Annotated in this window: 62 protein-coding genes (1 of these 62 cut by a window edge); 26 read left to right on the forward strand and 36 right to left on the reverse strand. The window is 73.2% G+C overall.

Translation table 11 applies throughout. The features are described 5' to 3' along the window. The coding region (locus ACFPM7_RS28710; RefSeq protein WP_378250958.1) for a fasciclin domain-containing protein at positions 1-296 on the forward strand (296 nt) is incomplete at its 5' end. 296 nt (positions 297-592) lie between these two features. Here the strand turns inward: ACFPM7_RS28710 and ACFPM7_RS28715 are convergent. Then, entirely contained in the window at positions 593-934 is a 342-nt protein-coding gene (locus ACFPM7_RS28715) for a hypothetical protein (RefSeq protein WP_378250959.1), read from the reverse strand. Between the two features lie 217 nt (positions 935-1151). On the opposite strand from ACFPM7_RS28715, the gene ACFPM7_RS28720 reads away from it, so the two are divergent. Continuing rightward, positions 1152-1769, forward strand: coding sequence for a DUF47 domain-containing protein (locus tag ACFPM7_RS28720; RefSeq protein WP_378250960.1), 618 nt, complete (start codon positions 1152-1154; stop codon positions 1767-1769). A 1-nt stretch (position 1770) separates the two neighbouring features. Continuing rightward, complete coding sequence (locus ACFPM7_RS28725; protein ID WP_378250961.1) at positions 1771-2766, forward strand: inorganic phosphate transporter; 996 nt, start codon at positions 1771-1773, stop codon at positions 2764-2766. Positions 2767-2794: 28 nt separating this feature from the next. On the opposite strand, the gene ACFPM7_RS28730 is transcribed toward ACFPM7_RS28725, so the two are convergent. From ACFPM7_RS28730 to ACFPM7_RS28740, 3 genes are read right to left on the reverse strand one after another with little or no spacing between them, the layout of a single operon-like run. Then, entirely contained in the window at positions 2795-3445 is a 651-nt protein-coding gene (locus tag ACFPM7_RS28730; protein WP_378250962.1) for a cation efflux transmembrane domain-containing protein, read from the reverse strand. Continuing rightward, positions 3442-3768, reverse strand: coding sequence for a Cd(II)/Pb(II)-sensing metalloregulatory transcriptional regulator CmtR (cmtR, locus tag ACFPM7_RS28735; RefSeq protein WP_378250963.1), 327 nt, complete (start codon positions 3766-3768; stop codon positions 3442-3444). The genes ACFPM7_RS28730 and cmtR overlap by 4 nt, the downstream gene beginning before the upstream one ends. A 27-nt stretch (positions 3769-3795) precedes the next feature. After that, complete coding sequence (locus tag ACFPM7_RS28740) at positions 3796-4869, reverse strand: alkene reductase (protein ID WP_378250964.1); 1074 nt, start codon at positions 4867-4869, stop codon at positions 3796-3798. 95 nt (positions 4870-4964) lie between these two features. Between ACFPM7_RS28740 and ACFPM7_RS28745 the strand changes: the two genes are divergently transcribed. From ACFPM7_RS28745 to ACFPM7_RS28760, 4 genes are all read left to right on the forward strand, one after another. Next, positions 4965-5390, forward strand: coding sequence for a MerR family transcriptional regulator (locus ACFPM7_RS28745; protein ID WP_378250965.1), 426 nt, complete (start codon positions 4965-4967; stop codon positions 5388-5390). 160 nt (positions 5391-5550) lie between these two features. After that, a complete protein-coding gene (locus ACFPM7_RS28750; protein WP_378250966.1) occupies positions 5551-7785 on the forward strand; it encodes a catalase in 2235 nt (744 codons plus the stop codon). A gap of 9 nt (positions 7786-7794) precedes the next feature. Next, a complete protein-coding gene (locus ACFPM7_RS28755) occupies positions 7795-8826 on the forward strand; it encodes an iron-containing redox enzyme family protein (protein ID WP_378250967.1) in 1032 nt (343 codons plus the stop codon). Next, entirely contained in the window at positions 8823-9026 is a 204-nt protein-coding gene (locus tag ACFPM7_RS28760) for a CDGSH iron-sulfur domain-containing protein (protein ID WP_378250968.1), read from the forward strand. The genes ACFPM7_RS28755 and ACFPM7_RS28760 overlap by 4 nt, the downstream gene beginning before the upstream one ends. A 54-nt stretch (positions 9027-9080) precedes the next feature. On the opposite strand, the gene ACFPM7_RS28765 is transcribed toward ACFPM7_RS28760, so the two are convergent. The 4 genes from ACFPM7_RS28765 to ACFPM7_RS28780 all read right to left on the reverse strand — a co-directional run bounded on the left by ACFPM7_RS28765 (position 9081) and on the right by ACFPM7_RS28780 (position 13444). After that, positions 9081-9467 (reverse strand): STAS domain-containing protein, encoded by a 387-nt coding sequence (locus ACFPM7_RS28765; RefSeq protein ID WP_378250969.1) that lies wholly within the window; start codon positions 9465-9467, stop codon positions 9081-9083. 257 nt (positions 9468-9724) lie between these two features. Then, positions 9725-11956 carry a rhamnogalacturonan lyase family protein gene (locus ACFPM7_RS28770; protein WP_378250970.1) on the reverse strand — a complete coding sequence of 744 codons (2232 nt, stop codon included), beginning with the start codon at positions 11954-11956 and terminating at the stop codon, positions 9725-9727. Positions 11957-12269: 313 nt separating this feature from the next. Continuing rightward, complete coding sequence (locus ACFPM7_RS28775; RefSeq protein WP_378250971.1) at positions 12270-12923, reverse strand: anti-sigma factor family protein; 654 nt, start codon at positions 12921-12923, stop codon at positions 12270-12272. Next, on the reverse strand, positions 12920-13444 hold the full coding sequence (locus tag ACFPM7_RS28780) for a sigma-70 family RNA polymerase sigma factor (protein WP_378250973.1): 525 nt from the start codon (positions 13442-13444) through the stop codon (positions 12920-12922). Before ACFPM7_RS28780 ends, ACFPM7_RS28775 begins: the two co-directional genes overlap by 4 nt. A 159-nt stretch (positions 13445-13603) precedes the next feature. Between ACFPM7_RS28780 and ACFPM7_RS28785 the strand changes: the two genes are divergently transcribed. The 3 genes from ACFPM7_RS28785 to ACFPM7_RS28795 all read left to right on the forward strand — a co-directional run bounded on the left by ACFPM7_RS28785 (position 13604) and on the right by ACFPM7_RS28795 (position 17336). Beyond that, positions 13604-14425 carry a DUF4394 domain-containing protein gene (locus ACFPM7_RS28785; RefSeq protein WP_378250974.1) on the forward strand — a complete coding sequence of 274 codons (822 nt, stop codon included), beginning with the start codon at positions 13604-13606 and terminating at the stop codon, positions 14423-14425. 172 nt (positions 14426-14597) lie between these two features. Continuing rightward, on the forward strand, positions 14598-15509 hold the full coding sequence (locus tag ACFPM7_RS28790; protein WP_378250975.1) for a hypothetical protein: 912 nt from the start codon (positions 14598-14600) through the stop codon (positions 15507-15509). Positions 15510-15581: 72 nt separating this feature from the next. Beyond that, positions 15582-17336 carry a hypothetical protein gene (locus ACFPM7_RS28795; RefSeq protein WP_378250976.1) on the forward strand — a complete coding sequence of 585 codons (1755 nt, stop codon included), beginning with the start codon at positions 15582-15584 and terminating at the stop codon, positions 17334-17336. 61 nt (positions 17337-17397) lie between these two features. Here ACFPM7_RS28795 and ACFPM7_RS28800 read toward each other — a convergent pair whose 3' ends face one another. From ACFPM7_RS28800 to ACFPM7_RS28810, 3 genes are read right to left on the reverse strand one after another with little or no spacing between them, the layout of a single operon-like run. Further along, the gene (locus ACFPM7_RS28800; protein WP_378250977.1) at positions 17398-18474 is read right to left on the reverse strand and encodes a CU044_5270 family protein; all 1077 of its coding nucleotides are present in this window, start codon (positions 18472-18474) and stop codon (positions 17398-17400) included. Further along, positions 18467-19051 (reverse strand): RNA polymerase sigma factor, encoded by a 585-nt coding sequence (locus tag ACFPM7_RS28805; protein WP_378250978.1) that lies wholly within the window; start codon positions 19049-19051, stop codon positions 18467-18469. The genes ACFPM7_RS28800 and ACFPM7_RS28805 overlap by 8 nt, the downstream gene beginning before the upstream one ends. Before the next feature lie 35 nt (positions 19052-19086). Further along, positions 19087-20109, reverse strand: coding sequence for a LacI family DNA-binding transcriptional regulator (locus tag ACFPM7_RS28810; protein WP_378250979.1), 1023 nt, complete (start codon positions 20107-20109; stop codon positions 19087-19089). A gap of 122 nt (positions 20110-20231) precedes the next feature. Between ACFPM7_RS28810 and ACFPM7_RS28815 the strand changes: the two genes are divergently transcribed. Continuing rightward, complete coding sequence (locus tag ACFPM7_RS28815) at positions 20232-20693, forward strand: hypothetical protein (protein ID WP_378250980.1); 462 nt, start codon at positions 20232-20234, stop codon at positions 20691-20693. 63 nt (positions 20694-20756) lie between these two features. On the opposite strand, the gene ACFPM7_RS28820 is transcribed toward ACFPM7_RS28815, so the two are convergent. From ACFPM7_RS28820 to ACFPM7_RS28830, 3 genes are all read right to left on the reverse strand, one after another. After that, entirely contained in the window at positions 20757-21131 is a 375-nt protein-coding gene (locus ACFPM7_RS28820; RefSeq protein WP_378250981.1) for a hypothetical protein, read from the reverse strand. A 112-nt stretch (positions 21132-21243) separates the two neighbouring features. Continuing rightward, on the reverse strand, positions 21244-22857 hold the full coding sequence (locus ACFPM7_RS28825; protein WP_378250982.1) for a PLL family lectin: 1614 nt from the start codon (positions 22855-22857) through the stop codon (positions 21244-21246). Between the two features lie 10 nt (positions 22858-22867). Next, positions 22868-24412, reverse strand: a complete 1545-nt coding sequence (locus ACFPM7_RS28830; RefSeq protein WP_378250983.1) for a PLL family lectin — start codon at positions 24410-24412, stop codon at positions 22868-22870. Between the two features lie 278 nt (positions 24413-24690). Between ACFPM7_RS28830 and ACFPM7_RS28835 the strand changes: the two genes are divergently transcribed. After that, positions 24691-25056, forward strand: coding sequence for an STAS domain-containing protein (locus ACFPM7_RS28835; protein WP_378250984.1), 366 nt, complete (start codon positions 24691-24693; stop codon positions 25054-25056). A gap of 9 nt (positions 25057-25065) precedes the next feature. On the opposite strand, the gene ACFPM7_RS28840 is transcribed toward ACFPM7_RS28835, so the two are convergent. The 5 genes from ACFPM7_RS28840 to ACFPM7_RS28860 all read right to left on the reverse strand — a co-directional run bounded on the left by ACFPM7_RS28840 (position 25066) and on the right by ACFPM7_RS28860 (position 28884). After that, entirely contained in the window at positions 25066-25590 is a 525-nt protein-coding gene (locus tag ACFPM7_RS28840; RefSeq protein ID WP_378250985.1) for a hypothetical protein, read from the reverse strand. A 64-nt stretch (positions 25591-25654) separates the two neighbouring features. Continuing rightward, complete coding sequence (locus ACFPM7_RS28845) at positions 25655-26098, reverse strand: ATP-binding protein (RefSeq protein WP_378250986.1); 444 nt, start codon at positions 26096-26098, stop codon at positions 25655-25657. 153 nt (positions 26099-26251) lie between these two features. Then, positions 26252-27109: an alpha/beta hydrolase family protein gene (locus tag ACFPM7_RS28850; RefSeq protein WP_378250987.1), complete on the reverse strand. Its 858-nt coding sequence runs from the start codon at positions 27107-27109 to the stop codon at positions 26252-26254. 137 nt (positions 27110-27246) lie between these two features. After that, positions 27247-27966, reverse strand: a complete 720-nt coding sequence (locus ACFPM7_RS28855) for an ABC transporter permease (RefSeq protein WP_378250988.1) — start codon at positions 27964-27966, stop codon at positions 27247-27249. Positions 27967-28002: 36 nt separating this feature from the next. Continuing rightward, complete coding sequence (locus ACFPM7_RS28860) at positions 28003-28884, reverse strand: ABC transporter ATP-binding protein (protein WP_378250989.1); 882 nt, start codon at positions 28882-28884, stop codon at positions 28003-28005. A 167-nt stretch (positions 28885-29051) separates the two neighbouring features. Here ACFPM7_RS28860 and ACFPM7_RS28865 point away from each other — a divergent pair, with 167 nt between their 5' ends. From ACFPM7_RS28865 to ACFPM7_RS28880, 4 genes are all read left to right on the forward strand, one after another. Beyond that, positions 29052-30182 (forward strand): sensor histidine kinase, encoded by a 1131-nt coding sequence (locus ACFPM7_RS28865; protein ID WP_378250990.1) that lies wholly within the window; start codon positions 29052-29054, stop codon positions 30180-30182. Further along, a complete protein-coding gene (locus ACFPM7_RS28870) occupies positions 30179-30781 on the forward strand; it encodes a response regulator transcription factor (protein WP_378250991.1) in 603 nt (200 codons plus the stop codon). Before ACFPM7_RS28865 ends, ACFPM7_RS28870 begins: the two co-directional genes overlap by 4 nt. A 70-nt stretch (positions 30782-30851) precedes the next feature. Further along, positions 30852-31568 (forward strand): GOLPH3/VPS74 family protein, encoded by a 717-nt coding sequence (locus ACFPM7_RS28875; protein ID WP_378250992.1) that lies wholly within the window; start codon positions 30852-30854, stop codon positions 31566-31568. A 101-nt stretch (positions 31569-31669) separates the two neighbouring features. Beyond that, complete coding sequence (locus tag ACFPM7_RS28880) at positions 31670-31870, forward strand: DUF8129 domain-containing protein (protein ID WP_378250993.1); 201 nt, start codon at positions 31670-31672, stop codon at positions 31868-31870. On the opposite strand, the gene ACFPM7_RS28885 is transcribed toward ACFPM7_RS28880, so the two are convergent. After that, positions 31857-32525, reverse strand: coding sequence for an adenosylcobinamide amidohydrolase (locus tag ACFPM7_RS28885; protein WP_378250994.1), 669 nt, complete (start codon positions 32523-32525; stop codon positions 31857-31859). The genes ACFPM7_RS28880 and ACFPM7_RS28885 overlap by 14 nt on opposite strands. Positions 32526-32536: 11 nt before the next feature. Next, positions 32537-33517 (reverse strand): DUF5937 family protein, encoded by a 981-nt coding sequence (locus ACFPM7_RS28890; protein WP_378250995.1) that lies wholly within the window; start codon positions 33515-33517, stop codon positions 32537-32539. Between the two features lie 65 nt (positions 33518-33582). Here ACFPM7_RS28890 and ACFPM7_RS28895 point away from each other — a divergent pair, with 65 nt between their 5' ends. Both ACFPM7_RS28895 and ACFPM7_RS28900 read left to right on the forward strand, forming a co-directional pair. Continuing rightward, the gene (locus ACFPM7_RS28895; protein ID WP_378250996.1) at positions 33583-34770 is read left to right on the forward strand and encodes an MFS transporter; all 1188 of its coding nucleotides are present in this window, start codon (positions 33583-33585) and stop codon (positions 34768-34770) included. Positions 34771-34807: 37 nt separating this feature from the next. Next, positions 34808-35797, forward strand: coding sequence for a YdcF family protein (locus tag ACFPM7_RS28900; RefSeq protein ID WP_378250997.1), 990 nt, complete (start codon positions 34808-34810; stop codon positions 35795-35797). Here the strand turns inward: ACFPM7_RS28900 and ACFPM7_RS28905 are convergent. From ACFPM7_RS28905 to ACFPM7_RS28915, 3 genes are all read right to left on the reverse strand, one after another. Further along, the gene (locus ACFPM7_RS28905; RefSeq protein WP_378250998.1) at positions 35794-36093 is read right to left on the reverse strand and encodes a DUF1540 domain-containing protein; all 300 of its coding nucleotides are present in this window, start codon (positions 36091-36093) and stop codon (positions 35794-35796) included. The genes ACFPM7_RS28900 and ACFPM7_RS28905 overlap by 4 nt on opposite strands. Before the next feature lie 146 nt (positions 36094-36239). Continuing rightward, positions 36240-37880, reverse strand: coding sequence for a diguanylate cyclase domain-containing protein (locus ACFPM7_RS28910; protein ID WP_378250999.1), 1641 nt, complete (start codon positions 37878-37880; stop codon positions 36240-36242). Between the two features lie 331 nt (positions 37881-38211). Beyond that, a complete protein-coding gene (locus ACFPM7_RS28915) occupies positions 38212-39402 on the reverse strand; it encodes a sigma-54-dependent transcriptional regulator family protein (protein ID WP_378251001.1) in 1191 nt (396 codons plus the stop codon). 135 nt (positions 39403-39537) lie between these two features. Between ACFPM7_RS28915 and ACFPM7_RS28920 the strand changes: the two genes are divergently transcribed. Further along, entirely contained in the window at positions 39538-41367 is a 1830-nt protein-coding gene (locus ACFPM7_RS28920) for a flavin-containing monooxygenase (protein ID WP_378251002.1), read from the forward strand. A 60-nt stretch (positions 41368-41427) separates the two neighbouring features. Here the strand turns inward: ACFPM7_RS28920 and ACFPM7_RS28925 are convergent, their stop codons facing one another. From ACFPM7_RS28925 to ACFPM7_RS28955, 7 genes are all read right to left on the reverse strand, one after another. Beyond that, on the reverse strand, positions 41428-41898 hold the full coding sequence (locus ACFPM7_RS28925) for a hypothetical protein (protein WP_378251003.1): 471 nt from the start codon (positions 41896-41898) through the stop codon (positions 41428-41430). A 117-nt stretch (positions 41899-42015) separates the two neighbouring features. Further along, a complete protein-coding gene (locus tag ACFPM7_RS28930; protein ID WP_378251004.1) occupies positions 42016-42303 on the reverse strand; it encodes a hypothetical protein in 288 nt (95 codons plus the stop codon). A 149-nt stretch (positions 42304-42452) separates the two neighbouring features. Continuing rightward, on the reverse strand, positions 42453-42713 hold the full coding sequence (locus ACFPM7_RS28935) for a DJ-1/PfpI family protein (protein ID WP_378251005.1): 261 nt from the start codon (positions 42711-42713) through the stop codon (positions 42453-42455). Continuing rightward, positions 42689-42922: a hypothetical protein gene (locus ACFPM7_RS28940; RefSeq protein WP_378251006.1), complete on the reverse strand. Its 234-nt coding sequence runs from the start codon at positions 42920-42922 to the stop codon at positions 42689-42691. The genes ACFPM7_RS28935 and ACFPM7_RS28940 overlap by 25 nt, the downstream gene beginning before the upstream one ends. A gap of 204 nt (positions 42923-43126) precedes the next feature. Beyond that, a complete protein-coding gene (locus ACFPM7_RS28945) occupies positions 43127-44212 on the reverse strand; it encodes a sporulation protein (protein ID WP_378251007.1) in 1086 nt (361 codons plus the stop codon). Between the two features lie 88 nt (positions 44213-44300). Next, the gene (locus tag ACFPM7_RS28950; RefSeq protein ID WP_378251008.1) at positions 44301-45353 is read right to left on the reverse strand and encodes a hemolysin family protein; all 1053 of its coding nucleotides are present in this window, start codon (positions 45351-45353) and stop codon (positions 44301-44303) included. After that, positions 45350-46738, reverse strand: a complete 1389-nt coding sequence (locus ACFPM7_RS28955; RefSeq protein ID WP_378251009.1) for a hemolysin family protein — start codon at positions 46736-46738, stop codon at positions 45350-45352. Before ACFPM7_RS28955 ends, ACFPM7_RS28950 begins: the two co-directional genes overlap by 4 nt. Positions 46739-46890: 152 nt before the next feature. Here ACFPM7_RS28955 and ACFPM7_RS28960 point away from each other — a divergent pair, with 152 nt between their 5' ends. Next, entirely contained in the window at positions 46891-47289 is a 399-nt protein-coding gene (locus ACFPM7_RS28960) for a helix-turn-helix domain-containing protein (RefSeq protein WP_378251010.1), read from the forward strand. A 30-nt stretch (positions 47290-47319) separates the two neighbouring features. On the opposite strand, the gene ACFPM7_RS28965 is transcribed toward ACFPM7_RS28960, so the two are convergent. Genes ACFPM7_RS28965 through ACFPM7_RS28980 form a run of 4 tightly spaced genes read right to left on the reverse strand, consistent with a single transcriptional unit; the run spans position 47320 to position 50352 of the window. Then, positions 47320-48369: an ABC transporter ATP-binding protein gene (locus ACFPM7_RS28965; RefSeq protein WP_378251011.1), complete on the reverse strand. Its 1050-nt coding sequence runs from the start codon at positions 48367-48369 to the stop codon at positions 47320-47322. Further along, positions 48366-49166 carry a molybdate ABC transporter permease subunit gene (modB, locus tag ACFPM7_RS28970; protein WP_378251012.1) on the reverse strand — a complete coding sequence of 267 codons (801 nt, stop codon included), beginning with the start codon at positions 49164-49166 and terminating at the stop codon, positions 48366-48368. Before modB ends, ACFPM7_RS28965 begins: the two co-directional genes overlap by 4 nt. Then, positions 49163-49948 carry a molybdate ABC transporter substrate-binding protein gene (gene modA / locus ACFPM7_RS28975; protein ID WP_378251061.1) on the reverse strand — a complete coding sequence of 262 codons (786 nt, stop codon included), beginning with the start codon at positions 49946-49948 and terminating at the stop codon, positions 49163-49165. Before modA ends, modB begins: the two co-directional genes overlap by 4 nt. A 5-nt stretch (positions 49949-49953) precedes the next feature. Beyond that, the gene (locus ACFPM7_RS28980) at positions 49954-50352 is read right to left on the reverse strand and encodes a TOBE domain-containing protein (RefSeq protein ID WP_378251013.1); all 399 of its coding nucleotides are present in this window, start codon (positions 50350-50352) and stop codon (positions 49954-49956) included. Between the two features lie 262 nt (positions 50353-50614). Between ACFPM7_RS28980 and ACFPM7_RS28985 the strand changes: the two genes are divergently transcribed. The 6 genes from ACFPM7_RS28985 to ACFPM7_RS29010 all read left to right on the forward strand — a co-directional run bounded on the left by ACFPM7_RS28985 (position 50615) and on the right by ACFPM7_RS29010 (position 53776). Then, the gene (locus tag ACFPM7_RS28985; RefSeq protein WP_378251014.1) at positions 50615-50887 is read left to right on the forward strand and encodes a hypothetical protein; all 273 of its coding nucleotides are present in this window, start codon (positions 50615-50617) and stop codon (positions 50885-50887) included. A gap of 50 nt (positions 50888-50937) precedes the next feature. Further along, entirely contained in the window at positions 50938-51480 is a 543-nt protein-coding gene (locus ACFPM7_RS28990; RefSeq protein ID WP_378251015.1) for a DUF305 domain-containing protein, read from the forward strand. 86 nt (positions 51481-51566) lie between these two features. Continuing rightward, positions 51567-52028, forward strand: coding sequence for a DUF4396 domain-containing protein (locus ACFPM7_RS28995; RefSeq protein ID WP_378251016.1), 462 nt, complete (start codon positions 51567-51569; stop codon positions 52026-52028). A gap of 28 nt (positions 52029-52056) precedes the next feature. Continuing rightward, positions 52057-52200, forward strand: coding sequence for a ribbon-helix-helix domain-containing protein (locus ACFPM7_RS29000; RefSeq protein WP_378251017.1), 144 nt, complete (start codon positions 52057-52059; stop codon positions 52198-52200). A gap of 5 nt (positions 52201-52205) precedes the next feature. Then, positions 52206-52547: a VOC family protein gene (locus ACFPM7_RS29005; protein ID WP_378251062.1), complete on the forward strand. Its 342-nt coding sequence runs from the start codon at positions 52206-52208 to the stop codon at positions 52545-52547. An 8-nt stretch (positions 52548-52555) separates the two neighbouring features. Further along, the gene (locus tag ACFPM7_RS29010; RefSeq protein ID WP_378251018.1) at positions 52556-53776 is read left to right on the forward strand and encodes an MFS transporter; all 1221 of its coding nucleotides are present in this window, start codon (positions 52556-52558) and stop codon (positions 53774-53776) included. Here the strand turns inward: ACFPM7_RS29010 and ACFPM7_RS29015 are convergent. Further along, positions 53773-54793, reverse strand: partial view of an NAD(P)-binding domain-containing protein gene (locus tag ACFPM7_RS29015; protein ID WP_378251019.1) — the 3' portion only. 245 nt of this gene lie beyond the right edge of the window; the window shows 1021 of its 1266 coding nt (coding positions 246-1266); its start codon lies beyond the right edge, outside the window; its stop codon occupies positions 53773-53775. The genes ACFPM7_RS29010 and ACFPM7_RS29015 overlap by 4 nt on opposite strands.

A 54793-nucleotide genomic window follows, 5' to 3' on the forward strand; every position in this document is an offset into this window, starting at 1 on the left:
TCACCGTGTTCGCGCCGGTCGACGACGCCTTCAAGAAGATCGACGCCGCGACCATCGAGAAGCTCAAGACCGACGACGCGCTGCTGTCGAAGATCCTGACCTACCACGTGGTGCCCGGCCAGAAGGCCCCCGACGCCATCGCCGGCGAGCAGACCACGGTCGAGACCGGCACGGTCGAGGTCACCGGTTCCGGTGACAGCCTGAAGGTCAACGACGCCAACGTGATCTGCGGCGGCGTGAAGACCGCCAACGCCACCGTGTACCTGATCGACACCGTCCTGATGCCCAAGATGTAACTCCACGGCCACGGCGCTCCCCAGCCACTTCGGCAGGGGAGCGCCGAAGCCGTTTCCGGCCAACCGCACGGATATCGCATTCCCACGTCTTCTCCGCGAGCGGAAGAGACTGGTTGACAGAGTTCTCTGTGCACAATGTCGCGCACCCGTCACCGGCGATCCCGGGGTAGGCCAGTGATGGTCCACACCGGACCTTCCGGTTGACCTGGAGTTGCCGCCCGCCGAACCCTGCGGGGCGTTTGAAGTGCGCCGGCCCGCGTACCGGCCCGCCGGAGAAGACGGCCGCCCAGCCGGACCTAGCCCGTCCAGCCCTGCTGCTGATCGGCGCGGCGCGAGTCCGTGCGTGCGGAGGCCGCGTGCGCCAGCTCGGCGACGCCCTCGGCGACGTTGCCGTCGGCGTGCCGCGAGCGCACGACGATCCGGCAGCGGTCGATGCTCTCCTCGTGCACGGTGAGCTGACCGCGGGCCTCGGTCTCGCCTTCGGCGCCCCAGCTGACCGTTCTCGCCGACGGGTCGGCGTCGCACCAGCCCACCTCGCCGCCGGTGATGGCCGTCGGCAGGTTCGCCGGGTCGGCGGCGTGCTGGTAGACCTCGTCCGCGGGGATGTCCGCGGGTGCCTCGTACTCGTGGGTGTCCATCGTCGTCTCCTCGGATCGCTGGGTAGGTCGTACCCCGGAAAGGCGGCCGGGAAGCGTCCGGTCGACGAGGCCCGCGGTCCTGCCCCGCTGCTCTCGCCCAAAGGGACGAAACAGACGATTGACCTGCGAGGCGACCGGCGGGCGGGCGCGCGCGGCACGGGGCCATACACTCCCGCGGGCGCGGACGACCGGTCCGCTTCTCACTCGGGGGTGCTCGATGCGGTTCACCGTCCTTCCGACGGAAGGCGTCTTCTACGAGCTGTTCGCCAAGTCGGCCGGGCACCTGGTCGAGGGCGCGCGGCTGCTCGGCACCCTGGTCGAGGAGGGCGGGGACACCGAGGAGCTGGCCGTGCGGATGAAGGAGATCGAGCACCGCTGCGACGAGGTGACCCACGAGGTCATCCGGCGGCTGAACTCCACGTTCGTCACCCCGTTCGACCGCGAGGACATCTACCGGCTCGCCAGCGGGCTGGACGACGTCATGGACGACATGGACGCCGCGGCCGACTACCTGCACCTGCACAAGATCGGGGAGCTGCCGCCGGGGGTGCCCGAGCAGGTCGCGGTGCTGCGCCAGGCCGCGGACCTCACCGCGGCGGCCATGCCCAGGCTGCGCACGCTCAAGGACCTGGACGAGTACTGGATCGAGATCAACCGGCTGGAGAACGTCGGCGACGGCATCTACCGCAGGAGCCTGGTCGCCCTGTTCGACGGCACCTACGACGCGCTGGCCGTCATGCGCCAGCGCGACGTGGTCGAGCAGCTGGAGGCGGCGATCGACGCGTTCGAGAAGGTCGCGAACATCGTCGAGCAGATCGCGGTCAAGGAATCCTGAGGTGGAGTTCGCGCTCGTCATCGCGGTGATCGTGATCGCGCTCGCGTTCGACTACACCAACGGCTTCCACGACGCCGCGAACGCCATCGCCACCTCGATCTCCACCCGCGCGCTGACCCCGAGGGTCGCGCTGCTGCTCGCCGCCGTGATGAACCTGCTCGGCGCGCTGGTCGCCGAGGGGGTCGCCAGCACGATCGGCAGCGGGATCATCACCCCGCCGGAGGACTCGCGGGGCATGACGATGGTGCTGGCCGGGCTGGTCGGCGCCATCACCTGGAACCTCATCACCTGGTGGTTCGGGCTGCCGTCCTCGTCGTCGCACGCCCTCATCGGCGGGCTGATCGGGGCCGGGGTCGCCGGGGCGATCACCGTGCACTGGTCGGTCATCCTCGGCAAGGTCGTCATCCCGATGGTGCTCTCGCCGCTGCTCGGGTTCTGCCTGGCCTACGCGGTCATGGTCGGCATCGCGTGGGCGTTCCGCCGCGCGTCGCCGAGCCGGGTCAACCGGGGGTTCCGCCGGGGCCAGTCGGTGTCGGCGGCGGCCCTGGCGTTCGGGCACGGGCTGCAGGACGCGCAGAAGACGATGGGCGTCATCGTGCTCGCGCTGGTCACCGCGGGCCTGCACACCGGCACCGGGGTCCCGCTGTGGGTGAAGATCGCCGCGGCGACCGCCATCGCGCTGGGCACCTACGCCGGGGGCTGGCGCATCATGCGCACCCTGGGCAGGCGGGTCATCAAGCTGGACCCGGCCCGCGGCGTCGCGGCCGACGTGACCGCCTCCAGCGTGCTCTACGTGATGGCGATCGGCCTGCACGCCCCGATCTCCACGACCCACACCATCAGCTCGGCCATCATGGGCGTCGGCGCGACCCGGCGGCTCTCGGCGGTGCGGTGGGGCGTGGCGCGCACGATGGTCACCGCCTGGATCCTCACGATCCCGGCCAGCGCCCTGCTCGCCGCCGCGACCTACGGGGTGCTCACGCTGTTCATCGGCTAGGGCGCGCAGCCCGCCCTGGCAGCACCGCCTAGCAGCAGTGCTCGCCGCGCCAGGCGGTGCGGCCTTCGCGGACGGCCACGGCGGCGATGACCAGCGCGGCGACCGGGTCGGCCCAGTGCCAGCCGAACGCGGAGTTGAGCAGGAGCCCGACCAGCAGGACCGCCGAGAGGTAGGTGCACAGCAGGGTCTGGTGGGAGTCGGCGACCGCGCTCGCCGAGCCGAGTTCGCGGCCGGCGCGGCGCTGGGCCGCGGACAGGAACGGCATGACGACCAGGGAGACGGCGGCCAGCACGATGCCGACCGTCGAGTGCTGGGCCTCCTCGGCCCCCAGCAGGGCGCGCACGGACTCGACGGTGACGAACGCGGCCAGGGCGAAGAAGGACAGCGCGATGACCCGCAGCGCGGCGCGTTCGCGGGCGCGCGGGTCCGCGCCGGAGAACTGCCAGGCGACGGCGGCGGCCGAGGCCACCTCGATGACGGAGTCGAGCCCGAAGCCGATCAGCGCCGTCGAGGACGCGATCGTCCCCGCCGTGAGCGCGACGACGGCCTCGACCACGTTGTAGGTGATGGTCGCGGCGACCAGCAGCCGCACCCGCCGGGTGAGCACCGCGCGCCGCGCGGGGTCGCCCTCCCCGCCGCGGCACCCGTCGGTGCAGGACGCCGCTGGATCGGGGTTCACCGGTCCGCCTCGTTCAGGCACGGTTCGGCGGTGTCGACGGCGAGGACGACCTGGACCAGCTCCCGCAGCGCCCTGGCCAGGTGCTCGTCAGCGAGCGCGTAGCGGACCTGCCTGCCCTCGTAGGCGGCCACGACCAGCCCGCAGCCGCGCAGGCAGGCCAGGTGGTTGGAGACGTTCGACCTGGTCAGGCCCAGGGCCTCGGCCAACTGTGCCGGGTAGCTCGTCCCGTCGAGCAGCGCCACGAGGATGCGGCAGCGGGTCGGGTCGGCCAGGGCCTTGCCCAGGCGGGCCAGGGCGCTCTCGCGCGTCTCACACCTCAGCACACGCGCAACAGTACAGTCGCCGCTGTATTAAGCCGAGTGCTGGTACGCCGGGTACGTCAGGTAGCCGTGGTCGCCGCCCTGGTAGTAGGTCGACTCGTCCACCGGGGCCAGCGGCAGCGCGGCGCGCAGGCGCTCGACGAGGTCCGGGTTGGCGATGAAGGCCCGGCCGAAGCTGATGAGGTCCGCGCCGAGGCCGAGCCAGTGGGCGGCTTCGGCGTGGCCGGTCTGCTTGGCGCCCAAGGGCAGGACCGGGTTCATGATCAGGGTGCCCGGCCACAGCGCGCGCAGGGTGCGCAGGGTCGGCTCGTCGGTCGTGGCCTCCAGGTGCAGGTAGGCCAGGTCCAGCGGAGCCAGCTCGGCGAGCAGCGCGGCGTAGAGCCGGGGGGTGTCGGTCTCCTCGACACCCCAGAAGGTGGCGCCGGGGGAGAGGCGGATGCCGGTGCGGTGGGCCCCGACGGCCGCCACGGTCGCGGTCGCGGCCTCGACGGCGAAGCGGACGCGGTTGGCGACGCTGCCGCCGTAGCGGTCGGTGCGGAGGTTGGCGTTGCTGGAGAGGAACTGCGAGATCAGGTAGCCGTTCGCGCCGTGCAGCTCCACACCGTCGAAGCCCGCGTCAACGGCATTGCGGGCGGCCTCGGCGTAGGCCTCGGCGTGCTCGGGCACCTCGGCCGTGGTCAGCGCGCGCGGGACCGGCGCGGGCTGCGGGCCGGCGGGGGTGAAGACGCCGCCGGACGCCGCGACGGCCGACGGGCCCACCGGGATCTGCCCGATGGTGTCCGGATGGGAGACGCGCCCGCCGTGCATGACCTGGGCGAAGATCCGGCCGCCATTGGCGTGCACGGCGTGGGTGACCTGTCGCCACGACTCGACCTGCTCGCCGGTGTGCAGGCCCGGAGTGCGCGGGCTGGACTGGCCGATCGGGCTGGGCTGAACGCCCTCGGTCACGATGAGGCCCGCGGTGGCGCGCTGGGCGTAGTAGGCGGCCATGGACGCCGTCGCCAGGCCGTCCTCGCCCGCGCGGGCCCTGGTCATGGGCGCCATGACCACCCGGTTGGGCAAGGTCAGCTCGCCGAGCCGGTGGCTGTCGAAGAGGGACGTCACGTCGGTGCTCCGTTCGTCGGGATCACCGCTACGCTAGAAGCTGACATCCGTGTCAGCTTCTACCTTCTGTGCCGCACGTCACCCGGGGAGCAGCCATGCGCATCGGCGAGCTGGCGGCGCGGTCGGGCGTCAGCGTCCGGTCCGTGCGCTACTACGAGCAGCAGGGCCTGCTGACGAGCACCCGCAGCGCGGGCGGCCAGCGCCACTACGTGCCCGGCGCCGTCGACCGGGTCGTGCTGATCCAGCGCCTGCTGGCCGCCGGGCTGACCAGCCGCACGATCGCCGAGGTCCTGCCGTGCGTGGACTCGCCGAGCGCGCAGAACGCCGACGCCGCCTTCGCCCGGATGACCGGTGAGCGCGACCGGCTCACCGGCCACATCGCCGACCTCGTCCGCACCCGCGACGCGCTCGACGAGCTGATCGCCGTCAACTCCGCCTACCGGGCAAGCCTGCGCGCGGTGGCATCGGAGCGGGTGGCCGGGGAGCGGGACGGGAAGCGGCGCCAGGCTCCAGTCGCCTGAGCGCCCCCGGTAGGCGCCGTTCTCCGCGCGGGCGGCCCGGACGGGCGCGGTCTGGTTCGTCCTGAGTGGACACTGGTGGGTGACCCGTGGAACCGTCAGGCATGGTTCGGGCGCGAACGGGTATGCCCTCTCGACCGGATGACGACGCGAGGAGCGGTTCGTGGATCTGAAGAAGCCCGCCAAAGCCGTCAAGGCCGCGCTGGACAAGGCCGTGGAGAAGGTCGCCGAGCTGGTCGACCCGCCCATCCCTGGCTCGCCCGGCAGCGGGACGCCGGCGGTGGCCGAGCCGACGGAGCCGCGCGACCCGCTGCCGCCCAAAGCCGACCAGGCCGGACCCGCCACCGTCACCGCCACGGGCACGCCGACCGGCGCGCCGCCCGAGGCCGTCGCGCAGGGCTGCCCGTACCTGACCACGGCGCAGGGGCTGCGCCTGCACGACACCGACCACTCGCTGAAGGCCGGTGAGCGCGGCCCGACGCTGCTGCAGGACCACCACCTGCGCGAGAAGATCATGCACTTCGACCACGAGCGCATCCCGGAGCGCGCCGTGCACGCGCGCGGCGCGGCGGCCCACGGGGTGTTCACCGGGTACGGCAACGCCTCGCAGGTGTGCAAGGCCGGGTTCCTCGGGGCGGGCGTGGAGACTCCGGTCTTCGTGCGGTTCTCCACCGTCGTCGGCTCGCGCGGCTCGGCCGACACCGTGCGCGACACCCGCGGCTTCGCGGTGAAGTTCTACACCGGCGAGGGCACCTTCGACATGGTGGGCAACAACATCCCGGTGTTCTTCATCCAGGACGGCATCAAGTTCCCCGACGTCGTGCACGCCGCCAAGCCGCACCCGGACCGCGAGATCCCGCAGGCGCAGAGCGCCCACGACACGTTCTGGGACTTCGTCTCCCTGCACACCGAGGCCACCCACCACGCGCTGTGGGTGATGTCCGACCGCGGCGTGCCGCGCTCCTACCGGATGATGGAGGGCTTCGGCGTCCACACCTTCCGGCTGGTCAACGCCGACGGGGGGACGGTGCTGGCGAAGTTCCACTGGAAGCCCAAGGCCGGGGTGCACTCGCTGGTGTGGGAGGAGGCGCAGCTGCTCAACGGCGTCGACCCGGACTTCCACCGCCGCGACCTCGCCGACGCCATCGAGGCGGGCGCGTTCCCGCGCTGGGAGTTGGGCGTGCAGTTGCTGCCCGACACCCCGAAGCAGACTTTCGAGGGCATCGACCTGCTGGACTCCACCAAGATGGTGCCCGAGGAGCTGGCTCCCGTGCAGCCGATCGGCATGCTCACCCTCAACCGCAACCCCACCAACTACTTCGCCGAGACCGAGCAGGTCGCCTTCCACCCCGGCCACCTCGTGCCCGGCATCGACATCACCGACGACCCGCTGCTGCACGCCCGCCTGTTCTCCTATTTGGACACCCAGCTGACCCGGCTCGGCGGTCCCAACTTCGGCCAGATCCCGATCAACCGCCCGCACGCCCCGGTCAACGACATGCTCCGCGACGGCTTCCACCAGGACGCGGTGCACGGCGGGGTGGCGCCCTACCGGCCCAACAGCCTCGACGGCGGCAACCCGTTCCCGGCGACCGAGGCCGACGGCGGCTACGTCGAGGTGGCCCAGCCGGTGGCGCGCGCGACGAAGGTGCGGGCCAACCCGGCGTCCTTCGCCGACCACTTCTCCCAGCCGAGGCAGTTCTGGCTGAGCCTGAGCCCGGTCGAGCAGGCGCACGTCGTGCGCGCGTACACCTTCGAGCTGGGCAAGTGCTACGAGCAGGCCATCAAGGAACGCCAGCTCCAGGTGCTGGCCGAGATCGATCCCGACCTGTGCGCCAGGGTCGCCGTCGGGCTCGGCCTGCCCGCCCCCGTGGCCGCCAAGCGGCCGGGGAAGGTCACCCCGAGCCCGGCGTTGTCGCAGGTCGGCGGCTCGTGGCCGGTGGACGGGCGGACGGTGGGGATCGTGGTCGACCCGACCGGCATGGACGGGGTCGGCGCGGTGCGTACGGCCGTGCTGGCCGCGGGCATGGTGCCGCTGCTCATCGCCGCGCACGGGGGCGAGCTGGAGGGCCTGGCGGTGCAGCGGACCTTCCTCACCGCCCGCTCGGTGGAGTTCGACGCGCTGCTGCTGGCCGCGTGCCCGCCGCCTGCGCCGGACGCCGAACCGGGCATCGGGGACGCCGCGGTCGACCCGAGGGTGGCGACCATGGTCCAGGAGGCCTTCCGCCACGCCAAGGCCATCGGCGCGTGGGGCGGCGGCCAGGCCGCGCTCGACGCGGCGGGATGCCCGGCGGAGGCACCCGGTGTGGTCGTCGGCGCCGACCCGTCGGCGGTGCTGTCCGAGGTGGTCGGTCTGCTCGGCAAGCACCGCGTGTGGGAACGGTTCCCGGTCGGCTGAGCAGTCGCGATGGCGTTTGGGGCCACGGTTGCCGGGTATCCCGGGACCGTGGCCCAGCGCATCCCCCAAGCCCGCGGCGAGCTGTCCGCCGCCGTCGTCGGCGTCCTGTCCGGACAGCCGGCCCCGCTCCCGCCGGTCGGCGACGCCGACCCCTTCGGCGAAGACCTGACCCTCGCCCTGCACCTGTGCTACGAGCTGCACTACCAGGGCTTCCCCGGCGTCGATCCGGACCTGGAGTGGGACGGCGAGCTGCTCGCGCTGCGGGTGGCGATGGAGCGCCGTTTCCTCGACGCCCTGCGCGAGGCCGTGCCCGCCCACACCGACGTCGCCGCCGCCATCGATCCGCTCCTGGTGGAGCAGGTCCCCGGGTCGGGCGTCTCGCACTTCCTGCGCGACAAGGGCAGCTGGTGGCACATGCGCGAGTTCTTCGCCCACCGCTCGGTCTACCACCTCAAGGAGGCCGACCCGCACGCCTGGGTGATCCCGCGGCTGCGCGGGCGGGCCAAGGCGGCGCTGGTGGCGGTGGAGTTCGACGAGTACGGCGGCGGGCGCGCCGAGCGCATGCACTCCCAGCTCTTCGCCGACCTGCTGGCCGCGGCCGAGATGGACACCGGTTACCTCGGCTACCTCGACGCCGTGCCCGCCCCGGCGATCGCGATCGTCAACATGATGTCCGCCTTCGGCCTGCGCCGGTCGCTGCGCGGCGCGCTGGTCGGGCACTTCGCCGTCGCGGAGATCACCACCGGGCCCAGCGCCCGCCGGATGGTCGAGGCGCTGCGGCGGATGTCGGCGCCTGAGGCGTGCGCGCACTTCTACGCCGAGCACATCGAGGCCGACGCCGTCCACGAGCAGGTCCTGCGCCACGACGTGATCGGCGGACTGCTGGCCGACGAGCCGGAGCTGGCCGCGGACGTGGTGTTCGGGGTGCTCGCCACCGAGCACCTGGAGGGCCTGCTGGCCGAACACCTGCTGGACTCCTGGCGCGTGGGCCGCACATCGCTGCGCACCCCGCTGCCCGAGCCGAGGAAGCTGGCCGGATGAGCGGGCCGACCAGGGTGCGGCTGACCGACGAGGGGCCGCTGCTGGTCGACGGGCCGGTCGAGGTCGTCGGCGCGGACGGCAGCGTGGTCCGCTCCGACCGGTTCACCACCGCGATCTGCACGTGCAGGCGCAGCCGGACCTATCCGCTCTGCGACACCGCGCACCGGCGGCGCGAACGCGTCACGGGCCCGGGTGACTGAGACCGCGCCCGCCATACCGCGCGACTGGCCCCGGGCCTCTCACCCGCGGCCCGGTCAGGACGCCAATGCCTGGTCGAGCGAGGCGTGCACGGTGAAGGCGGACGCCAGGTCGGTCAGGGTGAGAACGTGCCGGACAGGGCTGTGCTCGGCGGCGACGATGACCAGGTCGAACCCGCGCCCGCCCGCATAGCGCCGCCCGTTGACCAGCGCTCCCAGCCCGGCCGACCCGCAGAACCCGACCGCGCTCATGTCCACCACGAGGTGGCGCGCCGACTCCGCGAACGCCACGTCCACGGCCGCGACGATCCCCGTGGCCAGGCGCGCGGCATTCGAGGCGTCGATCTCGCCGCCGACCACCGCGACCACCGCGGCGCGCTCCGCCACGTGCTCCACCAGAACCCTCGTCGCGCCGGGTCTGGGCTGCTGGTCCGCCGTGGGCATCTCTCGGCTCCTCCTCAAGGGGATGGAGGCCGGGCCGTACGCGGACGCGCGCCACCGACCTCCCCGCCCGGCGCGGGAGCGCGGGCGCGGACGGCGGCATCGGGTTGAACCGCGGTTGGTGCGGCACGGTATCGGTCGGGCGGGAGCGGGACAATCACGCTCAGCGCCTGCCCGCACGGGCGCGCGCCGCGGTGGGCGGTCCCGGCGAGGACCGCCCACCGCGGCTCAGTGATGCGCCGTGCTCGCGTATCCGGTGATCAGCCCGCGTAGTGGACGTCCGGCCACGGCGGGGTGCGCATGCCGTCGCCGATGTGGAAGCTCGGGTGCGGCGGCTGGTTGTAGGCGGTGTTCTGCCAGGCGATCGCGACCCGGTACTGGGGGTCGTGCATCAGGGTCGGGATGCGGGTGGCGGTCTGGTGCGGGGTGGAGTAGACGCGTAGCGCCCGGTTGTCGCTGGTGCGCCACACGACTTCCTCGCGCCAGTCGCCGACGAGGTCCGCGCTCAGGACCGGGGTGGCCTTGGTGCCGTTGTTGGAGGCGACGCCGGAGCCGGTGAGCAGGCGGGTGTCGCCGCCGGTGCCGTACTTGTCGATGCGGGTCTGGTCGAGCAGTTCGCGGGTGGTGTCGCCGTCCCACCAGATCAGGAAGTTCGCCGAGGAGGGCTTGCGGCCGAGAGCCGTGCCGCGGGTGTCGCGCAGCGACGAGTCAGCCGACGACCACGACTCCGCCCCCGCGCTGCCTGCCCAGATGTCCCCGGAGACGCCGCGCCCGTTGTCGCCCGCGGGCGCGGTCTGCCACAGCCGCTGCCCGGTGCGGGCGTCGGCGAACCAGGTCGCGGGCTTCGAGGAGTCCTCGGAGACCTTGTAGTACTCCAGGCCCGGACGCGACGGGTCGAGGTCGCCGACGTGCCCGGCGTCGCCGTGGCCGAGGCCGGTGGTCCAGAGGCCGCGGCCGTTGTCGTCGATGGTGGCCGCGCCGTAGACGATCTCGTCGCGGCCGTCGGCGTCGACGTCGGCGACGGACAGGCTGTGGTTGCCCTGCCCGGCGTAGCCGGAGTTGCCGGAGGCGTTGGAGTCGAAGGTCCAGCGCTTGACCAGCAGGCCGTTGCGGAAGTCCCAGGCGGCGACGACGGCGCGCGTGTAGTAGCCGCGGGCCATGATCAGGCTGGGGCGCGTGCCGTCGAGGTAGGCGGTCCCGGCGAGGAAGCGGTCCACCCGGTTGCCGTAGCTGTCGCCCCAGGAGGAGACGGTGCCGCGCGGCGGGTCGTAGCTGACCGTGGAGGCCGCCGCGCCGGTGCGGCCGTCGAACATGGTCAGGAACTCGGGACCGGCCAGCACGTAGCCGCTGGAGTTGCGGTGGTCGGCGGAGGCGCTGCCGATGACGGTGCCGCGGCCGTCGCGGGTGCCGTCGGCGGTCTTCATCGCGACCTCGGCGTCACCGTCACCGTCGTAGTCGTAGACCTGGAACTGCGTGTAGTGCGCCCCGGCGCGGATGTTGCGCCCGAGGTCGATGCGCCACAGTCGGGTGCCGTCGACGCGGTAGGCGTCGATGTAGACGTTGCCGGTGGTCCCGGACTGGGAGTTGTCCTTGGCGTCGCTCGGGTCCCACTTCAGCACGAACTCGTAGTCGCCGTCGCCGTCGAGGTCGCCCACACTGGCGTCGTTGGCCACGTAGCCGCTGCCGGGCGAGGAGATCGGCACGTCCAGGTAGCCCGACCCGAACGCCAGCGACGCGCCCGACGCGGGCTGCTCGGCCCCGTTCACCACCGCGCGCACGGTGTAGGAGGCGTCAGCGGACGCGCCGCTGTCGAGGTAGTTCGTGGAGTTGGTGACCGGCGTCGAGGTCACCCGTGTCGAACCCCGGTAGACGTTGAACCCGGTCGTCGGCGAATCGCCTGCCAGCAGCCGCCAGCTCACCAGGTTCGCGCTGCCCGAGCGCACGCTGACCAGGCCGCGGTCCAGCCGCTCGACCTCCTTGGCCCCGGTCGGGTCACCCGGCCCAGGCCCTGGCGGCGGGGTCGTGGTGGTCGTCGTGGTGGTCGTCGTGGTTGTGGTCGTCGTGGTCGGCGGCGCGGTTCCGCCCGCGCACGTCGTTCCGTTGAGCGCGAACGACGTCGGCTCGCCGACCGTGCCGCCGCTCATCGTGCCGTTGAACCCGAAGGTCGCCGTGCCGCCCGTCGGGATGGCGGCGTTGTAGTCCACATTGGATGCCGTGATGCTCGCCCCGGACGCGGCGAACACCGCGTTCCACCCCTGCGTGTAGCGCTCGGAGCCGGGGAACGTCCAGCCCAGCCGCCACCCGCTCACCGGGTCGCCGAGGTTGGTGATGGTGACCTGGGCGGTGAACCCGCCCTGCCACTGGTTCTGCACCGCGAAGTCCACGGCGCAGCCGGGCGCCGCCGAGGCGATGCCCGCCACGACGACCCCGCTGGTCACCGCGGCGACCGCGCCCGCGGCGACTGTCCCGCGGGTCCTCTCCTTCTTGAGCACCGTTGCTCCTCTTCCCTGGTGGATCGGTAGTGGCCCATTGCGCCCGCGGTCCCAGGGCGTCGATCGCCGGACATCGCTCCCGGCGAGGCCGGTTGGGAGCGCTCCCGAAGAAGTATCGGTATCGAGTGAAACGTTTCGCAACACTTGACCCGCTCTTTCCTGCGCGTGAGCGGTGCTGGAGGTAGCGCTCAAGGAAAGATCGTGTGCACGTTCACAGCTTCTGTGACCCTCGATTGGCCCGCACCCGGCCGCCGCCGCGTTGACCGGAAGACGTCGGTGTCAACGCGCGCGTCTCCCCGTTCGGCCTAGCGCTTCAGAAGTCCGACCACAGCACCCGGCCGCCCTCGCCGTCGACGACCTCGAAGCCGTCGGCCTCGGCGCGCGGCACCGAGCTGTTGAGGGTGCACACCATCGGCGACCGCCCGGTGCCGATGAACTCCCCGGCCGCGACCCGCGCGCCCGCCGAGTCGGTCACGAACACCCGGTACACCCGCCCCGCGGCGAATCCGGAGCCGCTGAGCCTCACCTCGACGCCCCAGGTGTGCGGGACGAGGTCGGCGCTGGCCCGCACCGCGGGGTCGGCGGCGAGCACGGCCACCGGCTCCAGCGGGACATCCGGCGGCGCGGGGTGCGCCCACCACCCCACCCCGAACCCGGCGGCCACGGCCACCGCGGCCGCCGCGGCCGGTCGCGCCCAGCGCCGCCACGACCGCCGTCGCTCGGCCCGTACCCGCTCCAGGATCGCCTCGGCCAGGCCGGGCGGGGGCTGCGGGACCGGGTCGCCGAGGCGGTCCGGGTCGGCGCTGGCCAGGGCGTCGGCGGCGGGGCGCAGCTCGGCCAGGACGGTCCGGCAGTCGGCGCAGCCTGCGAGGTGGGCGTCGATGGCGAGGCGCTCGTGCGGGCCGAGCAGGTCAAGGGCGTAGGCGCCGAGGGATTCGCGGAGCCCGCGGTGCGCGTCGTCGGTCACGGCTCCACCCCCATCTCCTCCAGAACGACCCGCAGGGCCTTGAGCCCGTAGAACAGCCTGCTGCGCAGTGTGCCCGGCGGGATGCCGCACTCCGCGGCCACCTCGGCGGGCGGACGCCCGCGCAGGTGGGTCTCGACCAGCGCCGTGCGGTGCTCGGGGGAGAGCCTGGTCAGCGCCTCTTCGACCAGCCACGCGTCGATCGCGCTCTCGTCGAAGGCGGGGGTCGAGCGGCCGCCGTCGACCACCAGGCCCAGCGCCCGCGCCGGGCGGGCGGTGTGCCTGCGGATCTCGTCCACGACGACGTGCCGGGCGATGGCGAACAGCCATACCCGCAGGCTGGCGATGTCCGGGTCGAACTTCTCCGCCGAGCGCCACGCCCGCAGGAACACCTCCTGCACCACGTCCTGCGCCGAGGCGTCGTCGCCGAGCTGGCGCAGCGCGAACCGGTACAGCTCCGGCCCGTGCGCGCGGTAGGCGGCGTGCAGCGCCTCGTCGGAGGCAAGTCCGCCGCGCCTGCCCATGCCACCCCCTCGTGCGTGTCCGGGGTGTATTCGGAGCCGGGGCCGCCGGTGTTCACCCGCGCGGAAGATTTCTGCCGTCCGGGTGACACCGGTGAACGCGGGCGGGGTCGGGCACGAATGCAGCACCGCACCGACCACCATCGCCGAAAGGAACCCCAGATGCGCCGCACGATCGTCCCCGCGCTGCTGGCCGCCGCCCTCGCCGCGGCGGTGCTGCCCGGCACCGCCGCGGCCACCGGCCAGCGCTCCGACTCCCGCCTGCTGGTCCTGGACAGCAACAACACGCTGGTCGAGGGCTACTCGCTGCTGCCCCGCCGCACGGCGGTGAAGGGCCTGGCCAAGGGCGAGGACCTCATCGGCATCGACGTGCGCCCAGCCACCGGCGCGCTCTACGCCATGTCCGACCGCGGGCAGCTCTACACCGTGGACACCCGCAGCGGGAAGGCCACCGCGATCGGCGCCAAGATCGCCCTCGACGGCCGGGCCATCGGGTTCGACTTCAACCCGACCGTCGACCGCATCCGCCTGGTCACCGAGCGCGGCCAGAACCTGCGCCTGCACCCCGACACCGGAGCCGTCGCAGGCACCGACGGCGTCCTCGCCTACGCCGCAGGCGACCCGGCCGCGGGCAAGACGCCGAAGGTCGGCGGCTCCGGCTACACCAACAGCGTCGCCGGCGCGACCAGCACCGTGCTCTACAACATCGACTCGGACCGCGACACGCTCGTCACCCAGGGGCGCGCCCCCGACGTCTCGCCCAACTCCGGGCAGCTGTTCACCGTCGGGCGGCTCGGCATCGACGTGACGGCCGTCCACGGCTTCGACATCCACCCGGACGGCACGGCCATCGCGGCGGTGTCCACCCGCGTGCTCGGCCTGCCCGTCGGCAAGCTCGTCCGCGTCGACCTGAGCACCGGGCGCGCCCGCGTGGTCGCGCCGCTGCTGCTGACCAGCCCGGTCGGAGCCGCTTTCACCGGGTAGCGCCTGCTGCGTCCTTTGAGGACGAGAAGTGCGTTGGCCGGTAGGCATTACCCCCTACCTTCGGGTACCAAACAGTGGGTTTTTCTGAAGATTTCGGCAATCCCGCGAACACCCCGTGACCGAATCACCCATACGAGTTCACCCGACTAAGGAAGGGGGTGAAATCATGGAGGTGAACGCAGTAGCCGTCACCGCGGGTCACGACCGGATGGTCGTCCTGCTGCGACGGTTGGGTGTGGTCGCGGGGTTCGTCGTCGGAGTCGGCTTCCTGGCGGTCGTGACCGCGCAGGAGGCGTCCGCGGAGGACCGCGGGCTGCTCGGCGATCTGACGGCCCCCGTGGTCGAGCAGGTGGTCGAGCCAGTGCTGAAACCGGTGACAGCGGTCGCCGCTCCCGTTGTGGAGCCGGTGGCCAAGGCTGCCGCTCCTGTCGTGGAGCCGGTGGCCGAGGCCGTGGCGCCGCTCGCGGTGAGTGTCGTCGAGCCGGTCCGGCCCGTGGTCAAGCCGGTGCTGGAACCGGTGGCCTCAGCGGTGGAACCGCTCGTCGCCTCGGTGTCGCCGCTGGTGGAGCCGCTCACGGCCCCGGTCGTGCGCGCCGCCGAGCCGGTGCTCGCGCCGATCGCGGACGCGGGCGCCGAACCGGTGCTGAGCCGCGTGGGACTGCCCAGCGGTCCAGCGGCAGGCGGTCCGGCCGAGCCGGAGCAGACCCCTGCTCCCCGGCCGGAGGCCGATCCCGTCGGAGAGGCCCGTCCGGGCGCGGAACTCCGCGCGCCGGAGGCGGTCTCCGCCAACTGGAACGGCTGGTCGGCGGCTCCTTCGGAGTCCGCTCTGGAGTCCACTGTGGAGATCGAATCCGCCCGGCCGGGCGGGTCCGGCACTCCGCAGCCGGGCCCCGCGGGACCGGTTCCCGGAATCGCGACCACCACCGGCACATCCGCCGGGTCAGGCGGGGCGCACCACGCGGACCACGCCGTGGCCGCCACCCCGTTCGACCACGCGGTGCTGTCGGCAGCGGGCCGGTCCCCTCCGCGTGAGGGGTTCCCGACCCACTGGTCCGGCTACGAAGACCAAGACCATCCGAGTTGATCCTCCTTTCCATACCGCCAGTTCAACACCGAACAAGCACATGGAAAGGGAAAGGGCATCATGCACTCATACGTGCGACGCGGTCTCGTGACCGCGGCGATGTCCGGCGGGTTCTTCCTGCTGGGCACCGCGATGGCCACCGCCGACACGGCCGACACACTCGGCCTCGGCGACGTGGTCCACTCGGTTGGTTCAGTTCTGTCCGGTGACGCCGCTTCCGGCGGCAACACCTCCGCAGGCGCCGTCGGCGGCAGCGGCGGCGGTTCCGGTGACGGCGGCAACGCCACCAGCGGCAACTCCGCCCGCTCCGGCAACTCGGGGAACTCGGGTGATTCGGGTTCCACAGGCGGCAACAACGCGCTGAACGTGTGCGTCATCGCCACCTGCAACGCCTCAGCGGACTCCGGCGACTCCGGGGACACCGGCTCCACCGGTGACACCGGCGACGCCACCAACACCAGCCACACCACCGGCGGCAACTCCGGTGCGGGCGGCGACGGCGGCAACGCCGACGCTTCCGCCACCGGCGGCAACTCCGCCGGGTCCGGTTCCGCGGGCTCGCGCTCCGGTGACGCCACCTCCGGTGACGCCACCGCCGAGGGCGACACCAGCGCGGACGCCACCGCGGGCAACGGCGGCACCTCCGGCGACGCCGGGGACGCCACCAGCTCCAACACCGCGGTGTCGGGCAACTCCGGCAACTCGGGCGACTCCGGTTCCACCGGCGGCAACAACGCCGTGAACCTGTGCGTCCTCGCCGAGTGCCACGCCAAGGCCACCTCGGGCGACTCCGGGAACACCGGTTCCACCGGTGACACCGGCGACGCCATGAACTGGAGCCACACCACCGGCGGCAACTCCGGCGACGGCGGCCAGGGCGGCGACGCCCAGGCCGACGCCACGGGTGGCAACACCGCGCACTCCGGTGACGCGGTGACCAAGGGCCACGGCGACAACAAGCACGGCGACAACCGGCACGGCAAGAACTGGTCGCACCGCGACAACGGCGACGCCACTTCCGGTGACGCCACCGCCGAGGGCGACACCTCGGCCGACGCGGTCGCGGGCAACGGCGGCACCTCCGGCGACGCCGGGAACGCCACCAGCTCCAACAAGGCCGTGACCGGCGGTTCTGGCAACTCCGGCGACTCCGGCTCGACGGGTGGCAACACCGCCCTCGTCCTCGCCAAGGGCGGCGACAAGTGGCACCACGGCGACAAGTGGCACCACAGCGACGACGCCTCGCACGCTTGGGCGGGTTCGGGCGACTCCGGCACCACCGGTTCCACCGGTGACACCGGCGACGCCATGAACTGGAGCCACACCACGGGTGGGCACTCCGGCAACGGTGGCCAGGGCGGCGACGCCTGGGCCCACGCGGTCGGTGGCAACACCGCCCACTCCGGTGACGCGACGACCTCGCGCCGCTCCTCCGGTGACGCCACTTCCGGTGACGCCACCGCCGAGGGCGACACCTCGGCCGACGCGGTCGCGGGCAACGGCGGCACCTCCGGCGACGCCGGGAACGCCACCAGCTCCAACAACGCCGTGTCGGGCAACTCCGGCGACTCGGGCGACTCCGGTGCGACCGGTGGCAACACCGCCGCGGTGAAGTCCTCCGACGGTCACAAGTGGAACCGTGGCGGCGACAAGTCGCACGCCAAGGCCACTTCCGGCGACTCCGGGAACACCGGTTCCACCGGTGACACCGGCGACGCGGGCAACTGGAGCCACACCACCGGGGGCAACTCCGGTGCGGGTGGCGACGGTGGTCACGCCGACGCCTCGGCGCACGGCGGCAACCACGCCGTGACCGGCAAGGCGTAGTCCTCACACCGCCGATGGCGGGGGCGCCCACTGGGCGCCCCCGCCATCGGCGCGTTCGGGGCTAGGGAACGGCGCCCTGGTCCGGCGCGACGGCAATGGTGACCGAGGAGAAGCCGATGGGGGTGCCCTCGGCCAGGCCCGCGTAGTACGGGTCGGCGTCCGGGTCGAGCAGGACCGTGCGGTCGCCGATCAGGAGGCCGGTGCCGGGGTCGATGATGATCTCGTAGCGCAGTGCCGAGTGCGCGACGCCGAGTGCGGTGCCGACGCGGCCGTCGAGGTTGGCGGCGTTGTCGGTGGTCTCCAGGCCGGGGAGGCGGGTCAGGGCCTCGTAGACGGCAGCTCGCAGGGGCGGGGTGGCGTCCGGGGAGGCCAGAACCCCGGTCGCCAGGTACAGGGCGGTGGCGGGGACCCCGTCCGCTTCGGCGATGAGGTCGGAGTAGAGGGCGGCCGGGTCGCGCGGGAGGGCGTCGAGGAAGGCGGGGGCGGGGGAGTCCCAGCTGCCCCGGCGTTCGGCGCAGGGCTTGCCGTCGTCGGGGGTGCCGCCGAGTTCGCCGTTGTCGTCGGGGAAGTCCCCGCACGCGCCGCGCTGGTCGGCGCTGGTGCGGCGCAGGGAGCCGAGCAGGCCGTTGTCGCCCTCGGCGCGGGCCAGAGCCTCGTCGCCGACCATCCAGGTCCAGCCGTGGGTCGTGTCGCGGCGCAGCCACTCCTCGGCGCGGTCGGCAGGCACCCAGGTCTCGCGCGCGGAGTGGATCAGCACGGCCAGCGGCTTGTCCGTCGCGGTCGTGGCGAAGGACATGTCCCAGGCCTGCCGGGCGAGGTAGCGGTACTGGCCCTCGGCCAGCGGCGCGTCGGGCGTGCCCAGGGTGTTCGACGCGGCCAGCGCGAGCGAGGCGTCGGCGCTGGCGGCGGGGGCGTCGCCGTCGATCGCCTGGACCGCGAACAGCCCGCCCGCGACGGCGGCGACCACGGCCGCGGCGGCCACCAGCCGGGTGCGGCGGGGGGAGGGGGTCAGTTCGGCGGTGAAAGCCGCCTCCATCGCGGCGGCCGCCTTGGCGCGCGCGGCGGGGGAGAGGGCGGGGCCCGCGGGCTGGTCGGCGATCGCCTGGTCCAGCTCCCGGTCGGTCCACAGCTCAGGCACGGTCGTTCTCCTCGGTGACGGTGAGCGGGCAGACCGCCCGCAGGTGGCGGCGGACGCGGTGCAGGCGGGAGCGGACCGTGCCGACGGGGATGCCGAGGGCTTGGGCCACCTCGGTGGAGTCCATCCCGGCCCAGCCGGTCAGCAGCAGGACGTCGCGGTCGCCGTCGGCGAGCGCGTCGAGCGCCTTCGCCAGCTGCCTGGCCCTGACCTGCGCGTCGACCTGCTCGACAACCCGGTCCTCGTGGCTGCCCTCGGTGCCCGCGCCGCGCACACGCGCCACCGCCGCGCGCTCCCGCCGCCGTGAACGCAGATGCGTCCGCGCGATGTTCGTGGCGATCCCGTAGAGCCAGGGCCGCACGCCCGCCCGGTCCGGGTCGTAGGAGTCGCGGCCCCGGATGGCGGCCACGAACACGTCCGCGACCAGGTCGTCGGCCGCGCCGGGCGCCCACCGGGACAGGTAGCGGTGCAGTTCGTCGGCGTGGGCGGCGAACAGGGCCTGGAAGTCGGCGGGCGTCCGGGGCGGCGGTCGGTCCGGCCGGGCCCCCGCGTGCGGGGGCTTGTCGTTGAGCACGGTCATCACAGGAGGTGTTTGGCCGCTGCCGCCCGCGGCGTTCACGCGCCCGGCGGCGCGGTGGAGTCGCGCTCGACCAGGCGGACGTCCAGCACGAGCGGGTCGGCCGGGCGGTCGCCGCCCTCGATGCGGGCCAGCAGCCGGTCGACGGCGTTGGCGGCCTTGCCGGGGATGTCCTGGGCGATCGTGGTCAGCCTCGGCGTGATGTAGGCGCTGATGTCGAGGTCGTCGAAGCCGATGACGGAGACCGCGCCCGGCACGGGCACCCCGGCCGCGATGAGCCCTTCGATGATCCCGATGGCGAGGATGTCGGCGGTGGCGAACACGGCGGTGCAGCCGGGGTGCGCCTGCAGCAGGCGCGCACCGAGGGCGACCCCGTCGCCGTGGGTGGTGTTGACGCTCTCGACAGGACAGTCCTCCGCCGGCAGTCCGGCTTCCTCCAGGGTGGCGCGGAAGCCGAGGAAGCGCTCGTGCACGACGCCGACATCGGTGAACGCCGGGCCCGCGAAGACGATCCGGCGGTGCCCGAGCCCCACCAGGTGCGCCGCCGCCAGGCGCGCGCCGGTGAAGTCGTCGGAGCGCACGCCCGTGGTCAGCGGGTTGTCCGCGTAGCTGTCGATGGCCAGCACCGGCGTGCGGCCGAGCACGCCCGGCCGCAGGGCCGCGACCTCCTCGTCCAGGAAGCCGAGCAGCACCGCGCCGTCCAGGCTCCACGAGCGCAGCGCCTCGCCGATCTCGGCGGGGTCGGCGACGCCGCGCAGCAGCAGGTGGTAGCCGCGTTTGCGCAGGCCGCGCTCGATCTGGCCGAAGATCGCGATGTTGTGCGGGCTGATCGCCAGGCTGTCCTCGCTCGCCGCGGGCACGAGCAGGCCGATCAGCCGCGAGGACTTCGCCGCCAGGCTGCGCGCCGACGCGCTGGGCACGTAGCCGCGCTCGGCGATGATCCGGCGGACGCGGTCGGTGGTCTCCGCCGAGACGCGGGCGGTCTTGCCGTTGATCACATTGGACACGGTCATGACGCTGACACCCGCCGCCTCGGCGATGTCCTTGAGCCGAACCCGCATCCGACGCTGCCTCCCCGTTCCCCACCGTGGACACCGTTGACACCCCGCGACGGCCGAGCTAGCGTCCCACACCACCCAGATGTAGCGCTAAACTTACTCTGACCAGCAACGATAGGCTTCGCTTGGCCTGTGCTGGCACCGTCGAGGGGAATCGCATCGTCACGGCCGACCAGTGGTGGCGCACCGCGGTGATCTACCAGGTCTACTGGGACTGGCACACCCACACCGCCGCGGTGTGGCTCTACGCCGAGCGCGCCCCCATCACCGCCCCGGTCGTCCTGCGCGAGCTGGACATCGAGGACAGCAACTACCACGGCCTGCTGTTCAGCTGGCAGAAGGCGATCAGCCCGGTGACCGTCGACTCCGTCCGCGTCGCCGGGACGGGCGGGGCCACCGAGACCTTCGACGACGGCGCGGGCCAGGTGACCAACGCCAACTCCCACGGCCTGCACTTCGACGGGGTCACCGGCACGGGCCGCTTCGACCGGGTCGCGGTGTCCGGGCTGAAGGGAGCGGGCAGCCAGGGCTCGGTCAACACCGGCGGCCACACCATCCAGCGCGGCACCGGCAACACCGGCTGGTGACCCGACCCGGCGCGGTCCCGCCGTCCCACGGGGCCGCGCCGGTGGTCGGCTGTGGAACTCCGGCTACCGCCAGCGGTGCGGGTCCTCGGTGTCCGGGCCGAGGTCGGCGTCGGTGGCCAGGCGGAAGGCGATCGTCCTGGCGACGATCACCGCGCTGGTCGCGCCGGGGATGTCGTGCTCGGCCAGCAGCAGGCGCACCCGCCGCAGCCAGTCCAGGACCTGGGCCACCGTTCCGCCGGGCTCGGCGGCGGCGACCGCGGCCAACTCCGCGCGCACGGGCTCGACGGCGCCATCCAGGCAGGACAGCAGCTCGTCCACATCGTCGCGGTGCCACGGGTCGCGGCGCTCGTGCACCCGCTGGGCGAGGGCGTCGACCGCGCCGCGCAGCACCGCGCGGGCCCCGGCGGGGACCGGGTCGTCGGCGACGGGGGCGGTCATGCCCGACAGACTATCTGGTAACCGGCCTTTTCTGTTAGCCGTGCGCGTGCGGAAACCGAGGTTCACGCCAACGCGTGGCCGGTGTCCACCGCGGTGGACACCGGCCACGCGGTCACGGCATCGGCGGTCCCGGGCTGCCCGCGAGCGGGCCCCAGGTCGGGTTCCACGCGTTCAGACCAGTCTGCCAGCGGTGGTAGACGCCCGTCGGATTGGTCCCGAAGACCTCGATGCGGCCGTCGGCGTTGGTGGACGAGCCGATCTCGGTGCCGCCGCCGCCGAAGTCGGTCCACCCGGCGAACGGCGTGTTCTGCCCCCGCTGCCAGTTGTGACGCGCGATCGAGCCGTTGATGGCGAACAGCTCGATGCGCCCGTCGACCGAGCGGACCGCGGTCAGCTCGGCGCGGGCGGGCCCGCCGAGCGCGGTCCACGGCGACCACGCGCCCGGGGTGGTCTGCCAGCGGTGGAAGACGCCGTTGGGGTTGGAGGCGAACACCTCGACGCGCCCGTCGGTGTTGTGGCTGGCGGCGAGGTCGTGGCCGCCGTCGCCGAAGGTGCTCCACCCCGACCACGAGCTGGGGCTGGTCTGCCAGCGGTGCCCGAAGGTCGTGGCCGACAGGGCGAACAGCTCCAGCCTGCCGTCGGCCGAGCGCTCCAGCGCCAGGCGCGAGGTGGCAGGCCCGCCCACGCCCGTCCAGCCCGACCACGCGCCCGGGGTGGTCTGCCAGCGGTGGAAGACGCCGTTGGGGTTGGAGGCGAACACCTCGATCCGCCCGTCGACGTTGGTTCCCGCGGCCAGCTGGTGCCCGCCCGCCCCGAAGTTCGCCCACGCCGACCAGTTGCCGTTGGGCGCGGTCTGCCAGCGGTGCTCGAAGGTGCTGCCGGAGAGCGCGAACAGCTCCAGGCGGCCGTCGCGGTTCGGCGCGATCGCCAGCTGCGCCGAGCGTGGCCCGCCGAGGAAGCGCCACGCCGACCACGGGCCGTTCACCGAGGTCTGGAAGGCGTGGTGGACGCCGTCGGCCGCGGCGGCGAAGGTCTCCAGCCTGCCGTCGGCGCCCTTGGCCGAGACGACGCGACCGCTGCCGTACGGGTGCGGCAGCGCCCCGCCCGCCCACAGCGCGTCGGCGAGGACGATCGAGTCCGCGGCCTCCACGCCGTAGCGGTAGCGGTACTGCGCCGCGGGCCGCTGCACGTCGGCGGCGACGTCGCCGATGGGCGCGGTGTTCCACGACCCGTTGGGGTAGAAGCGCATCATCGCGTCGAGGAACTTGGTGGTGGCGAACACCGGATCGATGCACTGCGCGGGCGCGCACCAGCCCTGCGACGGGCGCTGCTGGAAGAGGCCGAGCGAGTCGTGGTCGACGGCCTCGGAGTAGTTCATCATCCCGGTCTCGACGATGATCGTGGACATCGCGATCGCCGCGGCCCTCGGGTTCAGGCCGCGGTCGCGCACCGCCTTGACGACCACCCGCGCGCAGGACATCCGGTAGGGCGTCAGGTAGCCCCGCATCTTGTTGCGCAGCAGCGGGTTGAGCCGGGTGGCCAGCGCCGCGTCCTCCGCGCTCGGCCCGGCCCGGTCGCACGGCGCGGTGGCGATCTGGGCCGAGACGTCCTGCGGCCAGATCTCGTTCGGGTCCGGCGGGGGCGCGGCCGAGGCGGGCGCGGCCACGCCGAGGGCCGCCGCCGCGGCGAGGCCGGTGACCAGCGCGGCGAACCGGGTTCTTCTCAACGGGGCTCCTTCAGCGGATCGGGGGACCTGCGGTGCCTGCGAGCCACTCCCAGGCCGACCAGGTGCTGAACCCGGTCTGCCACTTGTGGAAGACGCCCGCCGCGCTCGTGCCGAACACCTCGACGCGCCCGTCGGCGTTGGTCCCCGCCGCGATCTCCGTGCCGCCGGTGCCGAAGTCCGCCCACGCCGAGTACGGCGCGTTCGGCGCGGTCTGCCAGGTGTGGCGGGCGACCGAGCCGTTGATGGCGAACACCTCCACCCTGCCGTCGGCGGTGCGGGCGCTGGTCAGCTCCGCGTTGGCGGGCCCACCGGCGGCAGTCCACTCCGACCAGCGGCCCGGCCCGGTCTGCCAGCGGTGGAACACCCCGGCCGGGCCGGAGGCGAACACCTCCAGCCTGCCGTCGGTGTTGTGGCCGGCGGTGAGGTCGTGCCCGCCGCCGCCGAAGGTGCTCCACGCCGACCAGTTGCCGTTCGGCGCGGTCTGCCAGAGATGGCCGAACGTCGCGCCGGAGAGGGCGAAGACCTCCAGCCGCCCGTCGGCGGCGGACTCCATCGCCAGCCGCGCCGACCCCGGCCCGCCCTTGCCGGTCCACGCCGACCACACTCCGGGCGCGGTCTGCCAGCGGTGGAAGACCCCGCTCGGGTTGGCGGCGAACACCTCGACGCGGCCGTCGGCGTTGGCCCCGACCGCCACGTCGCCGCCGCCGGTGCCGAAGTCGGCCCAGCCCGACCAGTTCCCGTTCGCCGCGGTCTGCCAGCGGTGCTGGAAAGTGGAGCCGGAGAGCGCGAACAGCTCCAGGCGGCCGTCCCGGTTCGGGACCAGGCCGAGCCGGGCGTCGCGCGGGCCGCCGATGGCCCGCCACTCCGACCAGCGCCCGTTCACCGCGGTCTGGAAGCTGTGGTGGACGCCGTCGGCGCCCGCGGCGAAGGCCTCCAGCCTGCCGTCGGCCGAGCGCGCCGCCACGACCCGCCCGCTCGGCACCGGGTGCGGCCGCAGCGCCGTGTCCTCCACGATCTTGGTGTAGCGCAGCGCCTTGTACTCGGCGTTCGGCCTGCCGTCGATGCGGGCGTCGTGGATGTTGGCCCGCAGGCGGCGCACCGGGGTGGAGCCGAAGGTGTAGTAGGAGAAGCCGCCCCGGTCGTCGAGCCACTGGTGGAAGAGGATCACGTGGTGGTGGTACGAGTTCAGGATGTCGCCCGGCCGCAGGTCGGCGCGCGGGATCTCGCGGGAGAACCCGGGCAGCGAGCCCGTCCACGGGTTCGCGTCGAGGTGCCAGGCCATCGCGACGTAGCCGGAGCAGTCGCGGCGGTAGTTGTAGTCACCGCCGGGCCCGGGGGAGTACCCGCCCTGGTCGTAGGGCCCCGGCTGGCGGTCCACCCACTGCTGGGCCCGCCAGATCACCTCGGCGCGAGAGATCGGGCCGCCGCGCGCCGAGGCCGCGTGCGCGGTCGCGGGGGCCATCGCGGGGGCCAGGGCCGCGGCGATGAGGCAGACGAGCACCAGGACGGCGGGGCGCACCCCGCGCGGCCGGGTGCGGTGCGCGAACGTCACCACGGAGCCTCCCCCAGGTCAGCGTGTGTGAAGGTTCCCGTGAACCCGGCTATTCGGGCAACCGCTGACCGGGCGTCACCGCCGAGGGGGAGCAACGGGGCCGAACGGCGTAATTCGCCCTGGTGGGGTGACAGGGCTCTCCAAGGTTGGGTTCTGCCTGGAACAGGACTACCCTGAGAGCGGGAGTACGGCTCTTGATGCTCGTTGTGGAGGTCATCCTCTGTCGGGGAACTGCCCCGGTGTTGCTCTGTAGCGCGTGTCCTACCCGCAAGGGAGGCACCATGCTGAAGCCATTTGTCCCCGGACGCCTCGACGTCCTCGTGGAGAACACCAAACGCTGCGCGGTCCTCGCGGTGCGCGGGGAACTGGACAGCGCCACCGCGCCCCGGCTGAACGAGCGGCTGATGGCGGCCATCGCCGAGGCGCCCCCCGGAGCCGGGGTCGTGCTCGACCTGTCCGACGTCACCTTCTGCGGCTCGGCGGGAGTGCAGGCCGTGCTGCTCGCGGGGGACCAGGCGCGCGAACTCGACCGCGGGTTCGCCGTGGCCTGCGGCCCGTTCGTCCGCCGCACGCTGGAACTCGTCGGGCTCCGCCACCTCGTCGGCGACCACCCGACACGCGCCGCCGCGCTCGCCTCCGTCGGCTGACCCGCCTGGTCAGCGGCGGTGCGCCGAGGCGGCTTCCCGCCCGCCCAGCGCGGCGACGGCGGCGGCCACGCGCAGCCGCTCCACGGTCTGCGCCTGCCGCTGCGCGCGGCTCGTGCGCGCCGCGGCGTCAGCGGCGCTGATCCGGTCGTCGGTCTCGGCGATGGCGCCCAGAACCCGCCAGAGCGCCGCGTCGTCCTGCACCGCGGCGCGCAGCGCGTCCAGCTCCACCACCCGGCTCAGCGGTGAGCGCTCCAGCAGCCTGCCGTTCGGCTTGAGCCTGCCCAGCCGCTCGGCCACGCCCGCCAGCAGGGACTTCGCCGCGCTCGGGGTGCTGCCCAGGGTGTCCATCAGCGCGCGCAGCGCCTCGCGGTCGTCGGTCAGCACGTCGCGGATCTCCCGCAGCGCCGTGCCGCCGGGCAGGTGGCTGTCCGAGGCGACCAGCCGCCCCGCACGCGCCAGCACGGCCCCCAGCAGGGCGTGGTGGTCCTCCAGGTAGATGGACAGCAGCCGGACATCGGTCGTTACGGCGGTCATGGACTTCGGGTACCCGCACACGGGCACACCATGCGGAGGGCCGGTGTGGGGCCCGTCGCGGCTCTCAGTCCGCTTCCACGCGCGTCCACGGCCACGTCATGCGGACCGTGGTGCCCGCCAGGGTGCTGGTGATGGCCGCCTCCGGGGCGACGGCGCGCATGATCTGGCTGCCGCGGCCGCGGTGGGGCTGCGGGGGCGCGTCGCTCCACTGGCCGGTGTCGGTGACGGTGATGGTCAGGAAGCCGGGCTCCAGTTCGGCGGTGAGCGTCATCGTGCCGTGCGGGTCGTCGGGGTAGGCGTGGTCGACCACGTTCGCCATGGCCTCGCCCGCGGCGAGCACGATGTCCTCTGCCGTCGTCTCGGGAACGCCCAGGTCGGCGACCCAGCGGGCGAGCGCGCGGCGCAGGATCGAGACCTGCACGGCCGCGGCGGCCACCTCGTGCACCAGCGCGGCTGACGGTTCGGCGAGTGGGACCCCGGAGGGCTCGCTGTCGGCGCTGGCGTCCATCGGCTCCGGTCCTTCCCGCGGGGCAACCGGGTCAACATACCCAGTCCGGCGGGTGGTCAACCGCACGGTGACCCGGATGACCCGGCCGTCTGGCCGGATGGCAGGCCGGAAGCCCGGACCGAGGGACACGGTCCGGGCTCCCGGGGCAGGTGATCAGGAGTGCGGGCAGCTGTTGCGGTACTCCTGGATGGCGCGGTCGTCGGGGGCCGGGCACAGGAACTGGTCGTAGCGGGTGTCGTCGTCGACGAACCGCTTGAGCCAGCTGATCGTGTACTTGGCCATGGTGGTGTTGGAGGTCTGCGGGAAGAAGTGGCTGGCGCCGTCGAGCTCCATGTAGGCGCGGTCGCGGGCCCGCGACAGCGAGGTGTAGAACGGCTCGGCGTGCGAGCTGACCGGGGCCACCGAGTCGTTCTCGCCGCCGATGATGAAGGTCGGCGTCACGACGGTGCTCCAGGTCTTGTCGGTGTTCCACGGCGCGATCGGGATCGCCGCCTTCAGGCTGGTGCGGGTCGCGGCGGCCGCCAGGCTGCCGCCACCGCCCATGGAGTGCCCGGCGACGGCGAGCCGCGACGCGTCGACCCGCGAGCGGACCGAGCTGCGCTGCGTCAGGTAGTCCAGGGCGGCGAGGAGCTGGGTGCCGCGCGAGGACGGCTGGTCGTAGATCGAGTTGGTGTCGATGATCATCGTGACGAAGCCGTGCGAGGCCAGGCGCGGGCCCAGCCAGGCCAGGCTCGACTGGCTGGCGGTGAAGCCGGGGGAGATCGCCACCGCGCCGAACGTGCCCGCGCTGGTGGTGGTCGGGTAGTAGATCGTGGCCCCGCCGAAGCCGGTCACGACCAGGCGCGACACGCTGGTCGACGCGGTGTCGAACGGGCCGCGGGAGGACTCGATCAGGGACTCGGTCGGGGCGGGACCGCGCTCGTAGGGGTTGTCCGCCGCGTGGGCGGTTCCGGCGACCACACCGGCGGCCAGGGCGAGGCTGGCCAGTGCTGCAGGGATGACTCGGCGCACGGCGTCGTACTCCTTCGTCGGGATCTGCGCTGATGGGACTGCTCCGACCTTCGCAACCGGAGTGGGCCATCCGCATCGGTGAAATCACTGGCGTTCACCGGCCGCAACCGCCGTCTCAGGGTCATCTCACGGTCGTCTCAGCGGCGGGGCTCCCAGCGGAAGAGGCGGGTGGCCAGGGCGATGGCTACGACGACCCAGGCCAGGGTGGGCACGAGCAGGACGAGGGAGTCCGACACCGGGGCGCCGCCGTTCCAGGAGTCGACGATCAGCTCGGTGGCGGCGCCGCCGGGCAGGAGCCGCTTGAGGGTGGCCAGCTCCTCGGTGCCGGTGATGCCGACCCAGCTGGACACACCGATGACACCGAGGCTGACCGGCAGCGTGGTGACCTGCGCGTGCTCGGGGGAGTTGGTCAGGCCCGCGGTGGCGAGGGCGAGGCCGACCATCATGGCCAGGGTCGCGGCGACCGCGGCGGCGAGCATGGGCACGTCGGCCGGGCTGCTGGTGACCGAGGCCAGGACGATCAGGATCACCACGACCTGGGCCACCGCCAGCGCCGTCACCGGGAGCAGGAGTCCGGTGAGGATGCCCGCGTCGCTGGCCGCGGTGGAGCGCAGGCGCTTGAGGAAGAGGTTCTGGCGGCGGGAGGCCAGTGTGGTCACCGAGGTGGCGTAGAGGCCGAACGCCCCCACCAGGAACAGCACCACGGCGGCGATGTAGCCGAGGCTGCCCACCTTGGCGAAGGTCTCGTGCTGGTAGATGAAGTACGCGCTGACCGCCGCGGGCATGATCAGGCTGGTGACCAGCACCAGCCGGTTGCGGAAGATCTGGGCGAGTTCGCTGCGCGCGATGGCGAGCATGGTGGAGTCCTTACCGCGTAGGAGTTTCGGGGAGGGTCAGGCGCTGCCGATGGCGCGGAAGACGTCGTCCAGCCGCGTGGGGCCCGCTTCGAGGCCGCGCAGTTCGACGGCGTGGTCCTGGGCCCAGCCCAGCAGCGTGTGCAGGTCCTTCTGCAGGGCGAAGGTCTCGATGACGAAGACGCCGTCCGCCGACGACGCGGGCAGCGGGGGCGCGGCCGACCCCGGGGGCAGGGTGAAGCGGATGGTGGCGGGCAGGGTCTTGGTCAGCTCGGCGACCGTGCCCTCCCGGTGGAAGGCGCCCTGGTGCATCAGGCCGATGCGGTCCGCGCGCTGCTGGGCCTCTTCGAGGTAGTGCGTGGTGAGGACGATGGTGCTGCCGTCCTCGCGCAACCTGTCCACCGCGTTCCACAGGGCGTCGCGGGACTGGATGTCCAAACCGGTCGTCGGCTCGTCCAGGAAGACCAGCTCGGGGGAGCCGTAGATCGCGGTGGCGAAGTCCAGTCGCCGCTTCTCGCCGCCGGAGAGCTGCGACACCCGGGTGCTCGCCTTGCGGGTGAGGTCGACGATGGACAGCACGCGGTCGGCGCGGTCCTCCCGACGGGTGAGCGCGCCGATCAGGCGCACGGACTCCGCGACCGTCAGGTCCGGGGTGAAGCCGCTCTCCTGGAGCATGATGCCCATCCTGGGCCGCACCGACTTGCGGTCCCGCGGGCTCTTGCCGAACACGCGCACGGAGCCGGAGGTGGCGACGCGGTGCCCTTCGACCACCTCCAGCGTCGAGGTCTTGCCCGCGCCGTTGGTGCCGAGCAGTGCGTAAAGCTCGCCGCGGTGGACCTGGAAGGAGAGGTCCCGCACGGCGCGGAAGTCGCCGTACGCCAGGTTGAGGCGGTCGACGTCGATGACGGGAGTCGAGGTCATGCCTGAGATGACACCAGGACAGGGCGGGTGTCGGCAGTGCGGTGGTGTCATGTCGTCGCGATGACATCCCTTGGGGTGAAAGCATGACACCGCGTCACTGGCGGCTGCGCCACGTCGCCCGAATACTGGTCGGGCCCGCACCCGACGACCCGTGAGGACCAGCGAACGTGGCCGCCACGCTGACCGAGCGCACCGAGTCGGTGAAGAGGACCCTGCGCGGGCTCAACCTCACCGTGCTGATCCCGCCGATGGCGGCGGTCGGCGTGTTCTTGATCGTCGTGGACGCCGAAACCTGGTGGGAGGCCGTTGTCCTGGCCGCGGGCTCGGCGGCGGGGCTGCTGGTCATCGAGCGCTGGACGGCCGACGAGGACGCCCGCGTCACCGTCGCCTGCCTGATCGTCTCCGCGGGCGTGTGGGTGTTCGGCGCGCTGGCCTCCGACAGCCACTCGGCCTTCTTCGGCATCTCCATCGTCGGGCCCATCGCCGTGCCGCGGCTGGCCCGCCGCCGCCTGCTCGCCGCCCTCGCGCTGGTGGGCTTCGTCAGCGGCGTGGGGGCGCTGCGGCTGCTGCTGCCGCGCGCCGAGCTGCCCGGGGACGTGATCACCTACCTGGTGGTGCCCACGATCGTCCTGGTCATGGCGACCGGGCTCATGTTCGCCAACCAGCTGTTCTACAACCTGATCGGTGAGCTGGAGGAGGCCCGCGAGCGCGAGGCCGACCTGGCCGTCTACCGCGAGCGCGTCCGCTTCGCGAGCGACCTGCACGACATCCAGGGCCACACGCTGCACGTGGTCAAGCTGAAGACCGCCCTGGCCGAGAAGCTGGTGCACGCCGACGCCGAACGCGCGCGAGCCGAGCTGCGGGAGATCCACGAGCTGGTCACCCAGACCATCACCCAGACGAAGGAACTCGCCTACGCGCAGCGCAGGCTGAACCTGGCCGCGGAGGTCGAGAACGCCAAGAACCTGTTCGAGGCCGCGGGTATCGCGGTGCGGGTCGAGCGCGACGGCGAAGTGGACGTCCACACCGGCGAGATGCTCGGCCAGGTCCTGCGGGAGACCACCACGAACATCCTGCGCCACGCGCAGGCGGGCCACGTGCGGATCAGCCTGTCCGGCGGCGGCATCGCCATCACCAACGACGGCGCCGCCGACCGGCCGCCCGAGCTGCGCGGCCTGGCGACCCTCAAGCACCGAGTGGCCGAAGACGGCGGCGTGCTTACGGTGAAGCAGGAGGACGGGCACTTCACGACGGCGGCCGAGTTCCCGCGCCGCGGCGACCGAAAGGACGGACCATGACGACGGTCGTGCTCGCCGACGACGAAGCCCTCCTCCGCAAGGCGCTGGCGTCTCTGCTCCCGATGGAGGGGGAGATCACCGTGCTGGCCGAGGCGCAGGACGGTGACGCCGCCGTCGCCGCCGTGGCGCGGCACCGGCCCGACGTGCTCGTCATCGACCTGGAGATGCCCGGCACCGACGGGCTCGGCGCGGTGGCCGAGATCCGCAGGCAGCGCCCCGAGCAGGTGGTCCTCATGCTGACCAGGCACGCCAAGCCGGGCGTCCTGCGCAAGGCGCTGAAGCTGGGCGTGCAGGGGTTCGTGAGCAAGTCGGCCGAGCCCGCGCACATCACGGCCGTGATCAAGGCGCTGCACGAGGGCAGGCGGTGGATCGACCCGGACGTGTCCGCCCGGGCCGTGGTGGACGACTGCCCGCTCACCGACCGCGAGATCGACGTCCTGCGGGCCACCCGCGACGGCTACTCGGTGGCCGACATCGCCGTCCAGCTGCACCTCGCTGCGGGCACCGTCCGCAACTACCTGTCCAACGCCATGCAGAAGACCCAGACACGCACCCGCCACGAGGCCGCGCGCTACGCGCGCGAGCACGACTGGCTCTAACCGAAAGACGACCATGGGAACCGATGCAGTGAGGAGCAGTGCCGTGGAGGCTCACGCGGTGGGGAGCGGCGTGGCGGGACGTGCGCAGGCGGGAAGCGACGGGATGCGGGCGGAGACGCTGATCGTGGAGGACCTGCTCCTGCTGCTCCTCGACGACGAGACCGGCACCCCCGCGGCGGCGGGCACCCTCTACTACACCCTCGGCGGCGCCGTGCTGGTCGAGCTGGCGTTGTCGGGCAGAGTGGAAGCCGAGGGCGGATCGAGGCTCAGTGGTCCGGAGGTGCGGGTGGCCGGGGACGGCCCGCTGTCCGACCCGCTGCTGCAGGCCGCCTACGACCGGATCGCCGAGAAGCCGCGACGGGTCCAACCGCTCATCCTCGACATCGGCAGCGGGCTGTGGGAGCAGCTGGTCGAGCGGCTCGTGGAGCGGGGGTTGATCCGGCGGGAGAAGAAGCGCGTCCTCGGGCTGTTCAAGGTGACCCAGCTGCCCGCCGACGACACCGGGCACGAGGCCGAGGTGCGCCGGGGCGTCAAGGCGGTGCTGGAGGAGGGCGCGGAGCCCGACGCCCGCACGGCGGCGCTGATCGGTCTGCTGTCGGGCAGCGGCGCGCTGCCGATGTTGCGGCCACCGCTGGCGTGGTCCGGTGCGGTCCATCGGCGGGCGAAGGAGTTGGAGGAGGGCAGTTGGGGCGCCTCGGCGGTCGGCACCGCCGTGACCCGCACGGCCGCCGCGATCGCCGCGTCGAGCGCCGCCGTCGCCGTGTCCGTCGCCACGACGGTTACCTGAGGAGCCACCCGACGGGGCCGCCCGAGGGACGGCCGGGATCATCCGGGTGTCTGTGCCGAGAGACGCGTTTGGCGGGGGAACCGGCTGGGTACCAGGCAACCGTGACTGATGAGGGGAACCCGCTCGAACCAGGTTATGACCACCTGCCGATCGGCATCCTGGAGTACCGGTTGCGCAGATTGGACGCCGCCCGGCTGCGGGAGGTGCGGGACTACGAAGCCCGGCACGCCGCCCGCGAGCCCGTTCTGTCGTTGATCGACACCCGCTTGGCGGCGCTGGAAGGTGACGTCATCCCCGCCTGAGCCAGTCCCGCGTCCCCGCCGCGACCGCCGAGTGCACCGCGCGGGCCAGTGGCGCGCCCCAGCGCGAGCGGGGGCCGCCGTAGGACTGCGGGGCGGAGTCCGGGAGCGGGACCGGGCAGCACACGGCGACGGCGTCGGTGGCCGTCCCGGTGGCCTGGATCCCGCTGTCGTTCAGCGCCTGCACTTTGGCCTCCGTCGCGGTGATCACGAGGTTTACCAGGGCCGCGTCGCACATCGGCGCGGGGACCCAGCACACCAGGTTGATCGTCCCTGCCGCCGGGGCGGGCGCGTCGGGGGCGGCGGCCAGGGTGGGGTGCGAGATCCCGACCGTCGCCGCGCACCAGGCGCCGCCGTCGCGGCCCACCTGGTAGCGGTCCACCGCGGCGGCGGTCATCAGCCCGACACCGGTGCCGGGCACGAGCCCGGCCCCGGTCGCGATCTCGGCCAGGTGCGGAACGGGATCGCGGTCATAGTCCACGTCGACTTCGGCGTTGAGGACCCACCGCCGCGCGCCCGCGCCACCGCCCCAGGCCGCCGACGACACCACCCGCACGTCGCGGTCCCACTGCCACAGCAGCATCGGCCTGCGCACACCGCCCTCGACGCGGAAGCGCACGTCGGGAAGGCCGGGGGTGGCTAACTCCGCGCTGATCACGAGCGCCAACCCTAGGCAGACGCCACGACGGCGTCCCCGAGCGGGGTGCGGTGGTAGAGCACGGAACGGCCGCTGCGGTGCCGGTCGGCCATGCCCGCCTCGCGCAGGACGGACAGGTGGTCGCCGACCGCGCCGGGGGACATGCCCAGCGCGCGGGCCAGCTGGGTGGTGCTCGACGGGGTCTCCAGCTCGACCAGCAGGCGGGCCCTGGACCGGCCGATGAGGGCGTCCAGGGCGCCGGGACTGGCCGCGGGGGGCTCCCAGAGGCCCGCGACACCGCGGGCGGAGTAGACCATCGCCTTGGGCCACGGCGGGTCCACGAACGCGGCGACGTTCGGCCACACGAACACCGACGGGACCAGCAGCAGCCCCGCCCCGTCGAGGGCCACGGCGGCGCGGCGGCGGGAGTCGAGGCGGATCTCGATCGCCCCGGCGCGCCAGCGGGTGCGCCGGTCGAGCCCGTCGATCGCGGCCGCCCAGCCCGCCCGGCCGAGCAGGCCGGCCCGGTGCACCACGTCGCGCTCGCAGATCACCCGCAGCCGCGGCCAGTCCTCGGCCAGCAGCGAGCGCCACGCCACCTCCAGCACCCCGGCGAGCCGGGGGACCACGTCTCGGGCGCGCAGGACGGCCAGCGCGCGCGGGTCCGCGCAGGGGCGGTTGGCCAGGCTCTCGGCGATCTCGGCGCGGGCCTGGCGCAGCGGGGTGGCGCGCACGGCCGCCAGGTCGTCGCCGATGGTCTGGGCGAGCCCGAGGGGCGGCGGCGTGATGAAGCCCGCGCCGTGGTGGCGGGAGAACAGCGCCAGCACGGCGTCGAGCTCGGTCTCGGCGCGCAGCCGGGTGAACTCCGGGCGCAGGCGGTCGAGCCAGCCTGCGGGCAGGCCCGCGCGGTCCAGTCCCGTCAGCTTGCGCAGCAGGCCGCCCAGCTCGAACAGCGGGGAGAGGGCGAAGCGGCTCGCGGCGATGTCGTCGGCGGTCGCCAGGAAGCGCAGCACCGCCCGACCTTACGCCCAGGAGCGAATCTCTGGGCGCCCGTCCGCCACCGCGCCACGCTGGCGCGGTGACCCCACGCGCGACTTTCGGCCACGTGCTGACCCGTCCGGTGTTCCGGGAGCTGTTCTTCACCAGGTCTCTGGCGATCTCCGCCGACGTGCTGCGCACCGTCGCCCTGTCGACGGCGATCTTCACCAGCACCGGCTCGGCGTGGCTGGCCGCGCTCGCGTTCGGGCTGGCGTTCGTGCCGCAGGCCTTCACCGGCGTGCTGCTCGGCCCGCTCGCCGACCGGGTCCGCCCGCGCCTGATGATCGCCGCGGGCTACGCGGCCACCGGCGCGGCGACCGGCGTGCTCGGCCTGGTCGCGGCGCCGACCTGGGCGGCGCTGGCCGTGGTGACCGCCATCGGCTGCTTCGCGCCGGCCTTCAACGGAACGACCGGGCGGCTGATGGCCGATGTCCTCGACGGCGACGCCTACGTGCTCGGCCGCTCGCTGATGTCGATGGCGATGTCCTTCGCCCAGGTCGCGGGCCTGGCCTTCGGCGGGCTCGTGGTGGCCGCCGCCGGCTCGGCGAACGCGCTGCTGATCAGCGCGGGCTGCCTGCTCGCCGCCGCGGCCGCGGTCTGGTTCCTCATGCCGGAGGTGCCTGTCGCGGGCGAGACCGGGTCGGTGGTGCGGCAGGGGATCGCCGGGGCGCGGGAACTGCTGGGGGAGCGCAGGACCAGGGCGCTGCTGTGGGCGCAGTGGCTGCCACCCGCGTTCGCCGTCGGCGCGGAGAGCCTGGTCCTGCCCTACGCGCTCGGCGGCGGGCTCTCGCCGGGCACCGCCGGGATCATGATCGCCTGCGTGCCGGTCGGCATGATCGTCGGCGAGGTGGCCGTCGGCCGGCTGATGACCCCCGCGCGGCGCGAGCGCTCCGTCGCGCCGCTGGTGGCGCTGCTCGGGGTGCCGCTGCTCGGGTTCGCCGTCGACCTGCCGGTGGTCGTGGCGTGTCTGCTGCTGGCGGCCAGCGGCGCCGGGTTCGCCTACACCCTCGGCCTGGCGGCGGCCTTCCGCGACGCGGTGCCCGAGCGGCGGCGCGGCCAGGCGTTCGCGCTGCTGTCGGCCGGACTCATGACGGCGCAGGGCATCGGGCCGGTGGTGTGGGGCGGGCTCGCCGAGGTGGCGACCGCCGGGACCGCCATCGCCGCGGCGGGCCTGATGGCGCTGCTGAGCGCGATCGCGGTCCACCGCGGTCCCCTTCGGACACCGTGAACAGGCGGAACCGGCATGATCCCCGTACGGTCTTCTGGTGTTGTATGGAGTGCTCGCGGTCATCCCCGCCGTGCTGTTCGTGTTCGGGTTCAAGCGGGACCCGCGGAGCGTGCGCAACGCGGTCTGGCTCGGCCTGCTGCTGGTGCTGCTCGGGCTGTGGGCGATCGCGACGGCCAGCGGGCCGATCGCCGACGTCATCGGCTTCGCGGTCCTGGCCGTGGTGCTGGGCGTGGGCCTCGTGCTGCCGCTGGTCCTGATCGGCAACGGCGTGGTGATGGTGCGCCGCGAAGGCAGGCGCCTGGCCAATCTGCTGTCGCTGCTGGCCGGGGTGGCGATCATCGCCGTGGACGCGGTCTTCCTGCTCGCGCTGCGCGGCGGGCTCGACTGGGTGGTGGCCGTCGCGGGCGCGGTGGTGATCCTGTCGGCATACGCCGGGTTCATCCTCGTCAGCCTGCTGGTCTACGCCTTCGTGTACGGACGGCTTGGCCGCGTGGGCGGCTACGAGGCGGTGATCGTGTGCGGGGCCGGTCTGGTCAAGGGGGCCGTGTCCCCGCTGCTGGCGGGCAGGCTGGACCGGGCGGCGGCGGTGTTCCGGGGGGAGGGGGAGTCGCCGCTGCTGGTGGTCTCCGGCGGCCAGGGACCGGACGAGCCGCGCTCGGAGGCCGAGGCGATGCGCGAGTACCTGGTGGAGGCCGGCGTCCCCGACGCGGCGATCGCCGTGGAGGACAAGGCCCGCACGACCGAGGAGAACCTGCGCCTGGGCACCGAGGTGGCCCGCGAGCAGGGGCGAGCGGGCCGGGCCATGGCGGTGACCAGCAACTACCACGCGCTGCGGACGGCGGTCCTGGCCCGGGACCTCGGACTGCCCATCGACGTCGTCGGCTCCCGGACCGCGCTGTACTTTCTGCCCAGCGCCTTCCTACGCGAGGTCGTGGCGATCATCGTCCGCCGCTGGCGGGCGCACGCCATCGCGTGCGCCGCGCTGCTCGCCGCCTACGGCCTGCTGCTGTACTGGGCGGCGTCCTAGTCGGGCTGGTAGGTCAGGCAGTTTGCGGCGTGGTCACCCTCACCGGGGCCGATCCGCACCCCGGAGGCGTGGCACTCCAGGTCGGAGTTGAACGCGCAGTCCGCGCGCGAGCAGGCGCCCACCTGGGCGACGACCTTCGGCAGCCCGCCCTTGGCCTGCAGCGGCACGAACGTCCCGCAGTCGGCCGAGCCGTTGATCCCGCTGACGGTGATCGCGTACGCGTGGCAGCCGTCGTGGTTGTACGAACACTTCGTGACCGTGCATTCATTCACCGCGGGCATTTCCATCATCGTCATGACGCGCTCCTTGTGGGTCGATTTCCCTATCGCGGAATCGACCCTCGCATTGGGTGCGCAAGCCCGCAACCTGGGGATAAGCCATGCCTAACCTAGTTTAGGTAAGGCATGGCTAATTGCGTGGAGAATGGTGACGGGTGAATTCGTCAGCCCATCGGGTACACGCGGCCGACCCAGGTCTCGGCTTCCTCGGCGGTCGCGTACTCGGGCAGATAAGGACCTGCCCCGACGACGACGCCGAGGTCGAAGAGCGCGCGGGCGTGCTCCTGCGAGCCGATGCCGCGGGCCCCGACGGCGATGCCCAGCTCCGCGGCCCGCTCCACGATGTGGCGGATGTGGCGCTGGGCGGGCGCGTCGCCGGCGGTGCTCGCGGCGGCTACCAGGGGGCCGGTGAGCATGACGCCGGGCGCGGGCACGCCCAGCGCGGGGATCAGCTCCAGCTCGGACATCCCGGTGACGTGCATGATGAACACGACGCCGAGGCGGGCCAGGTGGCTGATCGACTCGATCAGGTCGCCGCGGGCGTCCACCAGGGATGGTCCGTCCGCGCACAGCATGAGGTGCCTGGGCTCCAGGCCGTGGCGGTCCAGCTCGGTGCGGACGATGCCGACGAGATCGCCGTCGATGGCCATCCGGCGCGGCAGGGTCAGGCAGACCATCGGCGCGTCGTCGCCGAAGCGCGCCCGCCAGTCCGCCCCGGTGCGCAGCGCCTCGGCCAGCAGGTGCCTGCCGAGCGCCACCGTCATCCCGGTCGTCTCGGCCAGCGGGGAGAACTCCTCGGAGCGCAGTTCGCCGAGCTCGGGGTGCCGCCAGCGCAGCGAGACGCTGATGGAGGTGACGATCTGGGCGTCGGGGAGCACCACGTGCGGCTGGTAGGCGACGCCGATCTCGCCCGCGTGCAGGGCCCCCGCGATGCCGCAGGCCAGCCGGTAGCGGTCGCGGTCGGACTTGCTGGTCTCCGGGTTGAACAGCACCCACTGCGCCTTGCCGAGTTCCTTGGCCCGGTGCAGGGCGACCTCGCCGGAGCGCATCAGCTCGGCGTGCCCGGTCGTCCGCGCGTCGGCGACGGCGATCCCGACGCTGGCGCTGACCCCGACCCCGATCCCGCCGACCGGGACGGGCCGCGCCAGGTCGGCGATGGCCTGCTCGGCGAGCGCGGTGACGTACGGCGTGCCGAACTCGCCCTCCAGCGCCACGGCGAACCCGTCGCCGAAGAGCCGCGCCACGAACGCGTCGTGCGCGGAGAACGTCTCCCGCAGCGTGTCGGCGACCCCGCGCAGCACCTCGTCGGCGTCCTCGGCGCCGAGGCCGTCGCTGACCACCTTGAACCCGTCGACGTCCAGCACCAGCACCGCGATCCGGCCCGACCGGCGGTTGGCGACGATCGACTCCAGTTTGGACCGGAAGTGCGCGCTGTTGGGCAGCCCGGTCATCGGGTCGTGCAGCGCCTGGTGCTGGAAGGTGGTCCGCAGCTCCTGCAGCTCGTGGACGTCCTCGACCATGAACGTGGTGCCGCGCTCCCCGCCGGGCGCGGTGGTGAGCCGAGCGGCCCTGCGCGCCGCGCCCAGCTCCAGGTTCTCCACGGTCACCGCCTTGCCGACGGCACCCCGCAGCGCCCGCTGGTCCCGGTCGCGCGCGCCGAGCGCGGCGACGTGCCTGCCGACCGCGTCAACGCCATCGAGCATCCGCCCGAACGCCGGGTTGGCGGCGACGACCAACCCGTCGCCGTCGACCAGCAGCACTCCGATCGGCAACAGTTCCGACCACTCCGGGAACCCCTCGGTCACCGCGGCCCCGCTCGATGGCGGCAGGGGACAGCGGTCCTTCGCGGTGCCGTGAAGGGTGTGGGAGTGGGTTGAGGTCTCACCCCGTGGGTCGGTCGGCGGGGGAGGTCGGAGGCACCGTCCGATGCTAGAGGGGCGGGCGGTGGTGACAGCTCCCCCGATCGTGTGACAGTTGCGGGGAAAACGGGGTAGCGGTCGGCACCGACGTTCGCGGTGCGTGCGCGGTCAGCTGCGGCCGACCTCCGGTCACCAGCGTTGGGCGAGCCAGGGGTGGGCGCGAAACCAGCTCGCCCGAGCGGGGTGACGTCGGGAGCGGGACGGCATGGCGGACCTGTCAGTCCGAGATGGTCAGGTCGACGCCCGGTCCGATCCGGTAGGGCCCGGTGGCCACCAGCGCGCCGACGACCCGGCGCAGCCTGCTGATCTCCGCGCGCACCGTCACCTGGTGGTCGTCGTCCCCGTACAGCCGCCCGCTCAGCTCGGCCGCCGTCAGGCCCGCCGATCCGGCCCGGTGCAGGGCGCGCAGCACCTCGGCGTGCCGGGGTGAGAGGCCGGTGCGCCACCCGCGCTCGCCGGAGTCGACCGACAGCACGGCGGCGCCTGCCTCGGTCGAGAGCACCGCGCGCACCGGGCCGCGCCCGCCCGCGGGCCGGATCAGCCAGCCGCCGGGCACTCGCTCCGCCTCGCACAGGCCGATGCCCGCCACCGCGACCGGGCGGCCGGCGACCGGGGCGGCGACGCGCTCGCGCGCCGCGACACCGCTGTGGTGGGCGACCCAGCCGTCGTCGTCCACCACCAGCAGCGGACCGGAGCCCACCAGGTGCTCGGTGCCCGCGCGCAGGCGGTCCAGCCGGTGTCGGTGGTGGAACCACAGCCGGGACTCGGCCAGCCGCGTCGCCGTCTGGATCAGCGCGCCGATCGCCGGGTGCAGGGTCATGGCCGGGCCGCTGACGTCGACCACGCCGAGCAGCGCGCCCGTGCGCGGGTCGTGCACCGGGGCCGCCGTGCAGTACCAGGGGTGCTGGCCCAGCTCGAAGTGCTCGGCGGCGAAGAGCTGCACCGGGGCCCGCTCGGCCAGCGCGGTGCCGATGGCGTTGGTGCCGACGTGGTCCTCGGTCCATGTCGCGCCCTCGGCGAACCCGAGGGAGTCCGCGCGCAGCAGCACCCCGGCCGCGCCCTCGCGCCAGAGGATGACCCCGTCGGCGTCGGTGACGACGCTGATGAAGTGCGAGGCGTCCGCGACGCTGCTCAGCACCGCGCGCAGCTCGTCGACCACCAGGGCCAGCGGTGAGCCCGCGCGGCGGCGCTCCAGCTCGTCGCGGGGCACACCGTCGCGGCCGTTGGGCTTGCCGGGGTCGAGGCCGAAACCGAGCACGCGCGACCAGGACCGCGTCACCAGGGCGCGCACGTCGGACGGGGGAGTGCCGCCGCTCATCACCGCGTCGTGCGCGCGGTGCAGCACCTTCGAGTGCCGCGCGAGATCGGTGCCCGGCAGCACCGCCGCGGCGCCGTCAGCCCTCTTCACCCGCAGCCTCCTGCCGCCCCAGCCAGCATAGGCGGCGCGTCGTGACCCGCGCCACAAGCAACATCGTGCAACGGTTGTCGCCCGTTCGGGGCGGGAGGTTCACTCCGCTGAACGGAAACGTGTGGGAGGGCAACGATGACCGGAACCCTGGAACGTCCGACTGGCGCGGCGACGGCGTCGGCCCGCGCCGACGCCTGGCTCGCGGCCTTCTCCGAGGCCGTGGCCGCGGGCGGGGTGGAAAGCGCCGCCGCGCTCTTCGCCGCCGAGAGCTACTGGCGCGACCTGATCGCCTTCTCCTGGAACCTGACCACGGTCGAGCACCCCGACGGCGTGCGCGACCTGCTCGGCGACACCCTGGCCCGCACCCGCCCCGAGGCGTTCCAGCGCGAGGGCGACGCCGAGGAAGCCGACGGGGTGGTCACCGCGTGGTTCGGCTTCGAGACCGCCGTCGGCCGTGGCCGCGGTCTGCTGCGGCTGGTCTCGGAGGACGGCGAGGACCGCGCCTGGACCTTCCTGACCACCCTGTACGAGCTGAAGGGCCACGAGGAGCCGTGCGGCGGGCGCAGGCCGAGGGGCGTGGTCCACGGCGCGAGCAAGGAGCGCACCACCTGGGCGGAGCGGCGCGCGCGGGAGGCCGAGGCGCTCGGCGTCGCCGAGCAGCCCTACGTGCTGGTCATCGGCGGCGGGCAGGGCGGCATCGCGCTGGGGGCCCGGCTGCGCCAGCTCGGCGTGCCCGCGCTCGTGGTCGACAAGCACGCCCGCCCCGGCGACCAGTGGCGCAAGCGCTACAAGTCGCTCTGCCTGCACGACCCGGTCTGGTACGACCACCTGCCCTATCTGAAGTTCCCCGACAACTGGCCGGTGTTCGCCCCGAAGGACAAGATCGGCGACTGGCTGGAGTCCTACGTCGCGGTGATGGAGGTCCCGTACTGGTCCTCGACCGTCGCGAACTCCGCCACCTACTCCGCCGAAGCGGGGGAGTGGACCGTCGAGGTCGAGCGCGAGGGCACCCCGTTGACCCTGCGCCCCCGGCACGTCGTGCTGGCGACCGGGATGTCCGGCAAGCCGAACATCCCGGACATCCCCGGCGCCGACGTCTTCCGCGGCGACGTCCACCACTCCTCGGCCCACCCCGGCCCCGACACCTACGCGGGCAAGCGGGCGGTGGTCATCGGCAGCAACAACTCCGCCTTCGACATCTGCGGCGCGCTGTGGGAGAACGACGCCGACGTCACCATGGTGCAGCGCTCATCGACCCACATCGTGCGCAGCGACAGCCTGATGGAGATCGGCCTCGGCGCGCTGTACTCGGAGGAAGCGGTGGCCGCGGGCATGACCACCGAGAAGGCGGACCTGGTCTTCGCCTCGCTGCCGTACCGGATCATGCACCAGTTCCAGATCCCGCTGTACGAGCGGATGGCCGAGCGCGACAAGGACTTCTACGACCGCCTGGAGCGCGCGGGCTTCCGGCTCGACTGGGGCGACGACGGCTCCGGCCTGTTCATGAAGTACCTGCGCCGCGGCTCGGGCTACTACATCGACGTCGGCGCCGCCGGGCTGGTGGCCGACGGCGAGGTGAAGCTCGCCCACGGCCAGGTCGTGCGCCTCACCGAAGACGCCGTGGTGCTCGCCGACGGCACCGAGCTGCCCGCCGACCTGGTCGTCTTCGCCACCGGCTACGGCTCGATGAACGGCTGGGCGGCCGACCTGATCAGCCAGGAGGTCGCCGACCGGGTCGGCAAGGTGTGGGGCCTGGGCTCGGACACCACCAAGGACCCCGGCCCGTGGGAGGGCGAGCAGCGCAACATGTGGAAGCCCACCCGCCAGGAGGCGCTGTGGTTCCACGGCGGCAACCTGCACCAGTCCCGGCACTACTCGCTCTACCTGGCGCTGCAACTGAAAGCGCGCTACGAGGGCATCGAGACGCCGGTGTACCGCCTGCAGGAGGTTCACCACACCTCCTGACCCGCCGAAGCCCGGGTGGCGGTGCGCTCACCCGGGCCCGGCGGTGATCAGACGCGGTGATCAGGGTGTGGTGGTGAAGGCGAACTCCTGGTCGCCCTCGCCCTTCACGCAGCTGATCGCGGCGGTCTCGCCGTCGTCGGTGGTGCACGACCAGCCGTTGGAGACATCGACGTTGCCGAGGGAGCCTTCGGCCTTCTTGTCCGGCGGCAGGTTCAGGTATTCGTCGATGACGGTGAACGCCTCGGTGCAGCCGACCCGGCCCCCGGCCGTCGGCTGGGCGATGAGGTGGTGCGTGGAGCTGGGGTTGACCTTGATCTCGCCGCAGTCCACCGGCTCGACACCGCCACCGCTCTCGGTGGTGGTGGTGGTGGTCGCCGCGGCGCTGGTTGTCGCGCTGGTGGTCACCGCGGTTGTGGGGGGCGGACCGGTGGTCGTGGTCGGGCTCTGCGCTGCCGGGGTCTGCCCGCACGCGGCGAGGAGCGCGCACGCGGCGGCCACCGGGATCAGCACAAGGGAGCGTCGGCCCTGCACGGTTCCTCCTTCTTCGGTTCGTCCTACACATGGTGAGACGCGTGGCGACGACGGAGGTTGTCTGCCGGTTGTATCCGGTGGGAAAGAAACCGGGCGACACGAGGGTCGCCGGACCGTCTACACCGGAACGCTGTGGTGGCGCCGATCGGCGGGTCGCGGGACGAAGGGCCGCGGGGGACCCGGCAGGACGACACCGTGCTCGGCGGCCCAGTCGGCGAACGCGTCGGCGAGCCGAGGCAGCTCCCGCAGCTCGCCGACGCGGTTGCCGCGCCGCATGTTGGCCCAGATCGCGCCGAACTCGGCCGGGTCCGGGCCTGCGGAATCGGTGTGCAGGTGGTAGTGGGCGTACGCGGCGGCTTGCCTGCGGTCGCTCAGCCAGTCGGGGTCCGGGGTCGCGGCGGGCATGCGTGCTCCGATCACCAGCGGTCGTGTCCCGACGACGATAGGAACGGCCGGGCTGCCGCGTCCATGGTCGCACCGCACACCGCTCGGCGCGCGCCATGTCGGCCAGGGCCACCCGGTCCGGTATTCCGCCGACCACTTCGGACACCCGCTCAGCTCCGCCAGACGGTGCCGCCCCGCTCGTACTCAAGGACGTTCTCCGCGGGCTGGGCCGCCTGGGCGCCGACGAAGCGCTCGACCAGCCACAGCGCCACCTCCAGGCCCGAGGTGATACCCGCACCGGTGATGAGGTCGCCGTCGTCCACCACACGGGCGTCGATGACGGTCGTGCCCCGCGCGGCGAGGTCGGCCTTCGCGCCGCTGTGCGTGGTGGCGTTGCGCCCGCGGGTCAGCCTGGCGGCGGACAGCACCATCGTCCCGTGCAGATGCCGACCGGCGGCGCGTCCGCGGCGGCCAGGCGGCGCAGGAAGGCCGCGCCGACCAGCGTCGTGCGGATCGCGCCGCCGGTCGTCCTGCCCGCCAGGCCCAGCACCTCCACCGGCAGGACCTGCACCCGCAGCGGGCTTGCCGCCGATGCCGCTCCCGCCGCTGGGGACGCGGTGCCCACCGTCGCTGCGGCCACACCGGCGGACAGAGCGGACGCGCGCAAGAAAGTTCCTGCGTTCCACGGATACTTCCCGGGACAGGTGTCCCCCAGAAGGTCGACGGCCGCGGCCCCGGGGTTCCCGCCGTCGCGGTGGACGACGCCCGCTGACAGCGCGAGACCCGCCCCGATCCACCAGTGGCGGCGGATGGAGGCGGGTCTCACTGTCCAGCGGGGTGTCGGCTACTCCTCGCCGCCGTCGTCGCCGCCCTCGTCGCCACCGTCGAACGAGTCGCTGATCATGTCACCGATGATCATGCCGCCGATGGCGCCCGCCGCCGCACCGGCGACGATGCCGCCCATGCCGGGACCGCGCCGCTGGCCGTGGTGCTGGTCGTAGTGGCCGTGCTGGGCGTAACCGGGCTGGCCGTAGCCCTGCTGCCCGTAACCGGGCTGCCCGTATCCCTGCTGGCCGTATCCCTGCTGGCCGCCGAAAGCCGGGTTCGCGGGCTGGCCGCCGAAGGCGGGGTTCATCCCGCCGCCGAAGGCCGCGTTGCCGCCGCGGTCGGCGACCTGGGCCAGCCAGCCGTCGATCATCGGGGCCCAGTCGGTGCGCTCGGACTCCGCGTGCGCCACCTGGAAGCGGCCGAACGCGTCGCCGCCGGACTGCAGGAAGCCGCGTCGGCGGTCGGCCTCCAACACCACCCACACCTCCTCGGGCGTGGTGACGAAGGTCAGCTCGACCTGCGAGATCCGGCCCTGGTACTGGCCGGGCGGGAAGAACTCGATCTCCTGGAACAGGTTCAGCCGCTGCGGCACCCCGTGGATGCGGCCCACCTCGACGTCCGCGGAGCGGAAGCTGAACCCGAGCTGCCCGAACGCGTCGAGCACGCTGTTCTGCGAGGGCAGCGGGACGATCATCAGCGGATCGAGGTCGCCCTTGTCGGGGGCGCCGGAGATGACCAGCTCGGTGCGCACGCCGACAGTCATGCCGGGCAGCGGCGAGTTGCCGACCGCGGTGATCGGGGTCTCCCACGGCAGCGGCAGCTGGAACGGGATGTCGAGGCGCTGGTTGGCCGCGACCCGCACCCCCTGCTGCACGACGACCCGGTGGAACTCGGCGACGCCGTGCGCCTCGCCGCCGCCGTGCTCCAGCTCGGCGCGGGTCACCAGGGAGAGCACGATCTGGTCGATGGCCGCGTCGTTGCTGCCGCCCTGGATGCTGACGCGCCCGGTGACGACCTGGCCGGGCATCGCCGTCGGCGAGTCGAGCACGGTGTCGACGGTGGGCCCGCCGACACCGAAGGCGGAGAGCATGCGCTTGAACACGGAGAGTCCTCTCAGTGGGGTAGGGGTGAGCCCTGGCCCGCTGGGCGCGGGCCAGGGGGTGGGTGGGGTCAGGTCGGGCCGAGCGGGGTCAGACGCGGACCGCCGGGGTGTCGGTCTCGTCGTCGAACTCGCCGATCAGCTCTTCGAGCAGGTCCTCCAGGGCGGCGAGGCCGATGACGTCGCCCGCCTCGTCGGTGACCAGCGCCAGCTGCGAGCGGTGGGCGCGCATCGTGGTGACCGCGGTGTGCACGGTCTCGGTCGCCGGGAGCATGAGCACCTCGGACTTCAGGACGCGGGCCGGGGTCGCGGTGTCGCCCGCGGCGACCGACCGCATGGCGTCGCGGATGTGGATCAGCCCGGTCACCCGGTTCGCGGCGTCGACCACGGGGAAGCGGGAGCGGCCGCAGCGGTGGCTGTTCTCCTCCACCTCGCGGGCGGTGCACGACTCCTCCACCGTGATCATCTCCGCGCGCGGCACCATGACCTGCTCGATCGTGGTGTTCTGCAGCGCGAGCATGCGGGTCAGCAGCCGCTGCTGGCCCTCGGGGAGGGTGCCGTGCTCACCGGACTGGCGCACGAGCATGCGCAGGTCGTCGGCGCCGTAGCCCTGCGAGAGGGCGTCGACCGGATTGACCTTGACCGCGCGCAGCATCGCGTTGGCGATCTGGTTGAGCCAGCTCAGCAGCCAGCGCACGGCGGTGGTGAACCAGCGGAACGGCAGCGCCAGCATGCGCGCCGAGGTCTCCGGGTGCGCGATCGCCCAGGACTTCGGGGCCATCTCGCCGACGACCATGTGCAGGAAGACCACGACCACGAGGCTGATGGTGAACGCGATGCCGTAGCTCAGGCCGGTGGGCAGGCCCATCGCCAGGAACAGCGGGTCGGTCAGCTCGGCGACGGCGGGCTTGGCCAGCGCGCCGAGGCCCAGGGTGCACAGCGTGATGCCCAGCTGCGCGCCCGCCAGCATGACCGACAGCTCGTCGATGCCCGCGATGGCCGCGCGCGCGGCGCGGCTGCCGCGGGCGGCGTCGTCCTCGAGGCGGTAGCGCTTGGCCGCGGTGAGCGCGAACTCCGCGGCGACGAAGAACGCGTTGGCCACCAGCAGCAGCAACGAGATGATCAGTGCCCAGCCGATGCTCATCGGGACACCTCCACACCGTGGGCGCGCGCCTCGGCCACCGTCTCATCCATTGTGGACAGCCGGACGGCGTTCGGCACGTGCCGCTGGACCTCGGTGACCTCGACCACCGCGTAGCGGACGCGGTCGGGCAGCTCGTCGTCGCCGTCCTCGGCGGTGCGCGGCAGCGCGACCCGGACGACGTCGCCGACCTGGGCGGTCCGGCCCAGCTCGTGCAGCACGAGGCCGGACACCGTCTCGTACATGTCGTGCTCGGACAGGGGCACGCCGGTGGCGTCGGCGATCTCATCGATGCGCATGCGCGCGGGCACCGTCCAGACGCCTTCCTCGGCGCGTTCGATCTCCGGCCGGATGGCGTCGTCCTCGTCGTGGATCTCGCCGACCAGCTCCTCGGCCAGGTCCTCCAGCGAGATGACGCCCGCGAACCCGCCGAACTCGTCCAGCACGCAGGCCATCTGCCTGCGCTCGGCGCGCAGCCGCTCCAGCACCGCGGGCAGCGGCAGCGACTCGGGCACCAGCACCGCGGTCCCGGCGATCTGCCGCACCGGCGTGCTCTCCCGGTCCCGCGGCTCGACGGCCAGCACCTCGGCCAGGCCGACGACCCCGACGAGGTCGTCCACATCGGAACCGATCACCGGGAAGCGCGAGTGCCCGGTGTCGATCATGCGCACCACCTCGGCGGCGGGCTGGTCGGCGCTGATGGTGTGCACCGAGACGCGCGGGGTCATGGCCTGGCCCGCGGTCAGCGCCCGGAAGTCGATGCCCCGGTCGAGCAGCTGCGAGAGCTCGGGGTCGAGCTGGCCGCCCGCCTCGGAGTCGTCGATGATGCGCTGCAGGTCCTCGGGCGTGACGCCCTGCGGCAGCTCCTCCACCGGCTCGATGCCGACGGCGCGCAGCAGCTTGTTGGCCGCGGCGTCGAAGAACTTGATGAGCGGTCCGGCGATCTTGAGGTAGATCAGCGTGGAGCGGCTCAGCGCACGGGCCAGGCGCTCGGGCTCGGCGATGGCGAAGTTCTTGGGGAACAGCTCGCCGAGCACCATCTGCACGAAGGTGGCGAAGGACAGCGCGATCACGATCGCGATGGACAGCGACACCGCCTGGGGCACGCCGACCAGGCCCAGTACCTCGGCAAGGCCCTCGCCGAGCAGCGGCTCGGCGACGTAGCCGACCAGCAGCGCCGTCACGGTGATGCCGAACTGCGCGCCGGAGAGCATGAACGACAGGCGCTCTGTCACCTTGTACGCGCGCTCGGCGGCTTTGTCGCCGTTCTCCGCGTGTTGGCGCAACCGGCCTCTGTCGACGGCCAGGTAGGCGAACTCCTGCGCCACGAAGTAGCCCGTTGCCACGGTGAGCAGGGTGATGGCCAACAGGCCCAAGACGATCAGCACGACGATGTCACCCCCGCCCCCAGGCAGGGCACGCGCCCTTTGCGATGCCGGGCCGAACCCGGCTGGCTACTACACGCCTCAGCGTCGCCGAACTGCATAATTCCGACAGTATCACGCACGACTGTATGGTTGCGGGGACGAGGGAGGTGATCGTGCCCGACCAGCTCATGCGCATCGGCCAGCTCGCGACCGACGCAGGGGTCACCACCAGGACGGTTGACCACTACACCCGCCTGGGCCTGCTGATGCCCGCCGACCGCAGTGGCGGCGGCTACCGCCTCTACAAACCCTCCGACGTCGACCGCATCGCCCTGATCCGCGAGCTGGAGGCGCACGGCGTGTCGCTGGACGACATCGCCGCCGCGCTCACCGCCCCCGGGACCGGCCTGCCCGAGGCCCTCAACCGTCTCACCGACGACCTGCACGCCCTGCAGGCCGCCGCCGACTCCGCGGCGCCCGAAGCGCACGGTCTGCTGACCGCGATCTCGGCCAGGGTCCACAGCCTGGTCAACCTGGCCCTGCACATCCCGCCTGACCTGTTCCTGCCTTAGCACGCGTCCAGTGAACTCCTGTCGCGCCGATCACGCGCGGTATGGACGGACCTCGGTCGCCTTGACGGCGGCCCACAGCGCCTGGCCGGGCGCGATGCGCAGGTCGGCGACGGTGGCCGGAGTCACGTCGGCCAGCACGGGCGGTCGGCCGTCGAGGCGGACCCGCACGCTGTGGGCGTGCTGCTCGATGCCCGCGACGGTGACCGGCCAGACGTTGCGCGGGCTCCCGGACGGCCGGTCGATGTGGAGGCTGACGGCGCTGGGCGGGAACGCCAGGTGCACGGCGCCGTCGGCGGGGGCGGCGGTGACCAGCGCGGAGCCGTCGGCGAGGGTGGCCGTGGTCCCCTCGGCGCGCGCCCGGTAGAGGTTCAGGCCGACGAGGTCGGCGACGTAGGCCGTGCGCGGCCGGCGTGCGACGTCGGCCGGGGTGCCCTCCTGGGCGACGCGGCCGTCCTCGATGACCACGATCCGGTCGGCCAGGACCATCGCGTCCAGCGGGTCGTGGGTGACCAGCAGCGTGTGGCCGCCGAAGGCGCGCAGGTGCCGGTGCAGCTCGGCGCGCACGTGCACCCGGGTGCCCGCGTCGAGGGCGGCCAGCGGCTCGTCCAGCAGCAGCAGGCGCGGGTCCGAGGCCAGCGCGCGGGCCAGCGCGACGCGCTGCGCCTGCCCGCCGGACAGGGCGCGCGGGCGGCTCCCGGCGAGGTCGGCGAGGCCGACGCGCTCCAGCCACGCACCCGCGCGGGCGCGTGCCTCGGCCTTGGGCGCGCCGCGGGCGCGCAGTCCGAAGGCGACGTTGTCCAGCGCGCTCAGGTGCGCGAACAGCAGGTAGTCCTGGAACACCACGCCGATGGGCCGGTGCTCGGGCGCGACGAACACCCCGGGCGGCTCGTCCCAGGTGTCCCCGCCGACGCGCAGGTGGCCCCCGGTGAGCGGGACCAGCCCGGCGAGGGCGCGCAGGGCGGTGGTCTTGCCCGCGCCGTTGGGCCCGAGCAGGGCAACCACCTCGCCGGGCTCGACGCGCAGGGCGGCGTCGAGCCGGAACCGGCCCCGGTCCACGACCAGGTCGCCCTCCACGGTCATCGGGTGATCCAGCGCTCGCGCAGTCCCACCAGGACGCCGACGGACACCAGCAGCAGCACCACGCTGAGCACGACCGCCGCGTCCGGGTCGGTCTCCAGGGCCAGGTACACCGCCAGCGGCATGGTGGTCGTCGTGCCGGGGAAGTTCCCGGCGAAGGTGATGGTGGCGCCGAACTCGCCGAGCGCGCGCGCCCAGCACAGCACCGTGCCCGCGACCACGCCCGGCATGATCGATGGCAGCGTCACGCTGCGGAAGGTGCGCCACCGCGACGCGCCGAGGGTGGCCGCGGCCTCCTCGAAGCGCGGGTCGGCCCCGCGCAGCGCGCCCTCGACGGCGATGACGAGGAACGGCATCGCCACGAACGCCTCGGCCACCACGACCCCGGCGGTGGTGAACGGCAGCGAGATCCCGAACCACTCGTCCAGGTGCTGGCCGATGAGCCCGCGCCTGCCGAGCACGAACAGCAGCGCGACCCCGCCGACCACCGGCGGCAGCACCAGCGGCACGGTGACCAGCGCGCGCAGCACGCCGCGCCCGCGCAGCCCGGAGCGGGCCAGCACCCAGGCCAGCGGCACGCCGAGGACGAGGCAGATCAGCGTGGCCAGCGTCGCGCTGAGCAGCGACAGGCGCAGCGCCTCGCCGACCGCGGGGCTCGCCAGCTGCTGGGGCAGCGTCGACCACGGCGCGCGCACGAGCAGCCCGACCAGCGGGACCAGCAGGAAGGCCAGGCCGAGCGCGGCGGGCAGCACGAGGACGGCGGGCAGCCGCCCGCGCACCGCCCGCGCGCGGGCCCTCACGGGGCGGTGAACCCGGCGTCGGTGAGTGCCGCGCGGCCCTTCTCCGACAGGACGTAGGCGATGAAGGCGTCCGCGCCCGCGGGGTTCGGGGCGTCGGCCAGCGCCGCGATGGGGTAGTCGTTGATCGCCTGCTCGGCCTCGGGGAAGGCGATGCCCTCGACGTCGGCGCCCGCGGCTTTGACGTCGGTCTCGTAGACCAGGGCGGCGTCGACCTCGCCGAGGCGGACCTTGGTGAGGGCGGCCTTGACGTCCTGTTCGAGGGTGTCGGGCTTCGGGGTGACCCCGGCGGCGTCGAAGGCCTTCGTCGCCGCCGCGCCGCAGGGGACCTGCTCGGCGCAGAGGGCGATCGCCTTGGCGTCGTCGGCGAAGTCGGCCAGGCCGGTGATCCCGGCGGGGTTGCCCGTGGGGACGGCGATCTGGAGCTTGTTGCGGACGAACACCGTCGGCGCGGCGGTGATGCTCCCGGCGTCGGTGGCGACCTGCATCGTGGCGGGGGAGGCGGCGGCGAAGACGTCGACCGGCGCGCCCTGGGTGATCTGCTGGGCCAGGGCGGAGCTGCCCGCGAAGTTGAAGGTGACCGTCGTGCCGGGGTTGGCGGCCTCGAACTCCTCGCCCAGCGCGGTGAAGGTCTCGGTGAGGGAGGCGGCGGCGAAGACGGTGACCGCGCCGCTGACGGTGGCTGCGCCGTCGGGCGGCGGGCCTGCCTGGGGCGGGGTGTCCGGTGTGGAGCCGCACGCCGCGAGCGCCAGCGCGGTGAGCAGGACGAGGGATGGACGACGCATGCTTCTCATGCCTCCGGGATGCCGACGACGACGTGCGTGGACTTGATCGACGCGACAGCCACGGTCCCGACGTCGAGCCCGAGTTCCTCGGCGGACTCCCGGCTCATCAGCGACACGATCCGGAACGGCCCGGCCTGCAGCTCGACCTGCGCCATGACCCCGTCCTTCACCACCCGCGTCACGATCCCCCGCATGCGGTTGCGCGCCGAGACCGCCACCGACGCGCCGGACTCCGGCGCGTCCGCCATCCGCTGCGCGAACGCCGCCAGCTCCCGCCCGTCGACCCCCTTGCGCCCGTTCTCCAACACCACCTGGTTGAGCCGCCCCTGGTCGATCCACCGGCGCACGGTGTCGTCGCTGACCCCGAGCAGGGCGGCGGCGTCGCTGATCCGCAAACTCGTCACGTGGTCGACTCTAGTGCCGTGGATGCGGTTCTGGAAGGTGAGCTGATCCGCAGATGTCCCGAGTCCGGGGAGTGCGGGCGGCTGCTGTTAGGTTCAGGGCGTGCGAGGTGGAGCCGGAACGCTGGCGCGGTGGGCACTGCTGTGCGCCGTGGCGTTCGGCGTGCTCGGCATGCACCACGTCGCCGGACTTCCCGGCGGGCACCACGGCCACTCTCCGGGCCACTCTCCGAGCCATTCTTCAGGCCATTCTCCGGGCCATTCGGTGGGCCTCTCGCTTGATCGTCCGGCGTCGCCGATCGATGCCGCCTCGTCGGGAGACCCCGTCCCGCATGGCGGGCAGGAGCTGTGGGCGCACCTGTGCCTGGCCGTCCTCGCCGCCGGCGTGGGGCTCGCGCTCCTGCTGGTCCTGCTGCACCGCCGGGGCGGCGGTCCGCTCGCCCCGAAGGCGTGGTCGGGCGCTGGGCCGCCGCGATCCCGCGCACCCCCGCCGCCGACCTCGGTCCGGCTGGCGATGCTCTGCGTCCTGCGGCAGTAGGCGGGCCCGCGCGCCCAGCCTGTCCGCAGAACTCCAGAAGGAACGAAACCATGACCAGCAAGACCCTGGTCAGGTCGGCGCTCGCCGTCCTGGCCGTCGCGGTGCTGTCCGCGTGCGGGGACTCCCCGGCCGAGGTGCCGCACAACGAGGCGGACATCGCCTTCGCCCGACAGATGGTCCCGCACCATGCCCAGGCCGTGGAGATGGCCGACCTGGTGCCGGGCCGCACGAGCACCCCGGCGGTGATCGCCATCGCCGAGCGCGTCAAAGCCGCCCAGGCGCCGGAGATCGCCACGATGACCGGCTGGCTGACCGCCTGGGGCGCCGCACCCGACGCACACGCCGACCACGGCGCGGACATGCCCGGGATGATGGCCGACACCGACATGGCCGCTTTGCGGTCGGCCACGGGGGAGGACTTCGACCAGCGGTGGCTGGCGATGATGGTCGTCCACCACCAGGGCGCCATCGAGATGGCGGAGCGGGAGCTGGCCGAGGGCGTGAACCCCGACGCCAAGCTGCTCGCCCAGCAGATCATCGACGCCCAGCGCGCGGAGATCCGCGAGATGCAGACCTTGCTGCCGCAGGGCTGACACCGGGCGCGGGCCCGCCCGGGTGGCCCCGGGCGGGCCTTGCGTAAATACCCTGTGGGGGTATCCTCGGCTGTCGAGGAGGCGCCATGGACCGCGACGACCACAGCGCGAACCGGACAAGCTGGCGGATGGCGGCGCAAGCCACCCTGCACTGCCTGACCGGCTGCGCGATCGGCGAAGTGCTCGGCATGGTGATCGGGACCGCGCTGGGGATGTCCACCGTCGCCACGGTCGTGCTGGCCATCGCGCTGGCGTTCGTCTTCGGCTACGCGCTGACCATGCGCGGCGTGCTGCGCGCGGGGGTTGGCCTGAAGGCGGCGTTCAAGGTCGCCCTGGCGGCCGACACGGTCTCGATCGCGGTGATGGAACTGCTCGACAACGGCATCATGCTCGCGGTCCCCGGCGCGATGGACGCGGGCCTGGCCAGCCCCCTGTTCTGGGGCGCCTTGGCCGGAGCCCTCGCCGGCGCTTTCGTCCTCACCGTGCCCGTCAACCGCTGGCTGATCTCCCGCGGCAAGGGGCACGCGGTGATGCACCAGTACCACTGAGCCGAACTAGTTTGCTAGCATCCTAGGTGTGTCCGACAAGCAGCAGTTCAACGTCTACCTGCCCGCCGATCTGGTGCGCAGGGTCAAGCACGCCTCCATCGACTCCGGGGAGTCGCTGTCGGCGTTCGTGCAGAAGGCGCTGGAGGCGTACCTGGGGGAGGAGCCGTCGTGAAGGTGATGCCGATCCGCTACACCGCCGATGTCGAGGCAGCGGTGCGGTTCTACCGGGCGCTCGGGTTGGAGTTGGGTGACAGCTCCCGGCCGGGCACCTGGGTGGAGCTGCCCGCCGCCGCCGGGATGCTCGCCGTGCACGCCGCCGATCCCGACAACCCCGCCGGTCTCTGTCAGATGGCGTTCGAGGCCGACGAGCCGTTGGAGGACATAGCCGCCAGGCTGCGGGAGGCCGGGTTCGAGCCGGGGCCGGTGGTGGACGAGGGGCATGGCCGTTCATTGCGCGTGCGCGATCCCGACGGTGTGTGGGTGTTCGTGAACCGCAACGACCGCGAGCTGTACACCTAGGACTCGCGGTGACGACTCGCACGGGTTCGCTCGGGCTCGCCGTCGGGATCGTGGTGGTGGAGTTCGCCGCGGCGGTCACGACGTTCGTCGCGGCGGCGCTGCTGCCGGTCATCACCGCCGACCTCGACGCGCGTGCCGATCTCGCCGTGCTGGTGGCCTCCTCGGCGCTGGGGACGTTCACCGCGCTGCCCGCGGCGCGGCGGATCGTGGCGGCGATCGGGGGGCGGTGGGCGTTGGCGATCGGGGTCGGGGGCTATGTCGGCGGCTTGGGGGTCGCCGCGTCGGCGGGGGCGGCATGGGTGTTCGGGGTCGGGCAGTTCACGGCGGGGTTCGCGGGTGGGCTGCTGGCGGTGTTCGGGATCAGCTCGGCGATCCGGCTGCTGGACGAGGCCGCCAGGGTCAAGGTCGTCGCCGCGTCCTCGGCGATGTGGATCCTGCCCGCGCTCGTCGTCCCCGCGGCCGCGCTCGGCGCGGAGCGGCTCGTCGGGTGGCGGTGGGCGCTGCTGCTGCCCGTTCCGCTGGTCGTCGTCGGCAGGGTGCTGATGTCGCGTGCCGCGCGGGCCGCGGCCGAGGCCGAACCCCACCCGGTCGGGCTGGCCCCGCTGATGCCGGTCGGCGTCGCGGGGATGCTGCTGGCACCCGGCTGGTGGGCGCTGCCCTGCGCCGCCGTCGCGGTGGTCGGCGTGGCCGCGGTGATGCCGAGAGGCACGCTCACCCTGGCGCGCGGCGCGCCCGCCTCGCTGGCCGCCATGACGCTGTTCGCGGTCGGCTACGTCGGCGCCGACAGCCTCATCACCGTGCTGCTCACCGAGAACTACGGCGCCAGCCTCGGCCAAGCGGCCCTCGTCCTCTCCGCCGCGCCGCTGGGCTGGGGGCTGACCAGTCTCGCCGCCCCCGCCCTCGTCCGCCGCCACGGGCCGCGCCGGTACGCCGTCGGCGGGCTCGCCGTCGCCGCCGCGGGCGTCGCGGTCGTGGCGGTGTCGCAGGCCGTTCCCGTCGCCCTCGTCGCCTGGGCCGCCACCGGGGTCGGGATCGGCCTGGCCTACCCGGGCCTGTACCTGCGGGCCACCACCGGCGGCGGGGCGACGGCGCTGGCGACCGCGGTGATCACCGCGGAGGCGTTCGGCGGCCTGCTCGGCCGGACGTGGGGCGGGCTGGGCCCGCTCCCGGTCGTCTACGCCGCCTTCGCCGTCGCCCTGGCGGCGGCTGCCGCGGCGGCCTCGCGCTAGCCCGCGAGGTAGCCCGCGAGATGATCAATGACGTCGCGGGCGTCGTCCTCGATGCCGTGCAGGAACGTGGACTTGCGACGCCGCAGCACCGGCAGGCCGAGCGCGTACAGACCCGGACTGTCGACAACGCCCCCGTCGTGGAGCAGGCGGCCCTTGCCGTCGACCACCGGCACGTCGAGCCACGAGTAGTCCGGCCGGAAGCCTGTCGCCCAGACGACCGTGCGGATCTCCCCGCCGCGCAGGTCCACGCGCAGCCGGGTCGACGCGGGCACCGCGGTCGGGTCGAACCGCTCGGACGGTGTGACGTCGCTGTCGACGCCGGACACCCGCGCCCACTCGTCGAAGGTGCCCAGGAGTCGGTCCATCTTGAGGTCGGCGAGCGCGACCACGTTGCGCAGACCACCGGAGAACAGCGCTTCCCCGTCGCGCACCGCCGCCGCGCGGCCGACCACCTCGACGCCCAGCGCGGTGAGGGCGTTGAGGTCCAGGGTCCCCCGGTCGGGGGTGCCGACGAGCTGCGGCGAGGCCAGCCGCCGCGCCCTGGTGAGGTCGGGGACCTCGTCGTAGCGCTGGTCCCACACTCCGGAGGCGTCCATCCACCAGAGCACATCACGCCCCCGGTAGAGCCGGGGCAGCCGCACGTGCTCCCCGGTGGACAGCGTGACCTGCCTGCCGGAGCGCTGGATCTCCGCGGCCAGCTGCACGCCCGTCGCCGACGCGCCGACCACCAGCACGCCGCCGTCGGGCAGCTGTCCGGGGCCGCGGTAGTCGAATGGCGTCACCTGCGTGACCGAATCCGGCAGTCCGGCGGCGATCGCGGGAACCGACGGGCGGTTGCAGGCGCCGCTGGCCAGCACGACGGTGCGGCAGGCGAACTCGCCCCGGTCGGTCGTGACCCGGTAGCCGTCGTCCGCGCGGCGCACGGAGGTGACCGCCGTGCCCGTGCGGACGGGTGCGGCGGTCGCGGCGGCGAAGCCGTCGATGAACCCGGCCACCTCGCCCGCGCTCATGTAGCCG

Origin of the sequence: Actinokineospora guangxiensis (assembly GCF_042657845.1) — a bacterium.
GTDB lineage: Bacteria > Actinomycetota > Actinomycetes > Mycobacteriales > Pseudonocardiaceae > Actinokineospora > Actinokineospora guangxiensis.

Bases quoted from the DNA above. Each gene is read 5' to 3' on its own strand.
- ACFPM7_RS28760 (WP_378250968.1), top strand. From the start codon at position 8,823: ATGAGCGGGCCGACCAGGGTGCGGCTGACCGACGAGGGGCCGCTGCTG.
- ACFPM7_RS28810 (WP_378250979.1), bottom strand. From the start codon at position 20,109: ATGCGGGTTCGGCTCAAGGACATCGCCGAGGCGGCGGGTGTCAGCGTC.
- ACFPM7_RS28950 (WP_378251008.1), bottom strand. From the start codon at position 45,353: ATGAGCATCGGCTGGGCACTGATCATCTCGTTGCTGCTGCTGGTGGCC.
- ACFPM7_RS28990 (WP_378251015.1), top strand. From the start codon at position 50,938: ATGACCAGCAAGACCCTGGTCAGGTCGGCGCTCGCCGTCCTGGCCGTC.
- ACFPM7_RS28860 (WP_378250989.1), bottom strand. From the start codon at position 28,884: ATGACCTCGACTCCCGTCATCGACGTCGACCGCCTCAACCTGGCGTAC.
- ACFPM7_RS28765 (WP_378250969.1), bottom strand. From the start codon at position 9,467: ATGCCCACGGCGGACCAGCAGCCCAGACCCGGCGCGACGAGGGTTCTG.
- ACFPM7_RS28720 (WP_378250960.1), top strand. From the start codon at position 1,152: ATGCGGTTCACCGTCCTTCCGACGGAAGGCGTCTTCTACGAGCTGTTC.
- ACFPM7_RS28855 (WP_378250988.1), bottom strand. From the start codon at position 27,966: ATGCTCGCCATCGCGCGCAGCGAACTCGCCCAGATCTTCCGCAACCGG.
- ACFPM7_RS28840 (WP_378250985.1), bottom strand. From the start codon at position 25,590: ATGACCGCCGTAACGACCGATGTCCGGCTGCTGTCCATCTACCTGGAG.
- ACFPM7_RS28845 (WP_378250986.1), bottom strand. From the start codon at position 26,098: ATGGACGCCAGCGCCGACAGCGAGCCCTCCGGGGTCCCACTCGCCGAA.
- ACFPM7_RS28920 (WP_378251002.1), top strand. From the start codon at position 39,538: ATGACCGGAACCCTGGAACGTCCGACTGGCGCGGCGACGGCGTCGGCC.
- modA (WP_378251061.1), bottom strand. From the start codon at position 49,948: ATGCGTCGTCCATCCCTCGTCCTGCTCACCGCGCTGGCGCTCGCGGCG.
- ACFPM7_RS28780 (WP_378250973.1), bottom strand. From the start codon at position 13,444: ATGGGCAGGCGCGGCGGACTTGCCTCCGACGAGGCGCTGCACGCCGCC.
- ACFPM7_RS28995 (WP_378251016.1), top strand. From the start codon at position 51,567: ATGGACCGCGACGACCACAGCGCGAACCGGACAAGCTGGCGGATGGCG.
- ACFPM7_RS28785 (WP_378250974.1), top strand. From the start codon at position 13,604: ATGCGCCGCACGATCGTCCCCGCGCTGCTGGCCGCCGCCCTCGCCGCG.
- ACFPM7_RS28820 (WP_378250981.1), bottom strand. From the start codon at position 21,131: ATGACCGCCCCCGTCGCCGACGACCCGGTCCCCGCCGGGGCCCGCGCG.
- ACFPM7_RS28755 (WP_378250967.1), top strand. From the start codon at position 7,795: ATGGCGTTTGGGGCCACGGTTGCCGGGTATCCCGGGACCGTGGCCCAG.
- ACFPM7_RS28715 (WP_378250959.1), bottom strand. From the start codon at position 934: ATGGACACCCACGAGTACGAGGCACCCGCGGACATCCCCGCGGACGAG.
- ACFPM7_RS28745 (WP_378250965.1), top strand. From the start codon at position 4,965: ATGCGCATCGGCGAGCTGGCGGCGCGGTCGGGCGTCAGCGTCCGGTCC.
- ACFPM7_RS28930 (WP_378251004.1), bottom strand. From the start codon at position 42,303: ATGCCCGCCGCGACCCCGGACCCCGACTGGCTGAGCGACCGCAGGCAA.
- ACFPM7_RS28905 (WP_378250998.1), bottom strand. From the start codon at position 36,093: ATGACGATGATGGAAATGCCCGCGGTGAATGAATGCACGGTCACGAAG.
- ACFPM7_RS28835 (WP_378250984.1), top strand. From the start codon at position 24,691: ATGCTGAAGCCATTTGTCCCCGGACGCCTCGACGTCCTCGTGGAGAAC.
- ACFPM7_RS28965 (WP_378251011.1), bottom strand. From the start codon at position 48,369: ATGACCGTGGAGGGCGACCTGGTCGTGGACCGGGGCCGGTTCCGGCTC.
- ACFPM7_RS28870 (WP_378250991.1), top strand. From the start codon at position 30,179: ATGACGACGGTCGTGCTCGCCGACGACGAAGCCCTCCTCCGCAAGGCG.
- ACFPM7_RS29005 (WP_378251062.1), top strand. From the start codon at position 52,206: ATGCCGATCCGCTACACCGCCGATGTCGAGGCAGCGGTGCGGTTCTAC.
- ACFPM7_RS28805 (WP_378250978.1), bottom strand. From the start codon at position 19,051: ATGACCGTGCTCAACGACAAGCCCCCGCACGCGGGGGCCCGGCCGGAC.
- ACFPM7_RS28935 (WP_378251005.1), bottom strand. From the start codon at position 42,713: ATGGTGCTGTCCGCCGCCAGGCTGACCCGCGGGCGCAACGCCACCACG.